Genomic DNA, 56,115 nt, shown 5'->3' with positions numbered 1-56,115 from the left:
AATCGGACAAGCCCTAGACAATCAATGCAAGAAAGCCAGATACAAAAGGCTAGCCCTGTGAGTAAGAATAGAGAGTTTGAAGCCACTAGGAGACATTATCAAAGGAGTAGGGTGAGGTGAGGAGATGAGAAAGATAGGAACTTAACAGATGATTCACTTTAGAGGTTTATAATCTCTGCCTATCTTAAAAATAAAGGACAATACATGAATAAGTTTGCTGCAATGATTTTGGCTGGGGCTGTTTGTGCTTCACTAAGCTTTGGTGCTGATTTTTCTAAACAGAGCAATGAAGAGTTGATTAAAATGGCTGGAACAGTCGCTCCTGCTGATGCTCCTGATTATAAAATCGAAATCCATAAGCGTATGAAAACAATGAAAAAAGAAGAAGCTAAAAAATTCCACGAACAACTCGAAGAAGCAATGCAAAAAAACACTGATTCAATGACTTTAAAAGAATTCAGAGAAAGGCGAGAAGCTATCAAACAAGCTATGGACGCAAAAATCAAAACCATGAGCAAAAAAGAGCTCAAAGAAAGCGGTTTAGATCGTAAATTCAATAAATGTGGTATGCACCACGATCACGATAAAAAACACGCCGATCAAGGTAAAAAACAGCCCGAACCCAAAGGCAAATAAATATCTCTCAAATGTATCCAGATACATTGGCAGGGCTATCCTGCCAAAACTTTTAAAGCCCTCATACAATCTATGCTAGATTGAAAATTCATCTCTTCCACTCTAAAAAGTCCTAGAATTGATAGAATCTAATAGCAGCTTGCAGTCTATTACAATCACATTTAAATCTTGCACATTTACACTTTTCGTTTAAATTTTGCTTGTTTAAATCTTAATAAAAATATGGCTAAAATATCCTTATCTTGAGTCTTTGAGGGCTATCATTTCTTTGACTTGATTTTTAGGATATAAAAGCCCACATACGCTATCAAACAAACAATAATAATCGTAGCAAATACCTCGCTATAGCCAAAAGGCCTGCTCAAATCAAACATTTTAAGACCAAAAATTTCAAACCCCATTGAGTAAAACTCCCTATTTTTCAAGCACCTCTTGACATCGGTCACAAAGTGTATCGCAGCGATCACTCACATATCGCCAACATCGCGGGCATCTGTGTTTGTCAGTCTTGAATATAACAAACTCCCTCTCTTCTCCAAGGCTTTTAGCCCTAAAGGTATCAACGATCGCTGATTGAGGCACGCAAGAAGTTTCCACCACACAGCTCACAATCAGCCACTCTGCCAAATCCTTAAATCTCTCCCCATCAACACCAATCCCAAGCTCTAAAGAAGACTTGATGACTTTTTGCTTCTTGAGGGTATCGATCGCCTCTCCAAAGTGAGAGCGGATTTCTAAAAGCTCTCCAAAGTCTGTATGGATATTCAAATCAAATGTATGGGGTATGTCAATTTTTTGGAGTTCAAAAATATCTTTTGCCCCGCCTTTGATGACCTCTGGTGCAAAGCTCAGCGCTTCATCAGCACTATAAGTAATGATAGGGGCTAGGAGATGGAGGAGGTTTGTGCCAATCAATGCCATCGCACTTTGATGGGCTAAACGCGCACGAGAACAAGCACTATCACAATAAAGGCTGTCTTTGCATAAATCCAAATAAATTCCACTGAGTTCATTGGTCAAAAACCCCATCAAAATCCCCAGTCCTTTGACAAAATCATACCTACCAAAAAGAGCTTCAACTTGTGTAAATACCTCATGGGCTTTTTGGAGGATCCATCGATCGATCTCACTGAGCTCATTGGGCGCTACAAGCGCTTGCAAATCATTGGTATTAGCGAGCAAAAATCGTATCGTATTGCGTATTTTGCGATACTGCTCGCTGATTTGCTTGAAAAAATTCACCGACACACTCAAGTCATTTTGATAATCGTTCATTCCCACCCAAAGCCTTAAAATATCACTGCCATATTCTTTTAAGATGGATTCTAAGCTGATCACATTGCCCTTAGATTTACTCATCTTCTCACCCTTTTCATCAACGGTGAATCCGTGGGTGATGACAGATTTAAAAGGTGCTTTGCCATTGAGAATACAGCTCAGCAATAAAGAGCTCTGAAACCACCCCCTATGCTGATCGCTCCCCTCTAAATACACATCAGCTGGATAAGCACCTCCATCATATTGTTGGGTATTTGTCTGTGCATTCTGTGTATCGAGTACAGCACTCCAAGTGCTCCCACTATCAAACCACACATCTAAGATATGGTTGCCTTTCTCAAGGTCTTTAGCCCTATGTTTCCACGACTCAGGGAGCAGCTCTTCTGTAGTCTTGCTCCACCAAGCATCGCACCCCTCTTTTTCAAAAATATCTGCTAAATGCCCCAACACTTCTGTGTCAAATATCGTTGTATCACTCAATTTATCTTTAAAAAACGCGATAGGCACTCCCCAATCCCTTTGCCTTGAAATGCACCAATCAGGGCGATTCTCAATCATCGTAGCCAACCGATTGCGGCCACTTTGGGGATAAAACTCACTCTGGTCAATCGCCTCTAAAGCGACCTGCCTTAAAGTCTTACCATCCATAAAAGGCTTATCCATCAAGATAAACCACTGCGTCGTAGCACGATAAATCACAGGCTCGTGCGAACGCCAACAATGCGGGTATGCGTGCTTGATTTTTGTATGCTGCACAAGAGAATCTCCTAGCATTTGGATAATCTTTTCTTGCGCTTTGAAAATATGCATACCCAAAAACTCGCTGGGTAATAATTTCTCTCTGATAATAGTCGTATCAAAACAGCCCTTGTCATCAACAGGCATAATCACAGGGAGATTGTATTTTAACCCCACATAATAATCATCTTCACCATGAGCAGGAGCAGTATGCACCGCACCACTCCCATCACTCAAGCTCACATGCTCCCCTAAGATAATGAGTGAATCACGCCCATTGAGTGGGTTTGTCGCACTAAGATTTTCTAAATCATTGGAGATAAATTCCTTTAAAATTTCTCTATCGATGAGATTTTGCTCACAAAGCTTTGCGTGCAATGCCTTAGCTACAATCTGACCTTTTTGCGTGATGACATAGGTTTCATTGGGCTTCAATGCGATAGCAGCATTTGCTGGTAATGTCCAAGGTGTCGTTGTCCAAATCACTACAAAACCCTCTTTGACCCCAAGCTTTGCGCAAGCAGCGTCTTGAAGTGCAAAACGCACATAAATAGAATCAGATTCTTTGTCTTTATATTCGACCTCAGCATCAGCCAAAGCCGTTTCACAAGCCCAACTCCAATAAATTGGCTTGCTCCGCTCGGCCAAAAGCCCCTTTTGTGCCACAGCACACAAGACCTTATAAATATCACTCTCAAATTTAAAATCCATCGTCTGATATGGATTGTCAAAATCACCCAAAACGCCTAATTGCAAAAATTCATTTTTCTGCACTTCGATGAACTTGCGTGCATGCTCTCTGCAAAGCTCACGGATCTTTGCCTTAGGCAGGGCGTCTTTTTTTTCTTTGCCGAGATTTTTCTCTACTTGCTGCTCGATTGGCAGTCCGTGGCAGTCCCACCCAGGGGTATATCGAACAGATTTGCCTTGAAAATAATGGTATTTGATGATGATGTCTTTGAGGATTTTATTGAGTGCATGCCCGATATGGAGATGTCCATTGGCATAGGGAGGGCCATCGTGGAGATTGAAAGTCTTATGGGCTTGTTCTTGAGGCTTGCGATTTGCCTTCATCTTATCATAGATTTTATCTTTTTGCCATTGCTGGTATTTAGCAGGTTCATTTATAGGGAGATTCCCTCTCATGGGGAATTGGGTCTGGGGGAGAATGAGTGTGTCTTTATAATCCATCAAAGAGTCCTTGTGTCATAAAATTCCTTTATATTTTATAAGAAAAGGGCTGAAAAAATGATTTAACCCCATCAACAATCCATCACAAATCACTCCTTGCACCCAAAATACCTACCAAACTCTCTTCAAACTCCATAAAACCTTCTCTTTGCCCTCTTGATTACTCAAAATTCTAAGACCATCTCAAGTGTATTTTATCCCATCAGTGCTAAAATCCCTCCTCAAATCTTTATTAGGAATCCCATATTGATCCTTGCATCGCTTATTTTTTTGCTCACACTCATTGGGCTCATCACCCGACCTTTTGGGCTAGGTTTTGGCAGTGTCGCTCTAATCGGGGCTGGGGTATCATTGGTCTTTGGACTCATAGACTGGATAGATATTTATCACATCACCACAATTGTATGGGACGCGACTTTTACGCTCATTGGGCTCATCATCTTGTCTTTGACATTAGAGGCGATTGGATTTTTTGAAGCGATCGCTCTATGGATTGCCAAACACAACACAAGCAGCCCTAAAAAGCTCTTTGTGCTGATTTTAATATTTGGCGCACTTCTGTCAATCTTGTGTGCTAATGATGGGGCTGTGCTTATCCTCACGCCCATTGTTTTTGCACTGATGCAATATTTCCAAGCTCCCAAACCTCTCTTGCTTGCTTTCGTGCTAGGATCAGGATTTATCGTTGATACTGCTTCAAATGCCCTAGTGACTTCTAACCTCACAAACATCTTGACTGCAGGCTTTTTTAAAATTGGCTTTATTGATTATATGCAAATGATGTTTGTTCCCAATCTGATAGCTATCATCGTTTCAATCCTTGTCCTTTATGTGTATTTTTATCCAGCCCTGAATACCCCGCTCATTCCCCACGCACTCAAAGCCCCTAAAGACGCTATCACTTCGATGGGGTTATTTATCTTTGCGTGGGTGTTTTTGGGACTTTTGGCCTTGGGATTGTTTTGGGGTGATATGTATCATTTGCCCATCAGTATTTTTGTGCTCGGTGGGGCGATTATCTTTCTTGCTATCGCACAAAAATATCACAATATCTCTGCTAAAAAAATTCTCAAACACGCCCCTTGGCAAGTAGTGGGCTTGAGTGTGGGGTTATATGTCATTGTCTATGGACTGAAAAATGCTGGCTTGATAGACTATCTCAATGATATATTGGTCTATCTTGCCTCAAAAGGCAAAGAAATCTCCCATCTTGGCGTGGGCATCTTGTCTGCGATACTCTCTGCATTGATGAATAATATGCCTACAAACTTTATCCAAAATATCGCACTCAAAGACACAGGGCTATCCCATCTGGCCTATAGCAATATCATCGGCTCTAATATCGGCACAAAATTCACGCCCATTGGCTCGCTAGCGACCTTGCTATGGCTGCATATCTTAGGGAACAAGGGCTTGAAAATCTCGTGGTTGCAATACTGCAAAATGGGCTTAATCCTCACTCCCCCTGTGTTGCTAGCAACCTTACTCACGCAGATGTGGTGGGCTTAGAGATTTCTATGGCATACTCTTGGGTTTGGGATTTGGGGATACTTTTAGTAGTCGGAATAGCGAGCACACGATAAGTGCGTGTGTTTGTGAGATATTTGAGCTCGATAATATCTCCGATTTTCACATCTCTACTGGACTTAGCCACACTCCCATTGAGCATAACTACACCACTTTCACACATATCTTGTGCGATAGAACGTTTTTTGACGATATTGACAGAATTAATAAATTTATCGATCCGCATACAAAAATATAACCCAAAAACAACAACCATCAGTAAAAACCAAGGTTCTATTTTCAAGGATCTATTTTAAAGAAGCTCTAATCCTCAAACTTGTAAAATTCCTTATTAAAGGATCTTAAAACTATGAAAGTGACACTCAAACATTTTACCCCGCTTGAAGTCTGCTCGATGGCTATCCGCACTTGCTGGCAAAGCTTTGATAAATCCGATAATGGTGGTCAAAAAGACCTCGATCTCATCGATCGTGTCGGCAATAAATTCAAGCACGCAAGCACACTCGAGCATTTGTATTATAATTTCTATATCCAAGGTATCAGTCGTGCTTGTCTTCAAGAGCTTGCACGCCATCGTATGGCAAGCTATAGCGTCAAGTCCTCCCGCTACACACTCAAAGAAATCAAACACGAAGCAAGCTTCCTCCCTATCAATGCAGCCAATCTCATGCGCGCACAAAAATATCTTGTCTTTACCCCCGATGAAAGGGTCAATATCGCATCTGTGCAAGCCCTAGAACATCTCCGCGAGCTCTTGTGTGCTCCTATAGGTAATGATATCGCCAAATATGCTATGCCTGAATCTTATAAAACAGAATTGCATTGGAGTATCAACGCCCGCAGTCTTCAGAATTTCTTAGAACTACGCACTTCAAGAGCTGCACTCTGGGAGATCCAAAAGCTCGCCCACGCTATCTTTGAAGCACTACCCCAAGAACACCATTTCATCTTTGAAGCAAAGATCACCCAGCCTTATGAAAAAAACAAGGAAAATAATGCAGACCTTGACGATTGTTGATACTTTTGGGTTTTTTTTTCGTAGTTTTTATGCCCTCCCACCGCTAAAAAACAATGAGGGTTTCCCTACAGGTCTTTTGATGGGCTTTGCTAATTTAATCATGAACTTGCATAAAGAGGGAGTGTCTGATTATATTGTCTTTGCACTAGAGGGGCGAGGGGAAAGCAGGCGCAAGGCACTCTATCCTGCTTATAAAGCCACTCGCGTGCAAGCGCCCCAAGACTTGTTAATGCAGCTGCCTATTGCCATTGAGTGGATCAATAAAATGGGATTTTTGAACTTGAGCTTTGAGGGATATGAAGCCGATGATGCCATTGCTTCTTTGGATTATATCGCTAGTCAAAACAATATCAATGTCCGTATCATCAGCCACGATAAAGACCTCTATCAACTCATTGATGGCAATACCTATCTCTATGACCCCATCAAAAAAACCGATATCGGCGAAAAAGAATGTATCCAAAAATATGGCGTCCCTCCTAGGGCTTTTGTTGATTATCAAAGCTTAGTAGGCGATAGTAGCGATAATGTCCCTGGGATTAAAGGCATTGGAGCAAAGACTGCGCAAAAGCTAATCGAGCATTTTGGGAGCTTGGAGCATATCTATACCCATCAAGACAAGCTCACTGAAGTTGTCAGTCCAAGGATTGCTGCTTTGATCATTGAGGGCAGAGAATCTGCTTATTTGAGTAAAGAGCTTGTAACACTCAAGACTGATTTATTGCGTGATTTTGACTTGCAATCTTGCAAAATGCCTACCCAAAACCCTCTTTCTATCATCGTTGATGAACTAGAGCATTATGATTTTATCAAGATCGCCCAAAGGCTCAAAGGAGTCCCTATGACCCAGCCTGCTAAAGTCTTTAGATCCAAAGGCAAGGGCATAGGTGGTCTGCAAACCTCCTCGCACTCTAGCTTCACTTTCACCCCCCATCTCCTCAATGATACTGCCAAGCTTTTTCAAATCCTTGATACAATCCCCCCCACTGCAGCGATTGCTTATGATTGTGAAACCAACTCACTCGATGTGCAAAATGCCAAAATCGTGGGATTTAGCTTTTGTGTTGATGGAATCAATGGCTATTATGTCCCCATCGCGCATAGCTACTTGGGCGTAGAATCTCAAATCTCAAAAGAAGACGCCAAAACAGCAATTGCAAAGATTTTTTCCCACCCTCTCATCGGGCATAATCTCAAGTTTGATATTTTGATAGCCAAAAATAATTTTGACCTCCAACCCCAAAAGCCCATCAAAGACTCTATGGTGCTTGCGTGGCTGCTTGATAGCGTGATGAGTGTGGGGCTTGATAGCCAGATGGAGCGATGGTTCCACCATAAAATGATCGCTTTTGAAGATATCGTGCCCAAACATCAGGATTTTTCACATATCCACCTAGATATCGCTGCACAATATGCAAGCGAAGACGCTGTTGCGAGTATGAATCTGTATGAACGGCTCATTGAAGAGTTCAAATCCAAGGGGCTAGAGTCTATCATCGAGCTTGCTGAAACAATCGAATTTCCTTTTATAGAAGTCCTCAAAGATATGGAGTTAAATGGTATCACCATTGATGTCAAATGGTTTGAAAAGCTCAAAGATGAGCTTGCTTGCCAGCTAGCCCAGAGTCAAGAAAAGGTCTTTTTGTATGCGGGCTATGAATTCAATCTCAACTCCCCCAAGCAAATGGCACAAGTGCTTTTTGACCACCTAGGACTCAAAGCAACGCGCCAAATCAAAGGCGGCTATAGCACAGATGAACAAACACTAGAGGGGCTTTTAGATACACACCCTATTATCCCTGAGATTATGGAATATCGTGAAACTTTTAAGCTCAAAAATACCTATGTCGAGCCGCTCTTAAAACTCCATAGCAAAGACAATAAAATCCATACTTCATTTTTGCAAACAGGCACAGCCACAGGCAGGCTCAGCTCCAAATCCCCCAATCTCCAGAATATCCCCGTGCGCACGCAAGCAGGCAAGCAAATACGCAAGGGCTTCATCAGTAGCAGTAAGGACAATGCCCTTTTGAGCGTGGATTACTCCCAGATTGAATTGCGCTTGCTCGCACATTTTTGTCAAGACAAAAACTTGATTGATGCTTTCGTGCAAGACAAAGACATCCACACAGAAACAGCCACTAGAATCTTTGGCCCTGAATATGCCAAAGAAAAACGCGCCATTGCTAAATCTATCAATTTTGGTCTGATCTATGGCATGGGCTCAAGGAAACTTGCGCAAACACTCAAAATATCGCCCAAAGAGGCCAAGGGCTATATCGATAGCTATTTTGAATCGTTCCCAACGGTGAAAAACTTCCTCAAAACCCAAGAAGAAGAGATATTCACACACGGCTATGCACAGACTCTTTTGGGACATCGGCGATATTTTGATTTCAACAATGCAACAGATTTTATGAAATCCAACTACCTCCGAGAGGGTATCAACTCCATATTCCAAGGGAGCACTGCTGATCTCATCAAACTAGCAATGCTTAAAATCCACCACCACTTCAAAAACACGCCCATCAAAATGCTCTTGCAAGTCCACGATGAACTAATCTTTGAGCTGCCTAAAGAGCTGATCGAGCAGACTTCTAAAGAGATTGAAACAATGATGAATCATATCTATACACTCCATGTCCCCCTAAAATGTGGTATCAGTATTGGAGAAAATTGGGCTGAGCTCAAATAGCAAAGCTTGCCCCCCTCTTTTTTCCAAAAACTATACAAAAGCCATTAAATCAATACTTTTTAGAGCGTTCAAGATTGATTGTGATTGGCGATAGGGGCTTGTTGGGGCGTGGGCTGGGCTTTGAGTTGTATTTTGAGCTCTGTTTTGAGATGTGTGCGTAAGATCTGAGAAGTCCGGAGATTTTGCCTCTCGACATACACATCTGCCCAATATCGCCCATCACTGCCCTTGATGAGATGATAACCTCCCAAAGTCCCCTCAAATACAAAGCTATCACGATCGCAATCTTGCGCATCATAATGCTCCAAACATACCCTTGCCATCTCTGCGATACTATGGGCATCGAGCAAGGATTGGAACCTTGTGTGTGCGTTGGTCGTGCGGTCTAGGGCAATCTGGCTATGGTGGAGAGTATTCATCTGGATATAGACCACTCCCAGCAATATCCCCAACGCATAAAGCAACACATACCCACCCCGCATTTACGCTCCCATAGCCATTGATTCTATCCATCGCTGCAGACAATGGGTTTTGCGCTGATAGTGGATACACAATGTGATCTCAAATCCCCCGCGATTGGGCTGGATATTCAAGGCACTGACGCCATCAAGGGCTTTGAGTCCATCAAGATATATCATCTGGGCATGCAAAGTAACTTGATGGGAGCTATCTTGGTCTTGCATGCGCCACGATAGGGTATTATCTTGTGTCATAATAGAATCCATACGCGCTTCTAGCAAATAATTTTGTATCGCATCTAAGAGATTTTGGGCTTCAGAAAGCCTGTGATTATAGCGGGCTTGGTGGTGGTTTTGGGCTTGCAAGCTTGCTAGCATTTTTATCCCAACAACTCCAATCACACCAATAACAACAAGTGCAATGAGATATTCTAAGAGGATAAAGCCTCCTCTAGTTTGTGCTAGACTCATAAGTGCTAATCTTTTTGGGGGAAAAATAATGGTATGAACCAGCTTGTGTATGCTCCTCCACCCATACCCCCTCATAATGAAAACCTTTTTGAGAAATTACACTAAAAGGTATGCCACCCCCTTGGGTGCTCAAAGCACTCAACTGATTGTGTATATTTTTCTGGGCAATGCTGAGTGCTTGTGTTTTCTGATTTAGGGCTATCTGTTGCATACTTTGTCCATAAATCTCCCAAAAAATCTTGAACGCAACACCCATCAAAACAAGCGCTAATATCAGCTCAAGACTTGCAAAGCACTTGCGAGTCTTATGGGTGCTTGGAGGCAAAAAACTCTTTTTCAAAATATATCTTTTTGTGCTGTCCATCTTGTGCATACTCTATTTGCAAAATCGCCTTCCATCTGCCTGCTACATCTAAAGCAAACTCTGGACTGACACAAACCCCCTGCAAATCACACTGCAATGCCCCCACTTCCAAACGCTCCTTTTCCATATGATAACGTTCCATAAAAAGTGTGATTTTTAGCTCTGCAATGCTTGTATTTGGATCTTTAGCGATGATATTTAGATAAATATGATTGGGTGTATCTGTAAAAAGCTCTATTTTTGGGGCTTGCTTGAGCTTATCGCGATGGCCTTTGATGAAATAGGGCGATAATGGCTGAGAAGAAATATCTTTAGGTGGGATTGCATTAGCCCCCAAATAGAGCGCATAATGGCCTTCAAAGCCTTTAGTGTCTTTGATAATGGTATTGATATCTGCATCGACACGAGAATATTTCTCAAAATACGCCCCATCATCAATCACAGGGTCTAGTATCGAAAGCCGCACGAGCAAAACCAACATCACAATCCCAACAATAATCACACACAAAATCCCCAAGGGCCAATAATTTCTGCTTTTTTTCATTTTTTACCTTTGTTTTTGCCTTTGAAAAAATAAACAACGACAAACAACCCCACCAAACTAATCAACATCAGATACAAAATCACTCGGACAAATTGATTTTGATTGTCTGGAGGGAAGTTATTTTCTAGTTTGATACCATACCCATCAGCGATTCTATCTGCAATTTCAGAATAGCCATTGATCAAAAAAGCAGAAATCCTCTCTGGAGTGAGATCGGTATCTTTTTCAGGGAGCAAAGGCGCGATATAATCAAAATACATCTGGTTGATATCAAAAAGATTTTGAGCATTTGGGCTTAAAATAATTTCAATTTTTTTAGCCTCTCGGAAGAAAAACAAAACAGCATAAGGAGAGCTTAGCTTGGAAGCTACATCGCTCTCATAAGCCTTGCGCTCTTGCTTTGTGTTTAAAGGGTGTGTATCGACCATATCGATATAAAATGAAAAGCCTGTTTTTGCATACAGCTCATGAGAAACTGCCTGCACCAAAAGGGCTGCTTTAGGGAGCAAAAGCCCTGTTTGATTGTGTAAGACAAAAGATTGCGCTAAAAGCGATATGGGTAAAAATAAGCAAAAAATTAGCCCCTTGAGCCTAGAGAACATCTCAAACCATAAACAAAAAGAGGTTAGGGATAAAAGGGATAACGATCGCCATAACAATCATTGCAACAATAAAAATTGTCAAAATCTTTTCAAGAGGGGTAAGTCGCATTGTTTCTCCTTTTATTTTGTTTGCACCAATTCATAATGCTTGTCATTTTTGGTATTTTTCATCTGGATAGCGCTTTGGTCTTGGAGCTTGTAGTAATGGGTTGCTTGAGTTTTTTGCACACCAATAGCCACTACGCTAAAAAACACAGCAATCCCCACGACCAAAACAACAGCAATCACATAGCCCACCAAACCATTGATTCCAAATAATCCGTTCATAACTTTCTCCTTATTCTTCGCCCAAAGGCATCAAAGAATTGATATATTCTGCGAGTGCTTTGATTTGGACATCATTAAAATTCCTATAAGCAAAAGATGGCATTTGACCAATAAGACCTTTTTTGCCGTGTGCGAGCACTCTTTTGAGAAAATCTTCTGTGCCATATTTACTCAAATCAGGGGCAAAATTATCCATACCTGGCATACCCTTGCCATCTGGTCCGTGGCACCCAGCACACCCAGCAGTGTCATAGACTGCTTTGCCCTTTTGGACTTCATCAGGGTATTGGGTATGCTTGACTTCAGAAATATCAGCCATAATATAAGATGCTACAGCTTTTGCGTCTTCTTTACTCAAGCCCAAAACAGGCATTTCACCACCATCATAGCCCAGCCCCACGCTTCCGTGCTCGATAGTGTCTATAATCCCCTCTTCCTTGCCCCATCGAGTCAGATTCTGTGCCTTCCCGTGCATTCCCTCAGCAGTGATCCCATGGCATTGCGAGCATTGCACCAAAAAGATACCCTGCCCCATATTGACCATATCTTCGTGGCTCAAATTTGCCCATTTTTGCTCAAATTTTTCATTGTGAGTTTGGACTTCTTGATTGTATTCACCGATTTGAGAATACGCGTCCAATGGATACGCAAAAAAGACATACCAAAACAACCACACAACCAAAACCATAAAGGTAAGCACCCAACCAACAGGGATATTGTTGTTGAATTCAGAAATACCATCCCAATTATGATCTGTGAGATCTCCGCTGGGCTTTGCCTCACGCATTTTTTTAATCAAAGCCCCTGCTGTGATTATTGTCAAAGCCAAGATACCGATTGCAGCGAGTAAGCCAATAAGGTTTATATTATCACTCAACCATCCCATATTTTCTCCTTTTATTTGCTTGATTTGCTTTCTCTGGGTTCGATAAGCTCATCTTCCAAGTTATCTTTCAAGGCCAAATTTGCATATTTTTCATAATCTGTAATGCCCTTTTTTTGCTTGACATATAGTCTGATGATATATGCATACAAAAATATCGCTAGCAAAATCGTGACAACGGTATAGGCGACTGCTCGGATCACTTCTAAATTCATCTTTTGCTCCTACTCATCGTTGCACCCCTATTTAGCCATTCTGGACTGACCCAAACTATTGAGATAAGCAATCAAAGCAACAATTTCTTTGACTTCACCTTTTTGGTATGCATCTTTGATCTTTTGGTTTTTCATATTATTGACAATCTCGCCTGCTTCTTGCATATAGGCTTTTTTGGCCTCTTGAATATCCCCTAAAGGCACACCATCTTGCGTATCATAAGGCACACCAAAGACTACCTTTTGTGTATAGGCTTCAGCATAAGCTGTATCAAAGTCAGTATCTTTTTTAAACAAATGATGGTAAGCAGGCATGATTGAATCAGGCACTACGCTTGTAGGCTCCCACATATGGTTTTCGTGCCAATCTGTCGTGCGGCTATCGCCCACCCTATGCAAATCAGGTCCTGTGCGCTTAGACCCCCATAAAAAAGGTCTATCATAAGCATACTCACCACTCATACTATAAGCCCCATAGCGATCTGTTTCAGCCTGAAAAGGTCGGATAAGCTGGGAGTGGCAGTTATAGCAACCCTCACTGATATAGATCTGTCGCCCTGCAGTTTCTAGCACCGTATAAGGTCTTAGCCCCTCAATGGGTCTGGAAGATTTCATAAAATCAGGCACAATCTGCACAAGCCCTGCAATCGAGAAGACAAACAAAAACGCCACGGTAAAAAAGAAAGGATTTTTTTCTAGCCAACTAAACATACATTACCCCCTTATCAAGCAGCCATAGGCGTGGCATAGTTTGGCTCACGCTCTAGCTCTTTTGCTGCAGTGATGGTCATCACGACATTATAGATAAACAGCACAAAGCCGATAAAATACATCAGCCCTCCAATCCCTCGAATCACATAATAAGGGAATAGCACCCGCACAGTATCGATGAACTGATAAGTGAGATTTCCATATTGATCAACATCTCGCCACATCATACCTTGTGTGATACCTGATATCCACATACTAGAAAAATAAAGCACAATACCAATGGTCATGATCCAAAATTGGATATCCATGATCTTGCGAGAATAAATCTCTCGCTTATACATACGCGGAACCATATGATAGCAGCCTGCAATAATCGTAAAGCCCACCCAACCAAGTGTGCCATCATGGACATGCCCGATGATCCAATCTGTGAAGTGTGCTAAGGCATTGACAGATTTGATTGCTTGGATTGGTCCTTCCAAAGTAGCGAGCATATAAAAAGTCGAGGCCAAAACTAAGAATTTAATCAAAGGGGATTCTTTGAGCTGGTGCCACTGCCCACGCATTGTAAGCAGCATATTGATAGCTGTCCCCCAAGAGGGCAAAATCAAAACAACAGAAAACACCGATCCTAGCGTCTGCACCCAATCAGGCACGGTCGAATAAATCACATGGTGCCCTCCTGCCCAAATATACACAAACATCAAGCTCCAGAAAGAAAACAAAGTGAGTTTGTATGAAAAGAGGGGTTGGCCTGATTCTTTGGGCAAGAAATAATAAAGTGTCGCGATCACACCAGAAGTGAATACAAACGCAACAGCGTTATGCCCCCACCACCATTGGATCATCGCATCATTGCTCCCTGCAAACATTGAGATAGAGTGCCAAATACTGCCCACACCAGAAACTAAATGCGTGGGGATAGAGAGGTTGTTGAATATATACAACACAGCAATGCCTGTAAAGGTCGCAATAAAATACCACAAAGAAATATAAATGGTCTTTTCTCGCCGCACACCCATACTCCCAAACATACTGACCCCCCAAAGCACCCAGATAATGACAACTAAAATATCTAAGGGCCAGATCAATTCAGCATATTCTTTAGATTGTGTGAGCCCTGCAAAAAGACTGATGACCCCAAGGATCAGCACAACGATATAAATCCAAAAGTGCAAATAGCCCACAAGCTTTAAAAATGGGTGTTGGTGGTAGGTAATCTTCAAGACTCTCTGACCGATATAATACCACCCTGCCCAGATTCCACCCAATGTGAAGCCATAAATGACACCATTGGTATGCAAAGGTCTGAGTCGCCCAAATATGCTGTATTCTCCAGCGATATAGTTCAAATCAGGAAACGCTAGCTGGAATGCCAACACAACACCAATCAACATTCCTATAAATCCAAATGCCATCGTTGCATATAAAAACAATTTAGCGATGGAATAATCATACTCCAAAACAGCACCATCACGCATTTTATCTCCTTTTTGGTATTCTTCTTAGTCCAGAAGCAACCTACTAATTTTAGCCTTTTTCCTTGATTTATAACTTAAAAAATCAGCTTTATGTGGACAAAAATAGTCAAATATTAACAATTTATTGATATTTTACAAATCTTTGGCACGCAGATACTCTGCCATCGCATCAATCCCTAGTCCCATTTCAAGCAAAACTCCATAGACAAAAGGTCGTATTTTAGGGGGAAGATACAAGCTGCGTGCGATATTTTTAAATCGTTTGGGTAAGCAAAGGGAGAGGTGCTTGCAATTGCGGGCGATAAAAATATGTTTTTTTCCCTTTGTGATGGTATATTGTTGCGCAATTTCTAAAGAAAAGCGACTTTTGAGTATCTCTTGGCGTTGGGGAGCAGAGAGCACATAGCCCATTTGTTTGAGTATTTTATCCACGCGATAGAGGCTAAGAGTATCGTTATTATCGCCATTGTGAGCAAAATAATAGATAGAACCTAGCTGCATAAGAGCTGTCTTGGGATAGAGGAGAGATTTTTCCTCGCTCAAATACTGAAAAGATCTCCTCACCCCTGCGCTGTATTCTTTGATGAACTCATTAGCATATTTTTGGCGGAAAGCATTGCGTTTGTAGCTTGTGTCTGTATTCGTGGTGTCTTCATAGAATTCATAAGCATTGCAATATTCATAAATCAGGCTTTTAGGGACATTAATCAGTGGACGGATAATTTGATAGCCCCTTCTATCCTCGATACCATCAAAGCCCAAAAGAGTGCCCAAAGAGCTGCCCTTAGAGAGCTGCATCAACAACCACTCAAAGCGGTCATTGAGATGGTGGGCTAAGATAAGGTTTGCATACCCTTTTGAGGCAATAATTTCTTCAAAAAACCCATAACGGATTGCTCTAGCTTTGGCTTCAAAATTCTTCAATATCTTAGGGGCGTGATAGATAAAGCATTGTTTTTTGTGCTCATCTGCTAGCGCTTGAGCATACGCCACCTCATCTTTTGCGCTCATTCGCACACCATAATCAACAATGGCTATATCAAATCCAATCCCTCTAGCACGCAAAGCATGAAACAAGCCGACTGAATCCACGCCACCTGAGAAGCCCAAAAGATTTTTTCTGCCCTCTAGGTTCTTGGTAAATTCAAGAGTTAGCATTGGAGCTTTTGGGTTACCTTTGCAAACAAAAGCTTGTCTTTGACTTCAGAAATCCTCGCTTCATAATACCCACTCTCCAAACGCAAATCATCTAAATCGCTATCATTAATCAATATCTCTCCATCGACTTCAGGTGCCCATCTAATATCTCTGGCACTATAAAAATATTCACTGACTCCACTCTTGCCCTCTAAGATAATCGGATAGGTCTTTGTGAGCATTTGTGTATAGAGGCTTTTTTGCTGGGATAAAATGATTTGATTGATAGCATTGATGCGTTTGTTGATGATTTTAGTGGGGATTTTTTCTGCCATTTTATGCGCTAGTGTGCCCTCCTCTGAAGAAAACGCAAAGACATTGAGCCGATCAAAGCAAAATTCTCTCAAAAACGCACAAAGCTCCTCAAACTCCTCTTGGCTCTCTTGGGGGTGGCCAACGATTAAAGTGCTACGCACAAAGCTCCCCTCCACCTTACGCATTGCTTCTAAAAGCTCGATGTGTCGGGCTTTATTCGTGCCCCGACGCATTTTTTGGAGCATTGTATCACTGATATGCTGGATAGGCATATCAAAGTAATTTTGAAAAATCTTTGAATCAGCAATTCTTTTGATGAGCTCCAAAGTCGTGCTAGAGGGATAGAGATATAAAATTCTAGCTGTTTTAGCAAGATTTTGCTTCTCAATGGCATCGATCAAGCAAATGAGACCATCTTTTTGCTTGGTATCAAACAAATACGAGCTCGAATCTTGTGCAATAAATGTAAAATCAGAATAGCCTTGCGCGCATAGGTCTTGCACTTCTTGCAAAATCGATGCAATCCCCCGACTCTGCAGCCTGCCCTTAAAGCTTGGAATCGCGCAAAAACTGCAATTTTGATTGCAGCCCTCAGAGATTTTGATATAAGCGTGGATTTTTGAGCCTGTAATCACGCGTTTGTCTTTTTCGCTAGCCAGATACACTTGTGGGGAGAGCTGGCTATTTTTGAGTGCTAGCATTGAATCGATTTTGTTATAATCCCCCACGCCTGTGATGATATCAATCTCTGGAATCAGATTTTGGAGCTCGTCTTTATATCTCTGACTCAAGCACCCACTCGCCACAAGCAAAGCCCCTTTTTTTCGACTCTGTGAAGCATTTAAAATTGTCTGAATACTCTCTTCTTTAGCTGATTGGATAAACCCACAAGTATTGATGATAATCACATCAGCCAAGCTAGGATTATCTGTCATCTCATAATCCCTAAGCCTACCTAACATCACTTCAGAATCTACAAGATTTTTAGTGCAGCCCAATGAAATCAGATGGAGTTTTTTATTCAAGATTTTTTCTCCAGCATATCCACTTCCCAAAAAAAGTCAATCCACTCCACAACAGACTTGAGATAAAAATCTGCCCGCACTTTTGCACTCGATTTTTGGAAAATCACAGCAGAATAAAACATCTTCTCAGGATAACTGCCCCGCAATTTATGCATGATCGTTTCTAAGCTCTTGCCACTATCTACGATTTCATCAACAACCAAAATGCGTTGGTGCTCGTATTTGATTTGGGGCATATTTTCGATAATCAAAGAACTCTGAACATTCGCATCGCTATAAGAGATCGCATTGAGTGTATATACAGAGCGCAGATTCCAAGCCAAAGCAAGCATATGGCTCATTGTCATTCCCCCTCGAGCGATACATACAATCGCATCGGGCACGCCCACTCTCTCTCCAACTTGTTTGTGCAAGGTTTTCAAATCGTTCAAAAAATCATCATAAGAATAATACATCTACACTCCTAGCCATAATAAGCTTGCAAAAATATTCGATTAGCACTGCCATCAAAGCTCCTTATACGCAGTCTATCGAGTGCCATTTCAATCGCATTGACAACCCATAGAGCCTCATAAACAGGGATAATCCCCATATGGTTGATACGAAAAATAGAAGTTTTGAGTCTGTCTTGTCCCCCTGCAAGAGTGAGCCCAAAATCTTTTTTCAAAAGCTTCATAATTGCAGCAGCATTATCAACATCAAAAATCGTAGTCATCGCTAAAGCAGGGGCTTTGGGATAGATTTTAAGACCGATACCTTGGAGGGCTTTTTGCGTTGCTAGGGCTCTTTTTTGTGTCTGTTCATAGATTTTTGTGATACCCCCTAAACGCTCTACCTCTTCAAAATACGCCACTAGCCCGATAACAAGGCTGATAGGGGCTGTCCACGCTGTGGTATTGGCTTGTTGGTTTTTGAGCTCTGTTTTGAGATTGAAATAAAATCCAACATCTCTTTGCTCAGCTAAGCGCACAGCCAAAGGGCTCAATGCGATGATACTCATTGCAGGTGGGAGCATAAAGGCCTTTTGAGAGCCACCAATAAGGGCGTCAATATGGGTCGTATCAATATCTTCCACGCCCATTGCTGTGATAGCATCAACAATCACTACAATCTGAGGATTGAAGCCTTTGATAGCAGCAGCAATCTCTTCGATAGGGTGGCGCAGTCCGCCAGATGATTCACAAATTTGCATACACACCGCATCGATCTCTGGCTCTTTTTGGAGTGCTTGGAGTATCTCTTGAGCGTTAGTGGGCGTATCCCATTCGTGGACAATCTCTGTGAGAGGGATTTGATAAGCTTTTGCGATTTTGCCAAATCTCTCGCCAAATTTCCCGCTATTGACACTCAAGAGCTTTTGGGCACAAAATGTCCGCACACAAGCCTCCATCGCCCCACTCCCACTGCTTGCAAGCAAGAGAACTTCAGGCAGTTTGAGTATCTGTTTTAAGCTCTCTCTAGCCCTCTGGAAACAAGCCTCAAACTCGGGGGTTCTATGGTGGATTATCGGCCTTGCCATCGCCGTTCTTATCGCTTCAGGGACGGGCGTAGGTCCTGGTGTGAAGAGCAACATCACATTTCTCCTAATTGTAAAATATAAACAAATATTATACAACAATGCCCTTGAGAGTTAAAAGACAATCAGAGATTTTTGAGAAAATTAACATTTTGTTTCTCTGCATAGGGACTGCACGAGGGTCGCAAGGGCTGCAAGGGCTAACGGAAAAATATCAATAATAATAACCATTTGATAATATTTATTATCAAATAAGAAATTAAATATATAATAGTCGTGCATTATCACAACTTTCAAAAAAGGAAATTACAATGATAAAAAAATCTGCATTATGTTCTTTATTGTGTTGTCTGCTTGCTAGTGCTGCATTGAGTGAAGAGTTCCATTGGAGCTATGAGGGCAAAGACTCTCCTGAGCATTGGGGCAAGATAGCTGCTGAATTCTCGACTTGCCAAACAGGGCACAACCAAACACCCATTGATATTACCCACTATATCCAAGCCAAATATCCCAAAAAAATTGCGTTCCATTATGATGATGGTATCGAATCTGTCATCAACAATGGCCATACGATCCAAGCAAATTTCAAAGAAGAAAGTGGCAGCTATATAGAACTCAATGGACATCAGTATCGCTTATTGCAATTCCATTTCCACTCTCCGAGCGAATTTCTCATAGATAGCAAACAATACCCCCTAGAAATGCATTTAGTGCATCAAGATGCAGATGGTTATCTCCTTGTTGTGGGGATACAATTCCAAGCGGGCAAAGAAAACAAAATCCTAGCTCCCATCTGGGAAATCATGCCCCAAAAAGACAAGACTTCTTCTGTCAAAAAGATTGATTTAAACAAGCTCATGCCCAATAAGCCGAGATTTTTTGAATTTGGTGGTTCATTGACTACGCCTCCTTGCAATGAGGGCGTCACTTGGATCATGCTCCAAGAGCCATTAGAAATCTCAAAAGCCCAAATAGAAAAGTTTCAAAAGACAATGGGAGGACCCACCAACAGACCCTTACAGCCAAGAAACAATCGTATCATTGTTCAGCACTAAATGCGTGTTCATAAAAAAAAGGGGGGGGGGATCAAAGCTTTTTAAAAAGCTTCAGACTTTCAAAAAGCTTTAATTTACCCTCAAACACCACAGCTCTGCTTTGGAGCTCCTTGATATTTTCTTCTTTGCTCTCAAGAACTTTGCCATCTTTAATGAGTCTTTGATTTTGCTCTTCAAGGATTGCATACGCATCATCTGCATAGTCTTTGGCATTATTTTTACCCTGCAAACGACTTAACAAAAACAACTGATCCATGCGATCGATAGCAATACCTCTGCCTAAAAGCGCACTTGCTAGCACAGAAATTTGCGGACCATTTTTAGCTTTTTCTAAAATCTCTAAATTGAACTGATGGGCTTTATGCAAAGATGTTTGAGCGATACTTGGGTCTTGCGCTTCTTCTAAATGCCCTAGCATAGTCAGCACAACCACCCCCTCAATAATCTCACCGATACTTTTTTTGCCCTTAAAACTCTCAAAAATGTGTGTGATAGTCTTAGGCGTATGGTCGCTCAAAATCTCCACCAAAGGCTCATAAAATTCCTTATCAAGATTGATAGTGCCAAAGCCTGTTTCAATAGAATATTTGATATCCCCTTTAGATGCGATCAAAATCACTGCAATCGCACTGATTTGCTTCTGACACTCTTGTGTGCTGAGCCTTTGCGCTCCTTTGATCCAATAATCCTTGCGGAAATTGGTGTTGTGTATGAAATCTTTGATATATTCTTTGAAAAATATATTCCCCACAATCCCCATCAATTCTTTTTGCTCATCTGTATAGATGATATTTTCTAGCAAAGCAATAAAATTCGCACTCGACACAAAGCCTAGCCTTGCAGCTTCAAACGAGCGAGCAATATCCATAAAGTCCATCAATTCCCAAGTGTCATTGATAAATTCGTGCGCAAGATAGATATTATCCATCTTTTTAAGATTGGCGACTCTTTTTTTGAGATGGGGGTTGGACTCAATAAAACCTGTGCCCACTTTATCGAGCTTATCAAATATCTCCAGCCCTAAGCGCAGTTTATCAAGAGAGCTTTGCGTATTAGGGGAGAGATAATCTGAAACATTTTTGAGTAGATTTCTAAAAGGTGCTAGCTGCACAAACCCCGGATAGACATTATAGCTAGCATACACACCACCCCCTACTTTGAGCTTTTTATTGATAAATTGCAGTAACAAATCACGATTGCCCTTATCCACCCAGCTATAGATTCCGTGCAAAGCAATAAAATCAAAATCAGGCAAATCAGTGCGATGGACAAAATCAGCAAAAGAATCTGCATACAAGCACGCACCATTGCCTGAAGCTGCAGCGAGATCTTGCGCAAAATGTGCGTGAGAAACATTAAAATCTGTCCCCCACCATAATGTATCCGAAGCAGAAGCGTGCACATTGACACTGATTCCATTTCCATAGCCCAACTCGCAAGCTGCTTGTATCTTAAGGGGTTTGATACCTTTGAGTAAGCAAATAAACTTAAAAACAAGGGGGCTAGTTTCTTTATAATACCCATAGGTATAATCAATATCAGTAATATAACGATTCTTGTCCATCGAGGCAATCCTTTCAATATATAAATATTTGATTATACAATAAAAAATATATTACTATTTGGGTGGATTTGAAAATATAATTTATTTTTAATATTTAATATAAAAGGATAAAAATTGGGCTTAAAAGATTGGTTAAATATTATTTGATGGTCTTAAAATCATTGATTACTTCTTGATACATCTGCTCGGCTTTTTGGATTGAAGCTTCTAGTGTGTATTTGCAAGCACTCTGTGCATAGAGTTTCCCCATACGCTCACGTTCGATTGGATTGTCTATCCAATAATCAATCTTGGCTGCAAGGTCTAGGGCATTTCCTGCTGCAAACAAAGAACGTTCATCAAGGGCAAACTGCCCTGTTGCTGAGATTTTGCTATCTGCAATGATAGGCACCACACCACAAGATATGGCCTCCAAACAAGCAATCGCTTCGCCCTCAACATCTGCTGCGTGCACATAAATATCTGCTCTATGCAAGACCTTGAGTAATGCAGGAGGTTGCGCAAATCCAAAATCAACAGGATATGCCAAAGATGCTGCGAGCTTTTGGAGGCGCTCTTGTGTGGGGCCTATGCCTTTGAGATGGAGTTGGATTTTATGCGCATATTTGCTTGCCTTGATAGCTGCAATCAGCACATCTTGGCGCTTTTCATTGGAATATCTACCCACCATCACAATATGGATCAGCCCATCGCTTAAAGGCTTATTGACAGGGGGTGCATAGAACTTGTCAAATCCATTGGAGATGATATATTTTTTGCCCTGATAGCCATGCCTTGTGATTTCATCAGCAATCAGAGCAGAGGGGCAGTGGATATGAGAAATATGCCGATAAAAGCGCCTTTTAAAAAGCCAAAAAATAAATCGATTCAAAAAGCCCAACGATTGGAGTTTGATGTTATAAGTAATATGCTGGGGTTGGAGATGGAAAGCAGCCATATAGGGGATTCCCATTTCTTTGGCAACTTGCATAGCTGTGATTTCAAGTGCAAAGGGCAAAAACAAATGCACAATATCTGCCCCATCAAAAGCCTTTTGGAGTGTTTTTTTGACAGGTTTTCCAAAAACCATATGCTGTTTGCGTGAAATCTCTGTCACCAAGGGGATATATAGTTCAGGCACGCAATAATAGCCCTCTCCCTCCACAAAAGGCGCTACAACACGCACGCAATGACCCCTTTTTTGCAAGGCTTGGGCAAATCTAAAGGCTGTCATTGAAGTGCCATTGCTTTTATCTGCAAAGCTATCGATCACAAGCACAATAGTCATTTTAGCTCTTTTTGTCTTCTTTGAGTCGGAGTTTGAATAGCTTTTTGTCAAAAATTGCTACATAAAAAATCCCCTCAAATACCTTAATATCGAGCAAAAATCCCTCGACTTTGACCTCACATTTTTTTGCTTCACTTTGGAGTGTGCTTGCTTGGAATAATAATTCATAGCCATATTCAATGGGGGCTAAAAACTTCACTTCTGAGCCGATGATAATGCTATTTTTTTTGTTGATAGCACACAAGGCACTAAAAGCAGCAGCATTGAAGACAAAGCCCATATGGATAACCCCCTCATCACAAATCATTGCTTCAGTGGGAGTGAAAAAAACCTCGGCTTTATTGGGAGATAAAGACACAAGCTCCCCGCATACAGACCGATCGATTTTGCTACCGATAATGAGCTCTTCTTTGCTTGTGCCCTCATATGCTTCTTGTTTTTGTTCGTCCATTTTTTGTCCTTTTTAGTCTGAAATACCCTCTCTTAGGAGCGTCATAGCCCTCAATCGTTCGGTGCATATCTTTGGGGTCTAAAAAGCTCTCCAAGCTCTGCCCATCAATCCATTGCGTTTTTCTCTGTTCTTGGGGTGTTGTATCCCAAATGGCTAAAACCTCTACACAAGAAAACCCCGCGCGTATGCACCAGCCCTCTAATGTCGGAACAGAGGGGATAAAATATACATTAGGCATTTTGGCATAAGAAGTTTTAGGACAAAGGGCAATCTCAAGGCTAGAGTCGATCACCAAAGTATCTAAGATGACCTCGCCCTCCTCTTTAAGCCCTGCATACAATGCCTTGAGTGTCAAAATCGGATCGCTGCGATGATACAAAACACCCAAACAAAAAATCATATCAAATTTTTTATCATAAATCTTGAGATGTTCGACTCCAAGCAGTTCATAGGTGATTGTTTGCTGGATAAAAAGATTGATAAAATCAAATTGCATTTTATAAAGCCCGCTAGGATCAAAGCCTGTAAGACTCTTTGGAGAAGACTTTGCCATAGCAAATAAATAAAATCCATTGTTGCAGCCGATATCAGCAACATCTTTACCTGCTAAATCCACAAAACAAGCGATACGATCCCATTTCATAAAACTCTGCCACTCTGTATCGATAAAAAGCTCTCCCAAATAAAAAGGCCCTTTGCGCCAAGGCTTCAGATCAAGGGCAATCTCTTGTATGAGTGGATACAACTCCGTATCAAGAAAAGGAGGGAGGGCAATGATAATGCCTTTAGCATAGCTATAAGGCAAGCTAGAAGTGGGGAGTTTGCTTGCAAGATCTTGCAGCTTGAGGGCAATGGGGGCGAGTGTCTTTGAAGTCAGGAGTTTCTGGCCTCTTTGTTTTGCAGCAAGCAATGTAGGCATATAAATCTCAAAATACCATCAAAGTGGGTTCGTGGTGTGGGATCATCAAAATCTCTAAAAGCTCTGCTTCAGAGATACCAAAAATCAGGGCAAAATTATAATCTTTTGCCATCAGCAATTCTTTGAGCATATCTTTTGAGTCATAAATCTCACTGGGCGCTATCCCATCAAAAACCTCTCCATAGCCCCTTGGTAATAGCAAAACCAACTTCCCCCATTTAGCCTGTGAAGCGATATAGGCTGCATATTTTTTATACAGCTCGATATTTTCTTCAGCAACGACCACACAATCTGTCTGGCCATAGGGGACTAAATGTGCATGCGCGTTGATAAAATACGGACACATATACGGAATCGCACAAAAACGCCCCAAGTCAAAAGCAATGTGATGCGCTACGCACATTTCAATCACGCTACCAAGCTCAGGGAGAAAAAGACTGGGGAGTTTCAAGGTGTAGTGAGAGAGTTTATAATTGATCTTAGTGTCAAATAAAGTCGCTACAAGCACTTTAAATGGCAGTTCTTGGGGGATAACTGCTTGTGTGTATTCAAGCACAAGACTCAAAAGGGCTTCATCTTTAATCACAACAGACCGCAAGCCCACTTGCTTACTCATAAAGCTCAAAATCTCTTCCAAACCATCATCAAAAAACCCGATTGTTGTATCAGTGATTATCTGAGAAGCGATGGCATATTCGATTGCAGAAACATAAAACACTTCGATATTATCGCGCAAAAACTGATACCTAACCAAACGAATCATCGCATCTTGGATAGAATCCACCCGAATCCACGCAATCTCTCCATCAACCATCTGCGCATATTTGTCATAAACAACCCCATAAGCCCCCAAAGCAATAGCACCATCAATTTCACTGGGATCTTTGGCGATAAACAAGCACCCGCGCTTGACTTCTGCAATCTTTGTAGCCACTCCATTAAATGCACTGATAGAGGGCGTGGCGGCTAATTTTCCATTGACGATTTCGACTGCTTCATTGACACGCACTAGCTCACCTTGCTCCCGTTTTCCTTCACTGCTGTTGCACACAAAAGCGAAAGACCTTTTTTATCTTTACTAGCAAGCACCATTCCCTCACTCATCTCGCCCATCAGTTTCACACTCTTAAGATTAGCAAGCACACATACTTGCGTGCCGATCAGCTCTTGGGGGGTATAAGACTTGGCTATGCCAGATACAATCTGACGCAGCCTGCCCTCTCCTAGGTCGATTTGGAGCTTGAGGAGTTTATCGCTTTTTTCTATTTTGCTCGCTGTAACAATCGTCCCTATCCGAATATCAAGCTTAGCAAAATCATCAATACCAATCAAAGCCTGATCGCTCAATCCTCCTCCATCAGATGGCTTGGGGCTTTGGTCTTGAGGCTTGGGGGCTGTATGGAGTGGGGGGGTTGGGGAGAGATGTGATTGTGGCATTTGATAGCTTTCTACTTTTGGGAATAGTGGCTCGATTTTTTGGAGAGTAAAACTCTGTGGCAAAGCCTTTTGGGTGATGAGCTGGTGATAGGTCTTTGGAGTTAGATCGATTTGGAGGCAATGGGCGATTTTCTTGGCTGCAGCAGGCATGATCGGATAAAGATACAAACTCGCCTTAGCTAATATCGTAGCTATCAAGCCCAAAAGAGCCTGTGTTTCTTGGATTTTGTTTTGCTTCATCAGATTCCACGGCTCGTATTTACTGATCGCTCCATTTGCAATCACAAAGGCACGCCAAAGCTCTTCAATATACCGACTCAACTGCATTTCTTCAATCCATACAGGCAATTTCTCTAAAATCCCATCAAGCATAGCCAATTCACTAGAATAAAACCTTGCTGTATCTGCTAAAGAAATCTTACCATCAAAATATTTTTCTCCCATACCAATCAAGCGATTGACAAGATTACCCAAGTCATTACTCAAATCAGCGTTGATACGCTCCACCAAGGCTTTTTGAGAAAAATCCCCATCTTGCCCAAAAGGCACCTCACGCATTAAAAAATATCGCAAAATATCCACACTATAAGCACAAGCAACCTCTTTAGGGTCGATAACATTACCCAAGCTCTTACTCATCTTCACCCCATCAATCGTCCACCACCCATGCACATAAATATGCTTAGGCAAAGCAAGACCTAAGCTCATCAAAAATGCAGGCCAATACACAGCGTGGAATCTTAAAATATCTTTTCCCACGATATGGATAGGGGCTTGCCAAAAGTCCATCTTCTCGCCCTCCCCTCCATAGCCTAACGCACTGACATAGTTTAGCAAAGCATCGAGCCAAACATACATCACATGTTTGGGGTCTTGCAAACTTTTTGGTAGCTTGATACCCCATTGGAAACTTGTCCTTGTGATAGAAAGATCGCGCAATCCACTTTCTACAAAACGCACCACTTCGGTTTTTTTATGTGCAGGCAAGATACAATCAGGCTGCTCTGCATACCACTGCAATAATCTGTCTTGATACTTACTCAAAGCAAAAAAATAGCTCTCCTCACGCAAAACAATTGTATCTTTCCCACAATCTGGACATTTCCCTCCCACTGCTTGCATATCGGTGAAAAAACTCTCACAACTCACGCAATAACGCCCCTCATATTCGCCCTTATAAATATCTCCTTTTTGATACATCGTTTCAAAGGCTTTTTGCACGCTTTCACAATGCTTCATATCAGTAGTCCTGATAAAACAATCATAATCAATCCCAAAGCTATCCCAAAGGTTTTTGAACTTTGCACTGATGTCATCAGCATATTCTTGGGGGGTCTTGCCTTTTGAGAGTGCTGATTGCTCGATCTTTTGTCCGTGCTCATCCGTGCCTGTGAGGAAAAACACCTCCTCGCCTAAAAGCTGGTGGTATTTTTTCAGCATATCCCCGATCAATGTCGTATAAGCGTGCCCAATATGGGGAATATCATTGACATAATAGATGGGTGTGGAAATAAATGTTTTCATTATTTTCCTTGATAGATTTTTGAGTGGGTCAATTATAACAAACTTTGCCCTTGATTTCCTTAGGGGTATGAAGAGGGCGCTTGGGGGTAGGGAGTATCTAAAATCGAGGCGATGATAGAAAGTAAACGGGGTTTGTTGGTGTATAAACTCAGCTCTTTGGCACTGCTAGCGCTAGCAAGTTTATGGGTCATGATATCTTCTTGTGTGAGTTGGTTTAAGGTTTCTATCATCGCTTGAGCGCCAAACTCGCTAGAAACTCTGCCCACGCCCTTTTGGGTAATTATCGAACTAATCTCAGGGAGTGGAGTAGCGACCACGCACAAACGCGACTGGATATATTCAAAAAATTTATTAGGCAGTGCGTGGGTGTTGTTAAAACTATTGGGGGAGAGGGTGATGATACCAATATCAAAGGCATTGCAAAAAGGTATGATATCTCCCATTGCCACTGGGGGCAAAAACTGCACACAATCCAAACCCCTCGCCCTCTGTTGTAGCTCTTCTAAAAAGCCCTTTTGATTGCTAAGCCCCATCACATTGAGGCAAAATCTTTTATCAAGACCTTGGGCAATCTCTAATAAGTTGTGCGAATCCCTATCAGGGCTCAAAAACCCGTGATAGACAATCTGCATAGGCAGACTAGGGGGGCGCGGCTTGAGGGGAGCATAAGGGGGGAGGGAATAAAACACCTCACAACAAAGCCCAAAAACTTCTTGATATTTTTTAGCAATCCCCACACTCACGCTCAAAGCAGCATCTACTTGGGGCAAATATTCTCTACAAAGATATTCAAAAAACTTCCCAAAAGTTTCCAACCACAAAGGATCGTTTTCATATTCTAAAGGATAATACTCTCGCAAATCTATCAAAATCTTGGTATGGGTGTGCTGCTTTTTGTATTTAAGCGCAAAGGGCAGCAAAGCAATATCTGCAACAATCACCATATCCACAGCACCCAATGCAGCAAAAATCTCTGCTATCACAGAGCGATTGGGCGTGTAGATGAGTGCTTCAAAGTTTCTTTGGTAGCAATGTTGCAAAAGCACTTGTGTTTCTTCTTGTGTGCGCTCTTTAGCACTCTTAGGCGCAGGATAAGCAAAGCAGTGGGCTCCTAAAATCTCTGAGCACTCTCTGGCGATACAAAATATCTCATAACTCTCTTTGAGCATTTCAAACATACGATAAGGTCTGGGGCGTTTGCTGATATCAAAATCACATAAAATAGCTATTTTTTGCTTCACAATCCCCTCCTTTTGGCATTAAAAAGCTATACCCACTGGGTAAGATACAAATTGTCTTGCTTTGATTTCTTTTTTCTAAGATAATCTTCAAGGGCTGGGTGAGTCTGATGGCTTCTCTGCTGCAATAAGGCAGTCCAAAACGATCAAAAAACACGCGCCCACCTCTAGTTTCCTTGCAGACCTTATCCCCTTGGATATAAAGATGTTCGATCCCATAAGATTCACTCAATCGCACAAAAACGCTCGAATTATTTTTGCAAGCTTCAGAAATACTCGTGTTGTTATACCCACTCAAGCAGCGCCTGTCCCCACCATTAATAGCGATAATATCGCCGTCCATTGGTCGCCCATCATAATGGGTTGTTGGCGCAAAACGGGGAGTATCTACATAAATGCTATAACTCACGTGGGCATATTTCCCACTGAAATGCCATTGGAGCTGCCACATAGGATTTTTCTGTATCAAAGCAGTGGGGTCAATGCTGCGAAAACGTTTTTTGAGCGAGTGGGTCTGGTCGATATGGGTATAGATGAGATTATCGTTTAAGGCTAGATGGCGTGTATAAGCGATGTGTTCAAGCAAAGAATTAGCTGCCCTTGAGAGCGTGGTTTCTGTCTTGGGGAAACCAAAGCTTGCTAATATGCCTAAAAGCATTAAAGCAAACACAATCTCTAATAAACTAAAAGAAGCACGCATTATTTGGTCTTGATGATATTATAAGAACGGATATTTCTACCCATATATTTGATACCAATATCGCCTTTTGTGCCATTGGGGATTTTAATCAGTCTTAGATCCCCTCCTGTTTGTATGCCATAAAAACGCAAACGGAGCGCGAGCCGTTCATCTTTGAGCGTGATTGCCTTGATACCATAAGCTTTGAGCCCTTGGGCAATTTCTTTGGCGATATAATAGTTAGAGGCAAAATTATCCTTAGCACTCAACACATAACTCCATTTATTGGCAAACAAGCAAAAAGTTTCTAAAAACAGCACAGCAAACACAACAAAAAATCTCACCCGATAATGCGTCCGAAAGCGGGGCAATCGGATACGCATATCATTAAAAAAGCTCTTGATCATAATCGGCAATCCCACAGCACTCATGGGGATAAAAATCTCTGCATCGATACTTTGACGGATAGAAAGCAAGAGCGTAAACATCAAGCTAGTCACTCCGATATAAGTCATCAGATTGTTTTGGTGCTTTGTGATCGCCCAATAAAGTGTGTAGTTATAATAAATAAACAAAAAAGGTGAAAACAACATCGCCATCTCACCGAGCATATCAAGAAAATGCCCCTGTGGTCTGCCCCCAATATCAATATCAAACAAATACATATTGATCGCAAAACCCCCAAGACAATACATAATTGTTTTAGGCATTTTATTTTTAATCGCATAAAACACCACGGCCAAAAATAGCACACTCGAACTGCTATCAATAAACACGCTCAAAAATAGTGCGATATATGGAATCTTTTTGTATCGGATATTGATATAGCAAATCCAAAGTGAAATCAAAATAATCAACCCACTTTTCATCAATAAAATTGAGCTGAAATTCACCCCTGGGAGCATTGCATAAATGAGTGTTAAAAACAGGCTATCTGTGGGCTTTTTCAGATAATTTCTACCGATAGCATACACCAAAAGCATATTCAAAAAATGAATCCCAACAAATGGCGCCCTCAAAGCATAATCATTATGCCCAAAAATCTCCACACTCAGCCTTGCTAAGTCAAACACAAAGCTCTTTTCATAAAAAAACCCATATGCCTCTTTGTAGCTGATAGAAATCTGCCCTATCATCATAAATTGCAAAGCAACGCTGCTTAAAGCGATCAACAAAAAGAAGATATCTACAATATCAAAAGAGCGCTTGGTCTGGCTGTGCTGGTTGAGCCAGATTTTTAGGTATAAAGCGATATTTTGAAATGGAGGGGAGGCCATCAAAAAATCTCGTTGAATTTGTATCCATGTTCTAAGAGCTTGCGTCGGATCTGCTCTTTGTGGTCTTTGCCTTTTGTTTCTAGCGCCATCGTAACACTCGCATCCCCATATTCAAGATGCACACTCACACGATCATAATCAATCTGGACAATATTTGCCCCCACTTGAGTCAAAATATCTGTGAGTTTCTGCAAACTTCCTGGCTTATCGATTAAAATGACCTTGAATTTGAGCTTGCGATCTGTTTTGAGTAAGCCTTTTTCGATGATGAGATTGAGCATTGTCACATCAATATTCCCCCCACTCAGCACAACCCCAACCTTATCAGTGGGCTTTAAATCAAGCTTTTTATGCAAAAGTGCTGCCACACCCGTAGCGCCTGCACCCTCGACAACTAATTTTTGATTTTCTAATAGATACAAAATCCCGCTAGCAATCTCTTCATCATCAACTTCAAGCACATCACTCACGCCCTCGCAGATATAATCAAAGTTTTTTTGATTCACATCACGCACAGCAATCCCATCAGCAATCGTGCGCACAGAATCTACCTTTTGGATACTCCTTGATTTAAAACTCTCTCGCATGGCCCTTGCCCCCTTAGCTGTCACACCAATCACACGCACATCAGGACACAAAGCCTTATAAACACTCGCAATACCCCCTATCAGCCCACCCCCACCTATGGGGACTAAAATGGTATTGAGAGAGGGCTCTTCTTCTAGCATTTCTAAAGCAATGCTCCCCTGCCCTGCCATCACCTCATCATCAGCAAATGGGTGGATAAAATGCAGCTTTTGCTCTTGAGAGAGCTTGAGTGCGTGTGCATAGGCTTCATCATAATTATCCCCTGCTAAAATCACCTCTGCCCCTAGCCTTTTAGTCGCGCTCACCTTGAGTAAAGGCGTGGCCTCAGGCATTACAATCACAGAGCGCACACCAAAATGACTCGCTGAATAAGCCACTCCTTGTGCGTGGTTCCCTGCAGAAGCTGCGATAACACCACACAAACGCTCGCGTTTATCCATACTTGCGATTTTATTAAATGCCCCGCGTATCTTAAAAGCCCCTGTGCGCTGGAGATTTTCTTTTTTCAGATAGATTTGTGCGCCCACTTCTTGGCTCAATCTAGGAGCAAATGAAAGCGGGATAGGCTCGATAATCGAGGCGATCCTTGAGCGTGCTTGCTTGATTGTGTCTAAAGAAATCATATCTATCCCCCAATCAGTCTTTGGTGTTCTATTTTGATACATTTATCTTGAACGACTTTGATATGTTGTGATTCTAGCATATCTTTGGCTTGTTGGTTTGTTATCCCAAGCTGCATCCAAAAGACTTGGGGCAAAAATTTAGCTTGCAAAATCTCTTGTGCGATGGCTTGACAATGCTCACTCCTACGAAACACAACCACAATATCAGGCTTTTTAGCCCATAGGGCTTCTTGGAGATTAGCATAAACCTTTTGGTCTAAAATCTCATCTTCTTTGGGATAAATTGGGACAATGCTATAGCCTACTTGCAACAGATATTTCCCCACTTGATGGCTGTCTTTTGTTGTATCAGGACTCAGACCTATAATAGCTATTGTTTTACTTTGTGTTAGAATCGATTTGATATCAAGCATTTTTTATCCTTTTCATATCACGCAAAAATACTGGGAGTGCTATCATGATCCCAGAAGCAAGGATTAGAAAAATCCCAAGAGCACTGATAATATCAGGGAAACGATCGCCCAAAAATAGCCCAAATATCACCCCCCACACAATACGGCTATAATCAATAGGCGCAACTATCCCTGCTGGGGCAAGCATATATGCGCGTGTCAAAAACTGCTGCCCAAAAGTCCCTGCTAAACCCATTGCTACGATATAAATCCAAGCTGTGCCATTAGGAGTGCTCCAGCCATTTGAAAGATAAGGGATATCAATAAAAATCCCCACCCCACCAATCAAAGTCATTGTGATACCAAAGGCAAATACAACACTTTTTTCATCAAAATAATCCCGCAAGCTCCTCAAGGTGATAAACGCTAGCGCTGCACTCACGCCACTAAACACCCCAGCAAAGATATTCTTAGCTGCCAAGCTCCCCACACTCGGATTAGAGATAAAAATCACACCGATAAAACCAATAATCGTAGCAAAAATAACGCCTATTGTAGGTCTTTCTCTCAAAAAAATTATCGAAAACACTACCGTGTATATCGGCACACTCTGCGCAAAAGCTGTGGCTGTCCCTAGGGGGATAGTCGCGATATTATAAAACAAAGCTAGCATACTCAAGCCCCCAATAGTAGCACGAAAGATGAGCTTGCCCCAGCCACCTTTTTTCTTGTTTTTATTACTCGGTGGAGCGACGCTAAAAATCCCCAACACAAAAATCACCATCACAAAAGAACGAAAAAATATATTTTCCATCGGAGAGAGCTGAGGGGATAAAATCTTGACAAAAGCGTTCATCAAAGCAAAGCTAAAAGATGACGCTGCCATATAAAAAATCCCTAGACTTGTTTGTGAATATTTCATTGCTGTCCTTGAGAAAAACTACCTAAAGTATAAAACATCTTTTATTTTTTAGGCTTAAATTCTGCTAGATTTTTATGTATTTTAATATTTTTAGAAAATACCTCAAAAGGCTTTAGGGACTACTGGATTGATTGGGGGATTATAATGCAATATAAAAAATAAATGACTAGGGGGAGAACCTAGCATTTATTTAAAAAGGAAGATAATGCAAAGCTAAGACAATGGGAGACATTGCTTAACTAAATCACGATTTACAAACTAAACAACCAAACTAAAGGAGACCCACACCACAACCACACCTATCTCTCCTTTAATCTTGAACAATAAATTAAGAATTATTTTTTTATTTTATGGGGATTGCCATCACCTCCTATATAAGATATTTTGCCATCAATGATGTCATAGGCTTGTCCAAATCCTTTGACAAACCTACCCTTTTTAAACTCAAGGCCAACAAGATGGAAATCCATCATATTGCGGATCGTCTTGATCCCTCCTGCCCCACCATTGTCTGCGACAAAGTTATCAAAAACATTTTCAAACTCTTCGCCACGTTCAATAAAAGTTACCTCTGTCTTATAGCGCAGACGCTTCCTTAAAATGACAGACTTGGCCTTGGATTCATCTTCTAAAAACATCACTTCGACATTTTTAGGGTTTGCACGCAAGCTCTCATAATGCTCACTGACCTCGCTGATATAGATATAATATTTGCCATTGCCCCGCAAAAGTGGCGCATAAGAGCAAACAACCTCCCCAGAAGCGTGCACACTTGAGATAATCACGGATCCACATGCATTGATAAATGCTTCAATATCCTTTTGCACTGCTTGGATATCTAGTGTCTTAGGGATACTTTGACACATCTCAATAATGGCGTTTTTTAGCCCTTCTCGCATATTCCCATCAGATACCTTCTGAGGGAATTCAATCCTAAGGCTTTTACTCCCATCATAACCGATATCCATACCCAAGGCATCGACACTCAAAAGCTTGGTGTCTTGGGGGCTATGGATTTGTCCAAATTTCTTTAGAAGACCGATTAACTCCAACTGGTGATGGTCATTCATATGAGTGATAATACTTTGAAATTCCATTTTTTCTCCTTGTTTGGTTTTAATGCCTTCTAACTTTAACGCTTATTTTTAAATTGGAGGATTATAAAACAAGTTAGCTTAAATTAACATAAAAATAAGAACTATTATTATTTTTTATAATGAATTTTATTTAAGGGATTTTATTTTCGGATACGCGAGCTATTAAACACAACCAAAAACGAGCTCAAACTCATACTCAACGCTGCTACAAGTGGTATCACAAAGCCCATCACAGCCAAAGGAATCATCAAAGCATTATAAACAATACTCAAAATAATATTTTGCTTGATGATACGATAAGTCCTCTGTGAAATCTTAAAAGCCTCTAAGAGTGTGCCAAGCTTGTCATCAAGGATCACCACATCAGAAGAAATGATAGCAATATCGCTGCCTGCTCCCATAGAAATCCCTACATCGCTTTTACTCAAAGCCAATGTATCATTGATACCATCTCCGATCATCACGACAATATCGCCTTTTTGGTGATAGGAATCAACTATCTGCACCTTTTCTTCAGGGCTCAAAGAAGCTCGATACTCTTGCACACCAAGCTTACAAGCAATATCTTTGACCACTGCTTCCCGATCGCCACTGAGTATCTTGATATCTACGCCCTTCTTTGCTAGAAAGCAAACAAACTCCCTCGCCCCCTCTTTGAGCGTATCTTGCAGCAAAAACACTGCTTGGAGCTCCTTTTGGATCGCATAAGCAAAGACCATATTTTGATCCAAGCCCTTGATATCAGGGATATGCACACCTTGGGATTCAAGATACTCCAAACTCCCTCCTAGCAATACTTTTCCATCTTGAAATGCCTGAATACCCCGCGCAGTGTTTTCAACAAAATCGCTCACACACAGGCCAGACTCCCCTAAAAATCTCCCCACGCCCATAGAAACAGGGTGCTTGCTCGCAGAAACAAAAGCACTCAAAAGCTCTTTATCAAATACATGAAACTCCCTCACAGCTACCACATCAGGATAGCCCATTGTCAATGTGCCTGTTTTATCCAAAAGCACTACATTTGCCTTTGCCATACTTTCTAAAAATGCTGCTTCTTTAAACGCTAAGCCTTTTTTATAGGCTTCTCCAAGCCCTATGACCGTGGCTATAGGCGTGGCTAAAGCCAAAGCACAAGGGCAAGAAATCACAATCACTGCAATAGCAACCACTAAAGCCTGCTCAAATCCCACGCCACCCCAAAAATACCAACCCAAAAAGCTCAACGCACCCACGCCCAGCACAGCCCTTGAAAAATACTGCGAAAGTGTATTGGCTAATGTTTGTATGCGGGGTTTGTGTGCGATACAATCCTCTAAAAGCCGCACCAAACGGCTCATCACAGAGTCTTCAAAAGGCTTACTGACTGCATATGTGAAGCGCTTGTCGGTATTGACATAGCCTGAAAATACCTCTTGATTGGCTTGGACTTTTAGGGGCACAGACTCACCATTTAACGCCCGAGTATCCAAAAAAACTTCTGTATCAATCAAACGCCCATCTAATGCCAAAGACTCTCCAGGGAGCACTTCAATAATATCTCCCACACGCACTTCTTGAGGCGTCTTAGGGATTCTTTGATCACCCTCTAACACCACCACATTGCTAGGGATTTTTGAACTGATTTTATCAAGGGCATCACCAGCTGTTTTCTTGGACTTGATTTCTAAAAACTTGCCCGCAAAAACAATCGTAACAATCATCGCAACCGATTCAAAATAAGTTTCTCCCACCCCACTGAGTGCTGCATAAATCGAATACAAATAAGTCAAGCTTGCCCCTGTGCATACCAGCAAATCCATACCGATAAAGCGGTGTTTTAGCCCATAATATGCCCCAACAAAAAAAATCCTACCAGTAAAAAACAACACCGGTGTGCTTAAGATAAAAGACACGAGATTCAAGACATCTTTCATCTCCTTATCAATCCCCATAAAATATCCCGCATACTGCGCCACAGCAATCCACATGATATTCATCGTGCAAAAAACACCTACAATCAAGCCAATATAATAGCTCTTGTGCTCTTGTTTGGATTTGACTTCTTGTATTTTAGGGTCATACACATAAGCATCATAGCCGATAGAGCGGATTAGAGAAATGATTGCAGAGGGCTTGATTTTGTTCGCATCAAAAGTGATTTTGACACGATTGTTTGTATAATGGACACTTGCTTCATAGATACCATCTTGTGCATTGAGTATCTTTTCATTGAGCCAAATACACGCCGCACAATGGATCCCCTCTATGATCAATGAAATTTGTGAAAGCCCATCTTTGAGATAAATATATTTTTTTGCAAAAGCAGCCGTATCAAAGGATGCAAGATTGTCTTTGAGGTCTTGATTACCAATGGGCGAGAGCGTATTTTTACCTAATTTATCATAAAAGCCCTCTAGCCCGCTTTCTTGGAGCAAAAAATACACACTCTCACAGCCATTGCAGCAAAAATACAGATCCTTATCTCCGCTTTTACAATGCTTCAAGGCACTTTCTGGGTATTCTAAGTGGCAGTGTGAACAACAAGGCATTAATAATCCTCGCCCAAAAGAGGCGGCAGATGTTGGGAACACACCTTGATACTATAGGTATTGCTCCTTTTATAAATCTCTCTGACCTCATCGGTATTGTCTGTTTGGACTGGAGAATAATGCACAATCAAGGGGGGCAAAATCTTCAGACTCGATTGGGTATTGATCCTAGCTTGGCAAAGTATCAAACTTGCCTCCTTTTCAATGCGCGGATAGACAAACCTCGCTGTTTCTGCGTTGAACCCTGTGGCTTTGAGTAGATAAAATACCCGATGGGCTTCTTTAGCGTCATAGCAAAATACAAAACTCCCCTTGGGCTTTAAAAATCTCTTGACTTGCTTGCAAAGATTCTCAAAAGGCAAAAACATCTCATTTCTACCCATATGCACACGATGATTCTTCGCTGCAACCACCCCTGTGCGATAAAAAGGTGGATTAGAGATAATCATATCAAATCTTTGCAATGTTTGATATTGCAAAAAATCAGCACACACAACTTGGGCTTCTAGCCCTGCGCTCTTAGCATTGATTTTTGATAAAAAGGCCGCCCCACTATCTCTCTCGACCATCACAAGCTGCCCTATCCCCTCCCTTGCACAAAGCAAGCCAACAACCCCACTCCCTGAGCCCACCTCCAAAACACTCCAAGATTTTTTAAAAAATCGCCTTGCAAAGTCATACAAAAACAAGCTATCGCTGTTGTAGCAATACCCATCGCTTAGCTGATAGATTTTTAGGATTTTTTTATCCATAATAACGCATCATCTCCCAACTGCTGCACATAGACTATCTTGCCAGCCCATGGAAATCCACTCACTTCAAAAGCCCCATACAAGCTAGCAGAGCAATGCATTAAAACCATATCAATATGCATATAAAGACTCTCAAAAAGCCCCCAACCTCCCTCAATGATATTAAATCCTGATTCCAATCCCAATTCAAGGATATGATGGCAAACCTCCACACAACGCCCCTCCACACCAAAAGCTGCGATACTAGGATCAAAATCACCCCGCGTGCTCAATACCTTGATATGGGGGGCTTTTTTGCCATATTTTAATGCAGCATACCTAGCGTCTAAAATCGGTCTATCTGTTCGCAAAGTCGCTCCAGAAACAATGAGTCTATCGGCTATGGTGCGTTGGTTGTGGGTAAATTCTCTGGATTTTTCCCCCGAAATCACTCCACTCTTATAATCGCCATTGAGCCTCTGGGCGATTTTAAACAGATTGAAATGTCCCTTTTGCGTATAGCACAAAAACGGGTCTAACATCTTTTCACACTCTTCTTGCAAAACCCCTGCTTGTATGCAGATACCTGCTTTCTCTAATCTCTCTCTCCCCCCGCTAGCCTTGCCTTGTCTTTCTGGAGCACCGATAATGATCCTTTGGGGTTTAATCATCTCTAAAAGCTCTGCACAAGGGGGCGTTTTGCCATAATGATTGCACGGCTCTAAGGTCACATAAATACTGCAATCATTGAAAATACCTTGATGGTGCTGGCTCAAAAATGCGTGGATATCACTAGAACTCTGCGCAGGGCAAGGGCGTTGACTCAAGGTTTCATAAGCGATTTTTAGGGCATTAATTTCAGCGTGCGCATCGCCACTTTTCGTGTGTGCTTGGAGAGAAAGTATTGTGCCATTTTTGCCCACTACCATCGCGCCCACTGCTGGATTGGGAAATGTAAGGGTTTGATATTTCCAAGCTTCTTGCAAGCACAAACCCATCAATAAACGATCACTCTCAAGCATTGAGTTCCTTTCATCTAAAACCTAAAGCCACACACCTCCCCTATCACACTTCTTTTGGCTATTTTAAGAAAACAAAGGGAGATACAAAAATCCATTGATCACTAAAGCATTGACCAAATCGATAAAAAACGCTCCCACCAAAGGCACAACGATAAACGCCACATGTGAATAGCCATAGTGATTGGTCACAGTCTGCATATTCACCATAGCCGTAGGGGTCGCCCCAAGACCAAAGCCACAATGCCCTGCTGCAAAAACAGCTGCATCATAATCTTTCCCGCAAAATCTAAAGGTAACAAAAATCGCATAAAGCACCATCACCACCACTTGTGCTGCCAAAATCACTACCATCGGCAAAGCAAGGGCTACAAGCTCCCAAAGATTGATAGTCATCAAAGCAAAGGCCAAAAACAAAGACAAGCTCACATTACCAAGCACAGCGACTTCTCTGTCAAAAACCCTATGGATATTGAGTGCTGCAAGCACATTACGCAAAATCACACCCACAAAAAGACACCACACAAAAGTAGGCAATGTAAAATTAGAATAATTTTTAACCCAATCTGAAATGCTTGTCCCCAAAAGCAAAGCCACAGCAATCAATGCCAAAGACTCTACAAAGCTCGATGCTGTAATCAAGCGCTCTTTTTTGGGGGATTCAAACCCTACAGGAGGGAGGTCGTCATTTGCCCCACTCTCTTGGTCGTTGGGCGTTTTGAGCTTGTATCTACGGATTAAAAATCTCGCTACAGGCCCCCCGATAAGCCCTCCACTGATGAGTCCAAAGGTCGCGCACGCCATCGCTACTTCCATCGCAGGAGAGAAATTATAAGGTGGTGCTTTGAAAAGCTCTGCCCAAGCAGCCCCTGTTCCATGCCCTCCACTCATCGTGATAGACCCTCCAAGCATTCCCATCAAAGGATTGACCCCCATCGCCTCAGCCACCGTAATCCCAATAATATTTTGCAAAAACAAAAGCCCCACGACAATGACCAAAAATATGGCCAACATCTTCCCGCCTTTTCTCAAAGAAGTAAAATCTGCACTCAAACCAATAGAAGTAAAAAACGCCAACATCAAGGGGTCTTTCAACGAAGAATCAAATTTCACCTCAAAGTGAAAAAATTGATAAAAAACCAACGCAATCACGGCTGCTACTACCCCACCAACCACAGGTTCAGGGATATCATAATCACGCAAAAATTTGACCTTTTTGATGATCAAACGCCCCAATAATAGCACCACCACCATAGTTACCAAAGTCGCATAAATATTAAAACTGATTGTTTGCATTTTTTTCCTTGCTATTTATAAAAATAAGCCTTGAATTCTAAGGAACTTTAGCTTAAACTATGTAAAATTATGCCTTGAGAATATCAAATATGTTACCAACCCAGCATAATTTAGTTTTATAATTCCACTCTAAAAACAATCAATCAGGAGAGATAATGAACACAGTTTTACAGATAGGAGCTGGTGGCGTTGGAGGCGTCGTAGCTCATAAACTTGCGATGAATTCAGGCACATTTGATCGGATCATTTTGGCAAGCAAAACACTCTCAAAATGCCAAGCAATCGCAGAGAGTATCCGTTCAAGGGGTTATGGGGAGATTATCTGTGAAAGCGTCGATGCTGATGATGTCCAAGCACTCATTAAACTCATCAATCAATACAAACCTAAAGTTGTTATCAATGTCGCTTTGCCTTATCAAGACCTCACGATTATGGAAGCTTGCCGCCAGACTAAGACACACTATCTTGATACTGCAAACTATGAACACCCCGATAGCGCACGATTTGAATACAAAGAGCAATGGGCGTTTGACAAATCCTATAAAGAAGCAGGGATTTTTGCTCTTTTGGGTTCGGGCTTTGACCCGGGTGTGACTAATGTATTTTGTGCTTATGCGCAAAAGCATTATTTTGATGAAATCCACTCGATTGATATTCTTGACTGCAACGCAGGGGATCACGGCTACCCCTTTGCGACAAATTTCAACCCAGAAATCAATCTCAGAGAAGTCAGCTCTAATGGCAGGTATTGGGAAAATGGCAAGTGGATCGAAACAAAGCCCATGGAAATCATGCAAGTATGGGCTTATCCAGAGATTGGCGAGAAAGATTCTTACCTACTCTACCACGAAGAGCTCGAATCATTGGTAAAAAATATCCGCGGATTGCGACGCATTCGGTTTTTTATGACTTTTTCACAAAACTACCTTAACCATATGCGCTGCTTGGAAAATGTCGGCTTGCTCCGTATTGACCCCGTTGATCATAACGGCACACAAATTGTCCCTATCCAATTCCTCAAGACCTTGCTACCTGATCCAGCAAGCCTAGCTAGCAGGACAAAGGGCAAGACCAATATCGGTTGCTATATGCAAGGCACGAAAGGTGGGAAAGAAAAGACTATTTATATCTATAATGTGTGCGACCACGAAAAATGCTATCAAGAAGTCAATGCGCAAGCCATCAGCTATACCACAGGCGTGCCTGCAATGATTGGTGCAAAACTCATCTGCGAAGACAAATGGGGAGTAAAATCCACAGGACCAGGCGTATTCAATATGGAAGAACTCGACCCCGATCCTTTTATGGAAGAGCTCAAAAAGCAAGGCTTGCCTTGGGAAATTATCGAGAGATAAAAAGAATTAAAATTTTAAGTCATATCCCTTATTTGGGTATTTTGACTTAAAAATGCCTTGATATAGTGCTTGTCTTTATCAAAATGCCAACAAAAATTACTCCAATGGTGTATCTTATCAGAGTTATGGATCGCTACAAGCTTAATCTTTGCGTGCAAATCCTTTTTGTGGCTATGGAGATATTCTTTTAAAGTGATGTGATCTTGCCCATAAATCCCTTGGGGCAAAATACCCCTTTTATCCATACCCAAATGGAACCAAAAGCACCCCAAACTCCTAACAGCAAAGACATCACCACAAGAAAAGACCTCTGTTTGGGCTTTGAGGTTATATGTATATAGAGTGCTTGCATTGGGCGAGAATATAGCAGTGTCGATACCACCATTATAAAGATTATGCGGCACAACTCCATCGTAAATGGGCTTTAGAGGTAAGAGATACTTTTGAATCGCACTTAAAAATCTGTCCCCCCCCCCCAGCTATGGTTTTATGCATAAAATTATGCTTGGGGGGAGAAACAAGATTGATCCCACAGAGTCCATACGCACACCTACCTTCAATCCTTGTTGTCCAAGCTACAAAGCTCTCCATAGAAAGAAAAGAAGATAAAAAACGATAAAAAGGTCGGTGCAAGCGGCCTAATATTTTATTGATAACACTCCGCTTGGGTTTGGTGTATTTATCTGCGGCCAAAATTGCTTCTTTGAGTTCTTGAAACTTTTGTGTGAAATAAATCTGGTCGGCATCGATTTTGACATAATATTTATAGCTTATCTTGGTAAGACCAAAGTTATTATAATGGGCAAAATTATGGATAGAAAATTGATTGCTATTTTGGATAGCTGCTCCCTTTTTAGCACAATGCGAGTAAGGCACAGGCACAACCTCTGGGGTATAATAAAATAGCTTGATTTTATCTGGATATTTTTGAGCCTTTTGCAAACAAATCTCATAGGTATCATCGCAACTTGGCTGCGCGGTGATAATGAGTTCATCGAGGGCAGGGAGGCAAGTTTCGATAGCAAGCCCGATAGTGGCAGCTTCATTTTTTGCACGCAAATGCCCACTCAAGCCCAAAGGTCTAGTCTTATCGAGTTCTTGGATTTCTTTGAGTGTGATCGCAAAGGGCGAATCTTCTTCTTGAGAGAAAAACTTTTTTGAAAACTTTGGCTCTTGCACGCTCTGTTTTGAGGTATTTTGGAGTATTTTTGCTGCTTGCATTTGTTGGTCTTATCGGTAAATATAATCTTTTGTCAAGGGCAAGTCATTATTCACGCTATTTGTCAAAAGCAATTGGAACAAATCCACACTCCCCACCCTAAAAGCAGACGCACAACTATCGAGATAAAGCCCCCACATACGGATAAATCTCTGGTCATATTTCTGAGAAATCTTGTCTAAATGGTGGTTGAAGTTTGCATACCAAGTGTCTAATGTCTTAGCATAATGGACTCGCAAGCTCTCTGCCATCAAAAGATGGAAATCAGACTCACTCATGATCGACACCACCTCCCGCAAAGAGGGCAAATACCCCCCTGGGAAAATATATTTATCAATCCAAGCATTAGTTTCGCCCTCAAAGCAGCACATGATCGAGTGGAGCAAAAACATTCCCCCCGGTTTTAGCACTTCTTTGACCTTTTTGAAATATAAAGGTATATTTGCCTTCCCTACATGTTCAAACATACCCACACTCACGACCTTATCAAACTGATATTGCTCCCCAGAGAGGTCTTGATAATTGAGTAGTTTGATACTCACTCTATCTGTAAGCCCTGCGTCTTTGACTCTTTGTGTGGCTGCTTTATACTGCTCTTCGCTGATAGTAATCCCCATCACCTCCACCCCATAGGTCTGCGCAGCCCTTATAGAGAGCCAACCCCAGCCACAGCCAATATCCAAAAGCTTTTCGCCAGTCTTGAGATCGAGCTTTTTGAGTGTGTGATCGAGTTTTTGAATCTGTGCTTGATAGAGCGAGTCTTGAGGGGTCTTGAAATAAGCACACGAATAACTCCAAGTTTCATCAAGCCAAATCGAATAAAAATCATTCCCCAAGTCATAATGACTAGAAATATTTGACTTTTCTTTAAGGCTGCTTTGGAGAGGTTTAGCATCATCGTGCTTATGCAAGTCTTTGTAGTTAGTATGCAGATACAACACTCTAGCGACCTCATCCATTGACCCCTCTATATCAATCACCCCGTCCATATAAGCTTCAGCAATAGTCAAAGACATATCTTTTTTGAGATCGCTCCATTTCAAGGGGCGATTGATTTTTATGGTGAATTTGGGCGTGGCAGTGCCATTTTGATAAGTATCCCCATCCCAAAACTTCACGATATAATCCCCTATTTTCCATTTTTTTAATGCAAGTTTTAATAATAATTTTGCAAACATCCCAACGCCCTTTTGATAAATTTCTCCAATTATAACACTTTGGTTTTAAAATATTTTAAATTTATTCAGATTTACTTGTCTTTGGCTAGATTCATAAGAACATTTTAGATAAAATGCGACAACACACAGCTTCAAAATCCCAAAGCAAAGGCCAATGAGTATGGATATCCGAACAAAATTCCTTGATTTTTTTAAGTCCAAAGGGCATCAAGTCTATGCGAGTATGCCCTTGACCCCTGATGATCCTAGCTTGCTTTTTACCAATGCTGGAATGGTGCAGTTCAAAGATATTTTTACAGGCAAAATCCCTGCCCCTGCCCAAAAAAAGGCAACTTCAGCACAATTATGTATTCGCGCGGGGGGCAAGCACAATGACTTAGAAAATGTCGGCTATACAGCCAGACACCATACGCTTTTTGAGATGTTGGGGAATTTTTCTTTTGGGGATTATTTCAAAAAAGAAGCGATTGCCTATGCTTGGGAGTTTGTCACTCAAGAGTTGGGATTTTCAAAAGATGTGCTTTATGTGAGCGTGCATGAAAAAGATGATGAGGCCTTTGCGCTTTGGAGTGCGCATATTGACCCTGCTAGGATTCAAAAAATGGGCGATAAGGATAATTTCTGGCAAATGGGCGATACAGGGCCTTGCGGGCCTTGCAGTGAGATATTCGTTGATCAAGGCGCTGCACATTTCCACTCTGAAGAAGACTACTTTGGTGGAGATGGTGATAGATTTTTAGAGATATGGAATCTTGTGTTTATGCAGTATGAACGCAGTGCTGATGGCACTTTAACACCCTTGCCAAAGCCTAGCATTGATACGGGTATGGGATTAGAGAGGGTGCAAGCACTCCTTGAGGGCAAAAAAAGTAATTTTGATTCTTCTATCTTCATGCCTTTGATAGAAGCAGTATCTGCACTCACCCATAAACCCTATGTTTATGAAAGTGGTGCGAGCTTTCGTGTCATCGCTGATCACGCCAGATCTGTAGCTTTCTTGCTCGCACAAGGAGTCAATTTCGACAAAGAAGGCAGGGGCTATGTGCTTCGCAGGATACTCAGACGCGCACTCAGACACGGATATTTACTAGGACTCAATCAACCCTTTTTATACCAAATCACACAAAAAGTCTGCGAACAAATGGGCAATGCCTATCCTTATCTCATAGAAAAAAAGTCAATCATTTCTGAGCAATGCCAAGCAGAAGAATCGAGATTTTTTGAAACCATAGAAGCAGGTATGGAGATTTTCAAAAAAGAACTATCTTCACTGCCAGCAAACACCCCATTTAGCGGAGATGTGGCGTTTAAACTCTATGACACTTATGGCTTCCCTCTTGATCTCACCCAAGATATGCTCAAAGATGAAAAAATCGATATCGACCTAGAGCGATTCCATACTTGTATGCAAGAGCAAAAAAGCCGTGCTAAGGCTTCGTGGAGAGGGAGTGGAGATGTGAGTAAAAATGGGGATTTTTCAGAGATTCTCAATGAATTTGGCACAAATCAATTCAATGGCTATGAACACAGCACCTATACAAGCAAAGTCATTGCCTTGCTTGATAGCTCTTATCAACGAGTAAAAACGCTCTCTAGTGAGGGGTTTGTTATCTTTGATATCACACCTTTGTATCCTGAATCTGGTGGGGCGATCGGGGATAGTGGGGAGCTGTATCGGGCTGGAGAAAAGGTCGCTGATGTTTTGGATACAAAAAAATACTTCGGACTCAATCTCTCGCTTATCTCTCCCCTAAAGCCCATCACACAAGGGGATAGCCTTGAGATATTTGTCCATTTTAATCGCATAGAAACTGCCAAACACCATAGTGCGACACATCTTCTGCACGCTGTGTTGAGAAAAAAACTTGGCACACATATCACGCAAGCTGGAAGCCTTGTAGAGCCTACGCGTTTGCGCTTTGATTTTTCACACCCTAAAGCATTGACCCTTGAAGAAATTACAGAGATTCAAGAAGCTGTCAATGCCATCATTTTCAAAAATATCCCTGCATCAACTGAGTGTCTTCCGATTGCTGAAGCTAAGGCAAAAGGAGCAATGGCACTTTTTGGAGAAAAATATGGCGATATTGTGCGTGTGGTTAATTTTGACAAAGAATCTTGCGAACTTTGTGGAGGCATACACGTCCCAAGCACAGGGATTATTGGCAACTTTTATATCACAAAAGAATCCGGAGTGAGCAGTGGGGTCAGGCGCATTGAAGCTGTATGTGGACAAGCTGGCTATGCATATAGCAAAGACGCCCTCGATATTCTTTCACAAACCAAAGCCCTACTCAAAAATCAAGATATCCCACTAGGGATTGCAAAGCTCAAAGACCAAATCAAAGCACTCAAAAACCAAAATAGCAAAAATACCTCTGCAAACACGCTCCAAGAAACTCAAACCATCAAAGATATCAAGCTCATTATCCAAACAATCGATACAAACGACATCAAAGCAATCATCGATAATGCCAAAAATCAATATCAAAAAATCGCTATTTTGCTCCTCCATCAAGATGGCGATAAAATCTCTTTGGCCTGTGGGGTCAAAAACGCTCCTTTAAATGCTAATGATTGGATAAAAGGTGTCGCTAAAATCCTTGAGGGTGGGGGTGGGGGTCGAGAGGATTTTGCTACTGCTGGGGGTAAAAACCCCGATAATATACCTCAAGCACTTGATTTTGCACTCGATTTTGCACGCAAAAAGATTCAGGATTCCCTTTGATGATTTTAGCTTCTAGTTCTGTGGTGCGTGCAAAGTTACTCAAAGATTTTGGTGTTCAATTTATCCAAAAGCCCATAGATTTTGATGAAGATTCTCTACAAACCCAAGACCCAAAAGAATTTGTCTATCTTGCTGCGATGGGAAAGTTTCAAGCAGCCTTGAAGCAATGGGGGACACAAGAGCCGATTTTGGCTGCTGATACGGTTGTAGATGTATCAGGGGCATTGCAGCGCAAGCCCTCCACTCAAGCCCAAGCCCAAGAATTTCTCAAAGCCCAAAGTGGCAAGCACATACAAATCCTCACTTGTATCATCTATCGTTCTGCAAAGCTAGAGTTCATCGATATAGCTGCTACAAAATATGTACTCAAGACTTTTGCACCCAAAGACACAGAACAATACCTACTCTCTGGGGATTGGCGCAATAAAGCAGGGGGCGTGATGGTCGAGGGCTTCCATAAAAGCTATATCAAATCTCAAATCGGGCTTGAAAGCACAGCTCTGGGACTCTCTGTAGAAAAAATCTTACCTTTTTTAGAGATAATATGAATACAAGCGTTTTGATTACCATGCTTATTATTTCTCTTATGATAGGCTTTATAGGGCTTGTAGCCTTTTTATGGGGCTTGAAAAACGGGCAATTTGATGATGAAACAAAAATGATGCAAGGTGTCTTGTTTGATGGGGTTGATGATCTCAATGAGGCGTTCAAACAAGAAAAAAAACAAAAAATATTCAAAGGAGCAACAATGAACAAAATCTATGACATAGCTATTATCGGTGCTGGACCAGGCGGGATTTCTGCTGCGACAGAAAGTGTGATTGCAGGTATCAAAGATGTTATTTTATTTGAAAAGGGCGAAGAGCACTCCACAACGATCAGAAAATTTTACAAAGACAATAAAAGGGTCGATAAAGACTACAAGGGGCAAAAGGTCGAACTCAATGGCAATATATTTTTCAATGATGGCACTAAAGAAAGCACTTTAGAGCTATTCAGTGAGATACTCCAAAACAACCATATCCAAACCCGATTCAAAACAGAAATCGAATCCATCAAAAAAGAGGGCGATATATTCCATCTTTGGGCTACAGACAACCAAGCCTATCAGGCAAAATACATTGTCATCTCCATAGGCAAAATGGGGCAGCCCAACAAACCCGACTATAAAATCCCCATTTCGCTACTCAAAAAAGTGGTCTATAATATCAATGACTGCAAGGAGGGCGAGAAAATCTTAGTAGTTGGTGGGGGGAATTCTGCGGTGGAATATGCGTGCTATTTAGCTACAATCACAGACACTACGCTCAACTACAGGCGCACTGAATTCACTCGTATCAATGAATCCAACGCCCAAAATCTCAAAGAAGTCATTGCAAGCGGTCAGCTCAAGACAAAATTTGGTATCGATATCCAAGGGCTAGAAGACCAAGATGGCAAGATAAAAGCGCTCTTTACAGATGGCAGCAGTGATGTTTTTGATAGAGCTGTCTATGCGATCGGTGGGGTCGCTCCTATAGATTTTCTTAAAAAATGTGGCATTGAGCTAGATACAAACAATATTCCTGTGACTACAGATAAGCTTGAAAGCTCCACAAAAAACCTTTTTGTGGCCGGTGATATACTTTTCAAATCAGGTGCGTCCATCGCCACAGCACTCAACCACGGGCATACCATCATCGAAGAAATCAAGCAGCGTATCCAAACCCCCTAATTTCCCCATATCTTACAAATCTTCTTGCCTTTTTTGGGCGAATAGGGGAGCAAAGGGAGCAAGCGAGGGGAACAAAGCGAGGGGAATTGTTTGGGGCATTGAGAGTGTTTTAGGCTTTTAAGGGTCTATTTGGTCTAAAATCCCTGCTTTGATTTTTTACTCTTTGACTCTTTGAATACTCTTTGAATACTCTTTGGTTCTTTGGGTGTTCTATGGCTCTTTGAGTGCTCTATCTTGGTTGATGGTGCAACAAGAGTGGAAACGGGGGCTGATTGTCCCACGCACTGCCTTATTATATTTTCTTATTTTTCTTAAAACCAAAGCCATCAATGCAAGCTAGCCCCTCGAGTTTCCTTCCCAAAAGGTATCAAAACCAAAAGCACAATAGCGACAATCACAATCATCACAGACATCACGCCCGCATAATTATTACCCATCGCCTCAGCCGTCTTTGTCTGTATGAGCGCATTGACCGAAGCAATCAAATTGCCTAGCTGATAGACAAGCCCAGGGAGTGTGGAGCGCGTATGTGATGGGACTCTTTCATTGAGATAAGTCGGGATAACTCCCCACGCCCCTTGCACCATAAACTGCATGATACAAGCCCCAATACTCAAAGCAATCAAAGAATTACCATATGCCCAAAAATAAGTAGCAGGGATCACAAGAACACAAGCTAGCAAAATAGACTTTTTGCGGCCTATCTTTTCTGAAAGACTCCCAAAGAAAATGCCCCCAAATATCGCAGCGATATTATAAAAAATCGTAATATTTCCAATAGTTTTTGCATCAAAATGCTTCTGTTCGCGCAAAAAGGTCGGATACAAATCCTCAGAGCCGTGGCTCAAAAAGTTAAATGCTACCATCACAACAATCAAATACAAGATCAGTTTGTAATGTGTCTTGATAGTATCTAAGATATCAAAATGCTTGTTTTGAGTCCGATTAGCCCTCCAGATAGGGGATTCTATAAAACGCCATATAAAATCAAAGTGAGTTGACACTTAAAATCAAAGTGACGCGCTTCACTTCTGTTTTATGTGGCAAATCATAACTTAAACTTAACTGAAACTAACTATCTTTCAAGCCCTCTTTTAAAGCTCTAAAAACACCTTTTAAATCAACTTTAAATGGCATTAAATAAAAATAAAGCCAAGGGCTTGCTCTTAATTCAAACACACTTGATATGCAAGATCCATCTATTAAAATCTCCGCACTCTCTTGTTTTAACATCTCTATAAAGCCAAAGGGCATTACCCTCTCTCAATATTTGAACTCAATGCCCTGAACTCAATATTTGGACTCGCTCCCCTTTATTTGTATCTTTTGATTTTTGCATACAGCCGAACAGCCAAATACAATGCAAGTCTTGTGCTTTTTTTGATGTTGATAGACTCCATTGCTTCTAAAAATATTTTATCACAATAGCTCCTTGTGAGCTTTCCTTGGTGGAATTGGGTGCATAGATAATCGTGTAAAATGCAGCACTTGCTGTAGTTTTCAAATGGCGAGAGCAGCCACCAAAATATCTTAGGGATCGAGCCCCCATCGCTTTCAAACCCCTTTGGGATAAGGATGTACTCTCCTGCTTTGGTGGTGTATGCAATCGGCTCTAGGAGAATCACTAGCATTTTGTCTTTGTGTTTCCAATTAATTTCAGCTTTCAACGATGTATCAAGGCTGTGTTCCATCTATCTCCTCCCAAACAATCTTTAAAACCTCTTCTTTGCTTGAAGCCTTTTTGACCTTTTCTTTTAAAACTCCACACTTAAAGATTGCCTCGCTTTTGGTTTTGAGGGCATCGTTATAGACAGCTTTGAGCTGGGCTTTGGTGTGGGGGAGGTTTTGTTTGTCTAAGGGGTTAGTGAGTGGCGCACAACGAAAAAAGCTATCAATGTTTGCGCCCACAAGCCCTAAGAGATTGAGCTGGTCTTCTAGCTTGGCATCATAGATATGCATAGACCCTAGGGCATCTGAAATAAAGCTTTGGATAGAAGCATCACAAGCTGCATTGAGCTCTTGTGTCTTTTGGGCTTTGGCTGCATTGAGCGCATCTGCTTGGGTTTGCAAAAATTCTTGGGGCAATGCACCCTCTTTGAAGGGCTCTGAAAGCTCGGTTTCACTCTCTACATAAGTGAAGAGGGTATCTTGGGTGAGCACTTTATATGTGCCAACAACTTCTGTAATCTTTTCATTTTCTAGTAAATAGATTTTCATTTTGACTCCTTTGTTTATTTTTATTTTTTGACTCAAAGTTGGGTGATTTTTTGAGGTTGGGGGACATTGGTTGTGTAATCAATGTTGCCATCATACGCACTCCCGCAAGCATAAAGCCTTTTGCCATCAGTGGCTACAAACGCGCGCTCGGCTTCATACACACTTGCGAGCATAAAATCTTCTATATTTTGAGGGATTTGGATCTTCTCAAAAGTCCTGATGTTGTCATTATGCCCTGTGCCCAAAGAGTTGTTGTTATAACCAAAGCTCCATAAATTGCCCTCAATGTCTTTCCCATAAAAGGCTTGATAGTTATAGGGTTGAGTTTGGATATAGGCAAATTTGATGGAGGATTTGTTGTTGCCATCATTGAGATTATTCCCGCTGCGATTATCCCCAAAGCCGTATCCTCCCCATCCCCAGCTCCAAGTATCGCCTGCTTTATCAATCAAAAAGCAGGTGTTATAGCAAGTCCCTCCGATGAATTGGACAATATCAGCTCCATCGCTCGATCCAGAAATGCTGATGACTTTGATAAATGCATTGCGGTCATTGAGATCGCTTTGATTGAGCTGACGTTGTCCGTTATAGCCACAACCCCAAATCTCTCTTTTGCCCTTTTGCACAAATGTATTGCCCCTCCAACCTGAATCGTTTTTGGTGTAATGATACACACCACTCACGCCCTCAAGCCCTGAAACAAGCGTAGGTTTTAGCACACTATCACTATGTCCAAGCCCCAAACAACCATTGCCGTTCCAACCCCACGCATAAAGTTTGCCTGTGCGATCGAGTGCAAACGCACCACTCACATAATCACTACCCACCCAAATATCAACAATATCGCTGATTGTAGAGATTTGGACAAAGCGATTGGAGTCGATGGTGTTTCCAATCCCTAGCTCGCCCTCAGAATTTCTCCCAGCTCCCCACACACTCCCATCTTCTAAAAGCACTAAGGCAAACTGATAGGAGCTTGCATAGCTCTTGCTTGCGATTTTTTTAATCTTGGCTCTAAATTTTACTTCTTTAGGGATAGGCACAACGAGGTTATGCCCAAGTCCTAGGCAGCCTTGGGAGTTATTCCCCCATACATACATACTTGCAGAATCTTTGACTTGAGCATAAAAGTTTGCGTGCCCTCCGATGACATCTTCTATCTCAACTCCAAGTGGGATAGGGAGGCGTGAAAAGCCTGATGTGATAACCCCTCTGCCGCTGCCTGATCGGTTGAGATCGCCCCCACTGATAAAAATATCACCATAGGTTTGGATCGCGCCATCAATGCCCCTATAGACTTCTTGATAAAAAATCGAGCGATAGGCATTGACATTTTTTAAAAGGCGGATACTCTTTGGGTGATGAGATTTTTCAAACGCAGTAATAAAAGCTTGTAAATCCCCTTTGAGTGCGTTGGTGTAAGCTTCTAAGATTTGAGTATTTTCTTCTAGGCTTGAATTTTTAAGGCTAAGGAGCTCTTCAAATTTATTTTTGAGTTCATTGTATTGGTTTTCTGTCATTTTTTATCCTTTGTTTTGAATTTTGTGAGCTTTGAGATTTTCTACAAATGCTTGGATCTGAGCTTGTGGTTGGGGGTTGTTTTTAGACCCTGCATAAACACCCTCTAAACACAGCTTCATATCTTCTTGGATACCCAAAGAGCTCCCTGCTTGCGTCTGAAGACTCTCTTTGGGAAAACTAAAATCCACACCCCCAGCATTGCCCTTGAGCCCGATACTATAAAACCATAGCAATGGGTAGTCACAAGCTTTGAGTGTTTGATTGAGTTTTGTGTGCGTGCTAGGGAGGTTGGAGCGAAAAAAGCAATCGATCTTTCCAATTCTCTCTTTCTCCTCCATCTCTTTTTTATAGTCTTTGATATGATGATCTAGCCATAGCTCTATTTGTGTTAAGAGCTTCCACTCTAGGTCTTTGGGGTTTTTTTGTTGGGCTAGGATAGATTCGATGATGGTTTGTTTTGAGGTTTGAAAACTCTCTAGGCTTTCTTGTTTGAGGGCTTCTAGGCTCTCTTGGGCTTGTTCTTGCTGGGACTTTATCGCTGCAATTGAGCCACTTTTGGCTGTATCATAAGCATTTAAAAGCTCATCAAGCCTGATTGTGCCGACCTTTTGTTCTATGGATTCAATCGTATCTTTGAGCTTTGAATCAATCTGTGTCTTTGCACTTTGGGTCTTGAGATCTAGCTCCTCCTTGCTTGCATTTTTAATATCATTTAAGTCTATAATCAAGCTTTGAGTTGTTTGATGGAGCACATCTTTTAAGGCATTGCCCTCTTGTGCAAACACATTGAGCTCTTCTTGAAACTTTGGCAGAGCCTCCATAAACGCATCTGCCCTCTGCGCAAAGTTGAGTGCATCTTGTGTGCTTGGTGGGGTGGGTAGTGGGCTGATTTTAACTTCTATCATCTTTCCTCCTTGGATTTAAATTTGTTTTTAAAGGTCTTTAAAGACCCTTGCAAAGGTGTTTTCATACAAGCCCCTCGAGTTCAATGGAGGCAATTGCCATATTCTTTTTTTCTAGCAACACCTCCCATTTTTTCAAGATGGCAAAATTGATGAGGCTCTTATAGCTTTGAGCGATCACAAACACGCAAGGCTCGCCTCTGAGTTCAATAAAAGCATTGACACAAACATCTAGCTGGCTATTGGGGATAGCCACATCAAAGGAATTAGTCTTTTTGTAGTTGCCTTTAGTCACACTCGTATTACCTTGCTCATCGGTTTGGATCTTTGAAAAATCAATCGCAGAGACTGAATTTTTATACAAACTCACCCCAAGCTCCCTTGCCTTGCCACAGACAATATGCCCGATTTTAGCTATGTCATTGGGTGCAAAAAGTGTGATTTTATAAGCGGCTCCTCTGTTAAGTGTGCTGCGTTCAAAATACACATCTTTACGCCTCCTTTCTTGCCAATCTCCAAAGAAATATTCCCTCCAATCCCTAATTTCTTCTGCAAAAAGCCTATATTCAGTGCTTTCTAAAACATCTGCGCTCTTGATATCAATGACTGCAATCTCAATACGCTCTCCCCAGAGATTAGCTAAATACAAGGCGTTATTTTCCTTAGCACTCAAGACAATCTCTATTTTTTCTTCTCTCTGGGCTTGTGTGTTTAAGAAAAAATCAAACGCAGCATAATCGTTTGTAGCCCCCAAGTTCTCCCAATACGCCTCTTTGTCTAAAGGCTCTTGATTGTTGTCTAAAAGACTTTTGTAACGGTTATGATCATTTGCAATCACATCTCCTTTTGCATAAGTCTTTGTCTGGTCATACATAGGGGTGTTATCGCTTAGATTTGAAGAGATGATGATGATCTCAGAGCGTTTGATGATTTTCATTGCAGTGCTCCTCTAGCTTTGATCGGGCTTGAGAGGGCATTGGCGACTTCTTGCATTGTAGAGAGGAGATTTTTGAGTGTTTTAAGGCTTTCTAGAGAGAGCTTTTCGTTTGTATCGCTCTTATCCTCGCTCAAATCTTGCAAGCTTCTTGTTTTTTTCAAATACGGGTCGATCATTTTGAGCTTGGTTTTATTTTCATTTTTTAAGGCTTCTTCATATTTCCTAGAAGCTTCTGCCCCACTTTTTAGTGCTTCTCCTAAGCTATTGATGGTATTGATTGTGTTAGGATCAAAGCTCTCTTTGATGGCCTTTTCTCGCCAAGATAAATAATTATCAATCGTAATGCCCTTGACCCCTAAGCTCTCTTGGAGTCGCTCAATATTTTGGTCACTGAGCTGCTTTTGATAAGCAAGGGTCGCTGTATCATCGCCCTTAAAGCTAAAGAGCCAGCTTTGGAATTTCTGCCCAGAGCTCACATAGCTCCCTAGCACCTCTTGCATTGTTTGCGCTGTGTTTTTAGAGAGTGAAGCAGCATAATCAGCCCAGAGTTTATAAATCGCATTTGTCTTTGAGCTATAATCAAAGCGAACATTTGTAAATGCCTCATACACCCCCATAACTCGACCTGAAGTGACCTTGAGATTATCATAAAAAGCATCCATAAATCCATCAAAGCCCTTATGATTCATCGAATAATATTGCTTTTTGTCACCAAGAAATGCAGCAATAAAACTCTTTGCTCCCTCATTATTCAAAGCAGAGAAATCAGCATAATTGCCCGCTGCAATGCTTAAATCCTTAATCCCTCCACCTAAGTCTTGGAGCAGATAATTAAAACTCCTCAAATTCTCTTGCAATGCCCGCAAGGCTTGCGTGTTAGCCTGCGTATATTCCGTCCAGTTTTTAGTGCCAAGCTCCCAGCCAAAGCCGTTCTTTTTAGTTTCTGTCCAATCGGTGCGCTCACTGGCTTTGATCGTATCTTTAGTCGCATCACTCCAGAGCTGCACGCTCTGTTTGGAGCTTTTTTCTGTATAGGTCTTAAAGCCTGCTAATATGCTGCCCCCAACCCCTCCAATAATCCCTCCAAGCACAGGCCCTAACACAGGCACAAATGAGCCGATCGCTGCGCCTGTAAGTGCGCCGAGCATGCCACCTGTTTGTATATCTTTTTTAGCTGCTGCATTGGAGCTATCCCCAAAGATTGCGCTAAAAATCCCACTGGCCACAATGCCTGCAGCTGCTCCTGCTAAAGCCCCGCCAATCTTAGAACCCGCACTCTCTCCAAACACCTCCCCATAGCCCTCAAACACACTCCCATCGCCAAAGATTTTATCAAAACTCCCTGCAATCGTGCGTTTGAACGCTTCTCCGACTGCGGAGTTTAAAACAGCTTGTGTCAAACTTCTGCTAAAAGCTTGCGTGAGTGCAGTTGAAAGCGAGCTTCCCATATCACTCACCCAGTTTTGCAAGCTTGTGAATTTCCCGCTCAAGGCGTTGAAAAACTGCTCATTGAGTGCAGAGTTGAGATTGTTATTGAAATCTACATAAAATGCACTTTCTTTGATGGCTTGCTCTTTGATATGAGCGATTCTTTTTTCGTGTAGCTTGGTCTGGGATTCATAGAGTTTGTTAGCTTGTTCTAGGCTAAGATCGCCGTTTTTGAGTATTTCTTCGAGCTCTAGGTTTAGGTTTGTGATGGTTTGTTCAAATCTCAAATTCTCTAAGGCGATATTTTGTGCCACGCCCTCCTTCATCATAGCGATGGCTTTCTCTTGGATTGCAAATTCGCCCTCAAAATATTTTTTTAAATGGGCGTTTTGGTATTGGCTATCAAGCTCAGATAAAAGAGTGCTTTGAGCTTGCAGTGCGTCATTGACCTTTACGCCTGATTCAATCCAAGATTGGGTTTTTAGCGCAATGGAGAGAACTTCTTTGTCATAGGCACGCATACCTACTTGAGAAAGCTCTAAATAGGCTTTGTTTAAATTAGAAATAGCACTAGAGTCTAGCTTGCTCTCTTGGGGCTTGGCAATGAGATCACCTTTTGCTTTCTCTCCCTCTGTCAATTCTCTATCCCTACGCCTTTTCTCACTCAAAAGCCTCTGGTATTCTTTTTGCGCAGTGATGAGAGGATTTTCCCCTGCGGTGAAAAAGCGCTCTGAGAAACTATAATCTCGCTCTTCGTATTTTCTTTTTTGCTCCAAATAGTTCTCTTTGGCTTCTTTCAATCTTGAATCAAGGGTTTTATCACTAATTTTTTTGAGATTTTTGAGGGTATCTTCTGTATTGGTCTTCCAAGCTAAAAAAATCTCTGCAATGCTAAATAAAACTGCAGGCACAATAAAGCTCTTTAAAGTCAGCTTTAAGGCTTTGAGAGAGAAGTCAAAAGTCTTGGTGGCGATGGTCGCTGCACCTAGGCTTGAGCTAAACATTGCAATCGAGGCTCTTGTTAGACCCATTGCAGCATTGACCCCTAATATCGCAGGTTTAGCCAAGATAAAAGCTGTGGCAAATAAAGCAATGTGCTTGCTGGCCTCTATTGTCATATCTATGTATCTTAAGATTGTGTCTGTGTTGTCGTTGATAAAATCCCCTGCTTCTT

At 41.6% G+C, this 56,115-nt stretch carries 53 protein-coding genes and 1 pseudogene; 9 read left to right on the top strand and 45 right to left on the bottom strand.

Annotated elements, in window-relative coordinates; genetic code table 11:
- The first annotated feature begins 204 nt into the window (after positions 1 to 204).
- Positions 205 to 636 (top strand): DUF1104 domain-containing protein, encoded by a 432-nt coding sequence (locus tag BKH46_RS07935; RefSeq protein WP_095226303.1) that lies wholly within the window; start codon positions 205 to 207, stop codon positions 634 to 636.
- 260 nt (positions 637 to 896) lie between these two features.
- Here BKH46_RS07935 and BKH46_RS09535 read toward each other — a convergent pair whose 3' ends face one another.
- Both BKH46_RS09535 and ileS read right to left on the bottom strand, forming a co-directional pair.
- Positions 897 to 1,037 (bottom strand): hypothetical protein, encoded by a 141-nt coding sequence (locus tag BKH46_RS09535; RefSeq protein WP_172402598.1) that lies wholly within the window; start codon positions 1,035 to 1,037, stop codon positions 897 to 899.
- A gap of 13 nt (positions 1,038 to 1,050) precedes the next feature.
- The gene (gene ileS, locus BKH46_RS07930) at positions 1,051 to 3,843 is read right to left on the bottom strand and encodes an isoleucine--tRNA ligase (protein ID WP_095226302.1); all 2,793 of its coding nucleotides are present in this window, start codon (positions 3,841 to 3,843) and stop codon (positions 1,051 to 1,053) included.
- Positions 3,844 to 4,089: 246 nt separating this feature from the next.
- On the opposite strand from ileS, the gene arsB reads away from it, so the two are divergent.
- Positions 4,090 to 5,352, top strand: a complete 1,263-nt coding sequence (gene arsB / locus BKH46_RS07925; protein ID WP_095226301.1) for an arsenical efflux pump membrane protein ArsB — start codon at positions 4,090 to 4,092, stop codon at positions 5,350 to 5,352.
- Here the strand turns inward: arsB and BKH46_RS07920 are convergent.
- Positions 5,330 to 5,596, bottom strand: coding sequence for an RNA-binding S4 domain-containing protein (locus tag BKH46_RS07920; protein WP_095226305.1), 267 nt, complete (start codon positions 5,594 to 5,596; stop codon positions 5,330 to 5,332). The genes arsB and BKH46_RS07920 overlap by 23 nt on opposite strands.
- Before the next feature lie 123 nt (positions 5,597 to 5,719).
- On the opposite strand from BKH46_RS07920, the gene thyX reads away from it, so the two are divergent.
- Positions 5,720 to 6,388, top strand: a complete 669-nt coding sequence (gene thyX / locus BKH46_RS07915) for an FAD-dependent thymidylate synthase (protein WP_095226300.1) — start codon at positions 5,720 to 5,722, stop codon at positions 6,386 to 6,388.
- Positions 6,366 to 9,083, top strand: coding sequence for a DNA polymerase I (polA, locus tag BKH46_RS07910; RefSeq protein ID WP_095226299.1), 2,718 nt, complete (start codon positions 6,366 to 6,368; stop codon positions 9,081 to 9,083). The genes thyX and polA overlap by 23 nt, the downstream gene beginning before the upstream one ends.
- A gap of 68 nt (positions 9,084 to 9,151) precedes the next feature.
- Here polA and BKH46_RS07905 read toward each other — a convergent pair whose 3' ends face one another.
- The 14 genes from BKH46_RS07905 to BKH46_RS07840 form a co-directional block, all read right to left on the bottom strand.
- Entirely contained in the window at positions 9,152 to 9,565 is a 414-nt protein-coding gene (locus BKH46_RS07905; protein ID WP_095226298.1) for a hypothetical protein, read from the bottom strand.
- The gene (locus tag BKH46_RS07900; protein ID WP_095226297.1) at positions 9,566 to 10,012 is read right to left on the bottom strand and encodes a hypothetical protein; all 447 of its coding nucleotides are present in this window, start codon (positions 10,010 to 10,012) and stop codon (positions 9,566 to 9,568) included.
- Positions 9,993 to 10,352, bottom strand: coding sequence for a hypothetical protein (locus BKH46_RS07895; protein WP_095226296.1), 360 nt, complete (start codon positions 10,350 to 10,352; stop codon positions 9,993 to 9,995). Before BKH46_RS07895 ends, BKH46_RS07900 begins: the two co-directional genes overlap by 20 nt.
- Complete coding sequence (locus BKH46_RS07890) at positions 10,318 to 10,920, bottom strand: hypothetical protein (RefSeq protein ID WP_095226295.1); 603 nt, start codon at positions 10,918 to 10,920, stop codon at positions 10,318 to 10,320. The genes BKH46_RS07895 and BKH46_RS07890 overlap by 35 nt, the downstream gene beginning before the upstream one ends.
- Entirely contained in the window at positions 10,917 to 11,522 is a 606-nt protein-coding gene (locus tag BKH46_RS07885; RefSeq protein WP_095226294.1) for a hypothetical protein, read from the bottom strand. The genes BKH46_RS07890 and BKH46_RS07885 overlap by 4 nt, the downstream gene beginning before the upstream one ends.
- A 120-nt stretch (positions 11,523 to 11,642) precedes the next feature.
- Positions 11,643 to 11,849 carry a DUF4006 family protein gene (locus tag BKH46_RS07880; RefSeq protein WP_095226293.1) on the bottom strand — a complete coding sequence of 69 codons (207 nt, stop codon included), beginning with the start codon at positions 11,847 to 11,849 and terminating at the stop codon, positions 11,643 to 11,645.
- A 10-nt stretch (positions 11,850 to 11,859) separates the two neighbouring features.
- Positions 11,860 to 12,735 carry a cytochrome-c oxidase, cbb3-type subunit III gene (ccoP, locus tag BKH46_RS07875; RefSeq protein ID WP_095226292.1) on the bottom strand — a complete coding sequence of 292 codons (876 nt, stop codon included), beginning with the start codon at positions 12,733 to 12,735 and terminating at the stop codon, positions 11,860 to 11,862.
- An 11-nt stretch (positions 12,736 to 12,746) separates the two neighbouring features.
- Positions 12,747 to 12,947 (bottom strand): cytochrome c oxidase, cbb3-type, CcoQ subunit, encoded by a 201-nt coding sequence (locus tag BKH46_RS07870; RefSeq protein ID WP_095226291.1) that lies wholly within the window; start codon positions 12,945 to 12,947, stop codon positions 12,747 to 12,749.
- A 27-nt stretch (positions 12,948 to 12,974) separates the two neighbouring features.
- A complete protein-coding gene (ccoO, locus tag BKH46_RS07865; protein ID WP_095226290.1) occupies positions 12,975 to 13,658 on the bottom strand; it encodes a cytochrome-c oxidase, cbb3-type subunit II in 684 nt (227 codons plus the stop codon).
- 14 nt (positions 13,659 to 13,672) lie between these two features.
- Positions 13,673 to 15,139 carry a cytochrome-c oxidase, cbb3-type subunit I gene (gene ccoN, locus BKH46_RS07860; protein ID WP_095226289.1) on the bottom strand — a complete coding sequence of 489 codons (1,467 nt, stop codon included), beginning with the start codon at positions 15,137 to 15,139 and terminating at the stop codon, positions 13,673 to 13,675.
- 132 nt (positions 15,140 to 15,271) lie between these two features.
- Positions 15,272 to 16,297 carry a tRNA lysidine(34) synthetase TilS gene (tilS, locus tag BKH46_RS07855; RefSeq protein WP_095226288.1) on the bottom strand — a complete coding sequence of 342 codons (1,026 nt, stop codon included), beginning with the start codon at positions 16,295 to 16,297 and terminating at the stop codon, positions 15,272 to 15,274.
- Positions 16,291 to 17,616 (bottom strand): 30S ribosomal protein S12 methylthiotransferase RimO, encoded by a 1,326-nt coding sequence (gene rimO / locus BKH46_RS07850; protein ID WP_275542187.1) that lies wholly within the window; start codon positions 17,614 to 17,616, stop codon positions 16,291 to 16,293. The genes tilS and rimO overlap by 7 nt, the downstream gene beginning before the upstream one ends.
- Entirely contained in the window at positions 17,613 to 18,071 is a 459-nt protein-coding gene (locus tag BKH46_RS07845; RefSeq protein WP_095226287.1) for a phosphoribosyltransferase family protein, read from the bottom strand. Before BKH46_RS07845 ends, rimO begins: the two co-directional genes overlap by 4 nt.
- Before the next feature lie 8 nt (positions 18,072 to 18,079).
- A complete protein-coding gene (locus BKH46_RS07840) occupies positions 18,080 to 19,189 on the bottom strand; it encodes an alanine--glyoxylate aminotransferase family protein (protein WP_095226286.1) in 1,110 nt (369 codons plus the stop codon).
- A gap of 254 nt (positions 19,190 to 19,443) precedes the next feature.
- Here BKH46_RS07840 and BKH46_RS07835 point away from each other — a divergent pair, with 254 nt between their 5' ends.
- Complete coding sequence (locus BKH46_RS07835; RefSeq protein WP_095226285.1) at positions 19,444 to 20,187, top strand: carbonic anhydrase family protein; 744 nt, start codon at positions 19,444 to 19,446, stop codon at positions 20,185 to 20,187.
- A 31-nt stretch (positions 20,188 to 20,218) separates the two neighbouring features.
- On the opposite strand, the gene BKH46_RS07830 is transcribed toward BKH46_RS07835, so the two are convergent.
- From BKH46_RS07830 to gltS, 17 genes are all read right to left on the bottom strand, one after another.
- Positions 20,219 to 21,751 carry a methyltransferase regulatory domain-containing protein gene (locus BKH46_RS07830; protein WP_095226284.1) on the bottom strand — a complete coding sequence of 511 codons (1,533 nt, stop codon included), beginning with the start codon at positions 21,749 to 21,751 and terminating at the stop codon, positions 20,219 to 20,221.
- Positions 21,752 to 21,890: 139 nt separating this feature from the next.
- On the bottom strand, positions 21,891 to 23,018 hold the full coding sequence (locus tag BKH46_RS07825) for a glycosyltransferase (RefSeq protein ID WP_095226283.1): 1,128 nt from the start codon (positions 23,016 to 23,018) through the stop codon (positions 21,891 to 21,893).
- A 1-nt stretch (position 23,019) separates the two neighbouring features.
- Positions 23,020 to 23,469: a thioesterase gene (locus BKH46_RS07820; RefSeq protein WP_095226282.1), complete on the bottom strand. Its 450-nt coding sequence runs from the start codon at positions 23,467 to 23,469 to the stop codon at positions 23,020 to 23,022.
- Positions 23,441 to 24,388: a tRNA 5-methoxyuridine(34)/uridine 5-oxyacetic acid(34) synthase CmoB gene (gene cmoB / locus BKH46_RS07815; protein WP_095226281.1), complete on the bottom strand. Its 948-nt coding sequence runs from the start codon at positions 24,386 to 24,388 to the stop codon at positions 23,441 to 23,443. The genes BKH46_RS07820 and cmoB overlap by 29 nt, the downstream gene beginning before the upstream one ends.
- A 7-nt stretch (positions 24,389 to 24,395) precedes the next feature.
- The gene (locus BKH46_RS07810) at positions 24,396 to 25,397 is read right to left on the bottom strand and encodes a hypothetical protein (RefSeq protein WP_095226280.1); all 1,002 of its coding nucleotides are present in this window, start codon (positions 25,395 to 25,397) and stop codon (positions 24,396 to 24,398) included.
- Positions 25,397 to 27,349: a methionine--tRNA ligase gene (gene metG / locus BKH46_RS07805; protein WP_095226279.1), complete on the bottom strand. Its 1,953-nt coding sequence runs from the start codon at positions 27,347 to 27,349 to the stop codon at positions 25,397 to 25,399. The genes BKH46_RS07810 and metG overlap by 1 nt, the downstream gene beginning before the upstream one ends.
- A 59-nt stretch (positions 27,350 to 27,408) precedes the next feature.
- Positions 27,409 to 28,590 carry a glycosyltransferase gene (locus tag BKH46_RS07800; protein ID WP_095226278.1) on the bottom strand — a complete coding sequence of 394 codons (1,182 nt, stop codon included), beginning with the start codon at positions 28,588 to 28,590 and terminating at the stop codon, positions 27,409 to 27,411.
- Positions 28,562 to 29,287: a hypothetical protein gene (locus tag BKH46_RS07795; protein ID WP_095226277.1), complete on the bottom strand. Its 726-nt coding sequence runs from the start codon at positions 29,285 to 29,287 to the stop codon at positions 28,562 to 28,564. The genes BKH46_RS07800 and BKH46_RS07795 overlap by 29 nt, the downstream gene beginning before the upstream one ends.
- Positions 29,287 to 30,543, bottom strand: coding sequence for a glycosyltransferase family 39 protein (locus BKH46_RS07790; RefSeq protein ID WP_095226276.1), 1,257 nt, complete (start codon positions 30,541 to 30,543; stop codon positions 29,287 to 29,289). Before BKH46_RS07790 ends, BKH46_RS07795 begins: the two co-directional genes overlap by 1 nt.
- A complete protein-coding gene (gene ilvA / locus BKH46_RS07785) occupies positions 30,543 to 31,754 on the bottom strand; it encodes a threonine ammonia-lyase (RefSeq protein WP_095226275.1) in 1,212 nt (403 codons plus the stop codon). The genes BKH46_RS07790 and ilvA overlap by 1 nt, the downstream gene beginning before the upstream one ends.
- 2 nt (positions 31,755 to 31,756) lie before the next feature.
- Positions 31,757 to 32,167 (bottom strand): CoA-binding protein, encoded by a 411-nt coding sequence (locus tag BKH46_RS07780; protein ID WP_095226274.1) that lies wholly within the window; start codon positions 32,165 to 32,167, stop codon positions 31,757 to 31,759.
- Positions 32,160 to 33,068: a DMT family transporter gene (locus tag BKH46_RS07775; protein WP_095226273.1), complete on the bottom strand. Its 909-nt coding sequence runs from the start codon at positions 33,066 to 33,068 to the stop codon at positions 32,160 to 32,162. The genes BKH46_RS07780 and BKH46_RS07775 overlap by 8 nt, the downstream gene beginning before the upstream one ends.
- A gap of 335 nt (positions 33,069 to 33,403) precedes the next feature.
- Positions 33,404 to 34,165 (bottom strand): HugZ family heme oxygenase, encoded by a 762-nt coding sequence (locus tag BKH46_RS07770; RefSeq protein WP_095226272.1) that lies wholly within the window; start codon positions 34,163 to 34,165, stop codon positions 33,404 to 33,406.
- Between the two features lie 140 nt (positions 34,166 to 34,305).
- Positions 34,306 to 36,696 (bottom strand): heavy metal translocating P-type ATPase, encoded by a 2,391-nt coding sequence (locus BKH46_RS07765; RefSeq protein WP_095226271.1) that lies wholly within the window; start codon positions 36,694 to 36,696, stop codon positions 34,306 to 34,308.
- Complete coding sequence (locus tag BKH46_RS07760) at positions 36,696 to 37,448, bottom strand: methyltransferase (protein ID WP_095226270.1); 753 nt, start codon at positions 37,446 to 37,448, stop codon at positions 36,696 to 36,698. Before BKH46_RS07760 ends, BKH46_RS07765 begins: the two co-directional genes overlap by 1 nt.
- On the bottom strand, positions 37,430 to 38,449 hold the full coding sequence (gene ribD, locus BKH46_RS07755; RefSeq protein WP_095226269.1) for a bifunctional diaminohydroxyphosphoribosylaminopyrimidine deaminase/5-amino-6-(5-phosphoribosylamino)uracil reductase RibD: 1,020 nt from the start codon (positions 38,447 to 38,449) through the stop codon (positions 37,430 to 37,432). The genes BKH46_RS07760 and ribD overlap by 19 nt, the downstream gene beginning before the upstream one ends.
- Positions 38,450 to 38,512: 63 nt before the next feature.
- On the bottom strand, positions 38,513 to 39,742 hold the full coding sequence (gltS, locus tag BKH46_RS07750; protein ID WP_095226268.1) for a sodium/glutamate symporter: 1,230 nt from the start codon (positions 39,740 to 39,742) through the stop codon (positions 38,513 to 38,515).
- Between the two features lie 155 nt (positions 39,743 to 39,897).
- Between gltS and BKH46_RS07745 the strand changes: the two genes are divergently transcribed.
- Positions 39,898 to 41,097 carry a saccharopine dehydrogenase family protein gene (locus BKH46_RS07745; RefSeq protein WP_095226267.1) on the top strand — a complete coding sequence of 400 codons (1,200 nt, stop codon included), beginning with the start codon at positions 39,898 to 39,900 and terminating at the stop codon, positions 41,095 to 41,097.
- 14 nt (positions 41,098 to 41,111) lie between these two features.
- Here BKH46_RS07745 and BKH46_RS07740 read toward each other — a convergent pair whose 3' ends face one another.
- The 3 genes from BKH46_RS07740 to BKH46_RS07730 are packed head-to-tail and all read right to left on the bottom strand — an operon-like array spanning position 41,112 to position 43,494.
- Complete coding sequence (locus BKH46_RS07740) at positions 41,112 to 41,501, bottom strand: hypothetical protein (protein ID WP_095226266.1); 390 nt, start codon at positions 41,499 to 41,501, stop codon at positions 41,112 to 41,114.
- The gene (locus BKH46_RS07735) at positions 41,491 to 42,318 is read right to left on the bottom strand and encodes a hypothetical protein (RefSeq protein WP_095226265.1); all 828 of its coding nucleotides are present in this window, start codon (positions 42,316 to 42,318) and stop codon (positions 41,491 to 41,493) included. Before BKH46_RS07735 ends, BKH46_RS07740 begins: the two co-directional genes overlap by 11 nt.
- A 9-nt stretch (positions 42,319 to 42,327) precedes the next feature.
- Positions 42,328 to 43,494, bottom strand: a complete 1,167-nt coding sequence (locus tag BKH46_RS07730; RefSeq protein ID WP_095226264.1) for a class I SAM-dependent methyltransferase — start codon at positions 43,492 to 43,494, stop codon at positions 42,328 to 42,330.
- Between the two features lie 160 nt (positions 43,495 to 43,654).
- Between BKH46_RS07730 and alaS the strand changes: the two genes are divergently transcribed.
- From alaS to ccoS, 3 genes are read left to right on the top strand one after another with little or no spacing between them, the layout of a single operon-like run.
- On the top strand, positions 43,655 to 46,222 hold the full coding sequence (gene alaS, locus BKH46_RS07725) for an alanine--tRNA ligase (RefSeq protein ID WP_172402597.1): 2,568 nt from the start codon (positions 43,655 to 43,657) through the stop codon (positions 46,220 to 46,222).
- On the top strand, positions 46,222 to 46,770 hold the full coding sequence (gene maf, locus BKH46_RS07720) for a septum formation inhibitor Maf (RefSeq protein ID WP_095226262.1): 549 nt from the start codon (positions 46,222 to 46,224) through the stop codon (positions 46,768 to 46,770). The genes alaS and maf overlap by 1 nt, the downstream gene beginning before the upstream one ends.
- On the top strand, positions 46,767 to 47,936 hold the full coding sequence (gene ccoS, locus BKH46_RS07715; protein WP_095226261.1) for a cbb3-type cytochrome oxidase assembly protein CcoS: 1,170 nt from the start codon (positions 46,767 to 46,769) through the stop codon (positions 47,934 to 47,936). The genes maf and ccoS overlap by 4 nt, the downstream gene beginning before the upstream one ends.
- A 326-nt stretch (positions 47,937 to 48,262) precedes the next feature.
- Here ccoS and BKH46_RS07710 read toward each other — a convergent pair whose 3' ends face one another.
- The 8 genes and pseudogenes from BKH46_RS07710 to BKH46_RS09525 all read right to left on the bottom strand — a co-directional run.
- On the bottom strand, positions 48,263 to 48,940 hold the full coding sequence (locus tag BKH46_RS07710) for an MFS transporter (protein ID WP_095226260.1): 678 nt from the start codon (positions 48,938 to 48,940) through the stop codon (positions 48,263 to 48,265).
- Positions 48,941 to 49,007: 67 nt separating this feature from the next.
- Positions 49,008 to 49,190 carry a hypothetical protein gene (locus BKH46_RS07705; protein WP_095226259.1) on the bottom strand — a complete coding sequence of 61 codons (183 nt, stop codon included), beginning with the start codon at positions 49,188 to 49,190 and terminating at the stop codon, positions 49,008 to 49,010.
- 59 nt (positions 49,191 to 49,249) lie between these two features.
- Entirely contained in the window at positions 49,250 to 49,627 is a 378-nt protein-coding gene (locus BKH46_RS07700; RefSeq protein WP_095226258.1) for a DUF1353 domain-containing protein, read from the bottom strand.
- Positions 49,611 to 50,153, bottom strand: coding sequence for a hypothetical protein (locus BKH46_RS07695; protein ID WP_095226257.1), 543 nt, complete (start codon positions 50,151 to 50,153; stop codon positions 49,611 to 49,613). Before BKH46_RS07695 ends, BKH46_RS07700 begins: the two co-directional genes overlap by 17 nt.
- 32 nt (positions 50,154 to 50,185) lie before the next feature.
- Positions 50,186 to 51,673 carry a hypothetical protein gene (locus tag BKH46_RS07690; protein WP_095226256.1) on the bottom strand — a complete coding sequence of 496 codons (1,488 nt, stop codon included), beginning with the start codon at positions 51,671 to 51,673 and terminating at the stop codon, positions 50,186 to 50,188.
- A gap of 3 nt (positions 51,674 to 51,676) precedes the next feature.
- Positions 51,677 to 52,579, bottom strand: a complete 903-nt coding sequence (locus tag BKH46_RS07685) for a hypothetical protein (RefSeq protein WP_095226255.1) — start codon at positions 52,577 to 52,579, stop codon at positions 51,677 to 51,679.
- A 61-nt stretch (positions 52,580 to 52,640) separates the two neighbouring features.
- Entirely contained in the window at positions 52,641 to 53,513 is an 873-nt protein-coding gene (locus BKH46_RS07680; protein ID WP_095226254.1) for a hypothetical protein, read from the bottom strand.
- Positions 53,510 to 56,115 (bottom strand): annotated as a pseudogene (locus tag BKH46_RS09525) (hypothetical protein); the annotation flags it as partial. The pseudogene BKH46_RS09525 and the gene BKH46_RS07680, both read right to left, overlap by 4 nt.

The organism is Helicobacter sp. 12S02634-8 (assembly GCF_002272865.1).
Classification (GTDB): Bacteria; Campylobacterota; Campylobacteria; order Campylobacterales; family Helicobacteraceae; genus Helicobacter_J.
The sequence above is the reverse complement of the archived record's forward strand: the minus strand, read 5'-3'. Positions and strand labels throughout refer to the sequence as shown.

Excerpts from the sequence above, each read along its gene's own strand:
- ccoP (WP_095226292.1), bottom strand. The coding sequence starts at position 12,735 with ATGGGATGGTTGAGTGATAATATAAACCTTATTGGCTTACTCGCTGCA.
- BKH46_RS07765 (WP_095226271.1), bottom strand. The coding sequence starts at position 36,696 with ATGCCTTGTTGTTCACACTGCCACTTAGAATACCCAGAAAGTGCCTTG.
- BKH46_RS07900 (WP_095226297.1), bottom strand. The coding sequence starts at position 10,012 with ATGAGTCTAGCACAAACTAGAGGAGGCTTTATCCTCTTAGAATATCTC.
- BKH46_RS07935 (WP_095226303.1), top strand. The coding sequence starts at position 205 with ATGAATAAGTTTGCTGCAATGATTTTGGCTGGGGCTGTTTGTGCTTCA.
- BKH46_RS07825 (WP_095226283.1), bottom strand. The coding sequence starts at position 23,018 with ATGACTATTGTGCTTGTGATCGATAGCTTTGCAGATAAAAGCAATGGC.
- ribD (WP_095226269.1), bottom strand. The coding sequence starts at position 38,449 with ATGCTTGAGAGTGATCGTTTATTGATGGGTTTGTGCTTGCAAGAAGCT.
- BKH46_RS07885 (WP_095226294.1), bottom strand. The coding sequence starts at position 11,522 with ATGTTCTCTAGGCTCAAGGGGCTAATTTTTTGCTTATTTTTACCCATA.
- thyX (WP_095226300.1), top strand. The coding sequence starts at position 5,720 with ATGAAAGTGACACTCAAACATTTTACCCCGCTTGAAGTCTGCTCGATG.
- ccoO (WP_095226290.1), bottom strand. The coding sequence starts at position 13,658 with ATGTTTAGTTGGCTAGAAAAAAATCCTTTCTTTTTTACCGTGGCGTTT.
- BKH46_RS07920 (WP_095226305.1), bottom strand. The coding sequence starts at position 5,596 with ATGCGGATCGATAAATTTATTAATTCTGTCAATATCGTCAAAAAACGT.
- BKH46_RS07790 (WP_095226276.1), bottom strand. The coding sequence starts at position 30,543 with ATGGCCTCCCCTCCATTTCAAAATATCGCTTTATACCTAAAAATCTGG.
- ileS (WP_095226302.1), bottom strand. The coding sequence starts at position 3,843 with ATGGATTATAAAGACACACTCATTCTCCCCCAGACCCAATTCCCCATG.
- metG (WP_095226279.1), bottom strand. The coding sequence starts at position 27,349 with ATGAAAACATTTATTTCCACACCCATCTATTATGTCAATGATATTCCC.
- tilS (WP_095226288.1), bottom strand. The coding sequence starts at position 16,297 with ATGCTAACTCTTGAATTTACCAAGAACCTAGAGGGCAGAAAAAATCTT.
- alaS (WP_172402597.1), top strand. The coding sequence starts at position 43,655 with ATGGATATCCGAACAAAATTCCTTGATTTTTTTAAGTCCAAAGGGCAT.
- BKH46_RS07685 (WP_095226255.1), bottom strand. The coding sequence starts at position 52,579 with ATGATAGAAGTTAAAATCAGCCCACTACCCACCCCACCAAGCACACAA.
- BKH46_RS09535 (WP_172402598.1), bottom strand. The coding sequence starts at position 1,037 with ATGGGGTTTGAAATTTTTGGTCTTAAAATGTTTGATTTGAGCAGGCCT.
- ccoN (WP_095226289.1), bottom strand. The coding sequence starts at position 15,139 with ATGCGTGATGGTGCTGTTTTGGAGTATGATTATTCCATCGCTAAATTG.
- cmoB (WP_095226281.1), bottom strand. The coding sequence starts at position 24,388 with ATGCCTACATTGCTTGCTGCAAAACAAAGAGGCCAGAAACTCCTGACT.
- BKH46_RS07840 (WP_095226286.1), bottom strand. The coding sequence starts at position 19,189 with ATGTTGCTCTTCACACCAGGACCTACGCCCGTCCCTGAAGCGATAAGA.
- BKH46_RS07880 (WP_095226293.1), bottom strand. The coding sequence starts at position 11,849 with ATGAACGGATTATTTGGAATCAATGGTTTGGTGGGCTATGTGATTGCT.
- BKH46_RS07830 (WP_095226284.1), bottom strand. The coding sequence starts at position 21,751 with ATGGACAAGAATCGTTATATTACTGATATTGATTATACCTATGGGTAT.
- polA (WP_095226299.1), top strand. The coding sequence starts at position 6,366 with ATGCAGACCTTGACGATTGTTGATACTTTTGGGTTTTTTTTTCGTAGT.
- BKH46_RS07780 (WP_095226274.1), bottom strand. The coding sequence starts at position 32,167 with ATGCTTGATATCAAATCGATTCTAACACAAAGTAAAACAATAGCTATT.
- BKH46_RS07820 (WP_095226282.1), bottom strand. The coding sequence starts at position 23,469 with ATGGACGAACAAAAACAAGAAGCATATGAGGGCACAAGCAAAGAAGAG.
- ilvA (WP_095226275.1), bottom strand. The coding sequence starts at position 31,754 with ATGATTTCTTTAGACACAATCAAGCAAGCACGCTCAAGGATCGCCTCG.
- BKH46_RS07695 (WP_095226257.1), bottom strand. The coding sequence starts at position 50,153 with ATGAAAATCTATTTACTAGAAAATGAAAAGATTACAGAAGTTGTTGGC.
- BKH46_RS07705 (WP_095226259.1), bottom strand. The coding sequence starts at position 49,190 with ATGCCCTTTGGCTTTATAGAGATGTTAAAACAAGAGAGTGCGGAGATT.
- BKH46_RS07870 (WP_095226291.1), bottom strand. The coding sequence starts at position 12,947 with ATGAATTTAGAAGTGATCCGAGCAGTCGCCTATACCGTTGTCACGATT.
- BKH46_RS07760 (WP_095226270.1), bottom strand. The coding sequence starts at position 37,448 with ATGGATAAAAAAATCCTAAAAATCTATCAGCTAAGCGATGGGTATTGC.
- BKH46_RS07845 (WP_095226287.1), bottom strand. The coding sequence starts at position 18,071 with ATGTATTATTCTTATGATGATTTTTTGAACGATTTGAAAACCTTGCAC.
- BKH46_RS07690 (WP_095226256.1), bottom strand. The coding sequence starts at position 51,673 with ATGACAGAAAACCAATACAATGAACTCAAAAATAAATTTGAAGAGCTC.
- BKH46_RS07890 (WP_095226295.1), bottom strand. The coding sequence starts at position 10,920 with ATGAAAAAAAGCAGAAATTATTGGCCCTTGGGGATTTTGTGTGTGATT.
- BKH46_RS07795 (WP_095226277.1), bottom strand. The coding sequence starts at position 29,287 with ATGCGTGCTTCTTTTAGTTTATTAGAGATTGTGTTTGCTTTAATGCTT.
- BKH46_RS07905 (WP_095226298.1), bottom strand. The coding sequence starts at position 9,565 with ATGCGGGGTGGGTATGTGTTGCTTTATGCGTTGGGGATATTGCTGGGA.
- BKH46_RS07775 (WP_095226273.1), bottom strand. The coding sequence starts at position 33,068 with ATGAAATATTCACAAACAAGTCTAGGGATTTTTTATATGGCAGCGTCA.
- BKH46_RS07770 (WP_095226272.1), bottom strand. The coding sequence starts at position 34,165 with ATGGAATTTCAAAGTATTATCACTCATATGAATGACCATCACCAGTTG.
- BKH46_RS07700 (WP_095226258.1), bottom strand. The coding sequence starts at position 49,627 with ATGGAACACAGCCTTGATACATCGTTGAAAGCTGAAATTAATTGGAAA.
- BKH46_RS07835 (WP_095226285.1), top strand. The coding sequence starts at position 19,444 with ATGATAAAAAAATCTGCATTATGTTCTTTATTGTGTTGTCTGCTTGCT.
- BKH46_RS07735 (WP_095226265.1), bottom strand. The coding sequence starts at position 42,318 with ATGCAAGCAGCAAAAATACTCCAAAATACCTCAAAACAGAGCGTGCAA.
- BKH46_RS07680 (WP_095226254.1), bottom strand. The coding sequence starts at position 53,513 with ATGAAAATCATCAAACGCTCTGAGATCATCATCATCTCTTCAAATCTA.
- BKH46_RS07745 (WP_095226267.1), top strand. The coding sequence starts at position 39,898 with ATGAACACAGTTTTACAGATAGGAGCTGGTGGCGTTGGAGGCGTCGTA.
- gltS (WP_095226268.1), bottom strand. The coding sequence starts at position 39,742 with ATGCAAACAATCAGTTTTAATATTTATGCGACTTTGGTAACTATGGTG.
- BKH46_RS07730 (WP_095226264.1), bottom strand. The coding sequence starts at position 43,494 with ATGTTTGCAAAATTATTATTAAAACTTGCATTAAAAAAATGGAAAATA.
- ccoS (WP_095226261.1), top strand. The coding sequence starts at position 46,767 with ATGAATACAAGCGTTTTGATTACCATGCTTATTATTTCTCTTATGATA.
- maf (WP_095226262.1), top strand. The coding sequence starts at position 46,222 with ATGATTTTAGCTTCTAGTTCTGTGGTGCGTGCAAAGTTACTCAAAGAT.